This is a genomic window from Halalkalibaculum sp. DA384, from assembly GCF_043951955.1.
In the GTDB taxonomy this organism is placed as follows: domain Bacteria; phylum Bacteroidota; class Rhodothermia; order Balneolales; family Balneolaceae; genus JAMQKA01.
The window spans coordinates 1-57671 of record NZ_JBINJE010000008.1 but is presented as its reverse complement, the minus strand read 5'-3'; the positions used below and the strand labels follow the sequence as shown (position 1 = coordinate 57671).

51 protein-coding genes (1 of these 51 running past the window's edge) are annotated in these 57671 nt (G+C 49.3%); 27 read left to right on the top strand and 24 right to left on the bottom strand.

Going from position 1 to position 57671, the window contains the following annotated elements; all coding sequences use genetic code 11:
- Window positions 1-1853, bottom strand: partial view of a DNA polymerase III subunit gamma/tau gene (gene dnaX / locus ACG2E4_RS06760; RefSeq protein ID WP_395276079.1) — the 5' portion only. The gene continues 91 nt to the left of window position 1, outside the view; the window shows 1853 of its 1944 coding nt (coding positions 1-1853); it begins with the start codon at window positions 1851-1853; the stop codon falls past the left edge of the window.
- A gap of 331 nt (window positions 1854-2184) precedes the next feature.
- Here dnaX and ACG2E4_RS06755 point away from each other — a divergent pair, with 331 nt between their 5' ends.
- The 4 genes from ACG2E4_RS06755 (at window position 2185) to ACG2E4_RS06740 (ending at window position 7373) form a co-directional block, all read left to right on the top strand.
- Window positions 2185-2850: a hemolysin III family protein gene (locus tag ACG2E4_RS06755; RefSeq protein ID WP_395276078.1), complete on the top strand. Its 666-nt coding sequence runs from the start codon at window positions 2185-2187 to the stop codon at window positions 2848-2850.
- A 72-nt stretch (window positions 2851-2922) separates the two neighbouring features.
- Window positions 2923-5814, top strand: a complete 2892-nt coding sequence (locus tag ACG2E4_RS06750; RefSeq protein WP_395276077.1) for a TolB family protein — start codon at window positions 2923-2925, stop codon at window positions 5812-5814.
- 46 nt (window positions 5815-5860) lie between these two features.
- Window positions 5861-6439: a DUF2911 domain-containing protein gene (locus ACG2E4_RS06745; protein ID WP_395260158.1), complete on the top strand. Its 579-nt coding sequence runs from the start codon at window positions 5861-5863 to the stop codon at window positions 6437-6439.
- Window positions 6440-6683: 244 nt separating this feature from the next.
- The gene (locus tag ACG2E4_RS06740; RefSeq protein ID WP_395260160.1) at window positions 6684-7373 is read left to right on the top strand and encodes an OmpA family protein; all 690 of its coding nucleotides are present in this window, start codon (window positions 6684-6686) and stop codon (window positions 7371-7373) included.
- 31 nt (window positions 7374-7404) lie between these two features.
- Here the strand turns inward: ACG2E4_RS06740 and ACG2E4_RS06735 are convergent, their stop codons facing one another.
- The 4 genes from ACG2E4_RS06735 to ACG2E4_RS06720 form a co-directional block, all read right to left on the bottom strand.
- On the bottom strand, window positions 7405-8841 hold the full coding sequence (locus ACG2E4_RS06735) for an SDR family oxidoreductase (RefSeq protein WP_395276076.1): 1437 nt from the start codon (window positions 8839-8841) through the stop codon (window positions 7405-7407).
- A 233-nt stretch (window positions 8842-9074) separates the two neighbouring features.
- Entirely contained in the window at window positions 9075-9416 is a 342-nt protein-coding gene (locus tag ACG2E4_RS06730) for a hypothetical protein (RefSeq protein WP_395260163.1), read from the bottom strand.
- 15 nt (window positions 9417-9431) lie between these two features.
- Window positions 9432-10439, bottom strand: coding sequence for a phosphoribosylformylglycinamidine cyclo-ligase (gene purM, locus ACG2E4_RS06725; RefSeq protein ID WP_395276075.1), 1008 nt, complete (start codon window positions 10437-10439; stop codon window positions 9432-9434).
- Between the two features lie 7 nt (window positions 10440-10446).
- Window positions 10447-10974 (bottom strand): YfiT family bacillithiol transferase, encoded by a 528-nt coding sequence (locus ACG2E4_RS06720; RefSeq protein ID WP_395276074.1) that lies wholly within the window; start codon window positions 10972-10974, stop codon window positions 10447-10449.
- Window positions 10975-11436: 462 nt separating this feature from the next.
- On the opposite strand from ACG2E4_RS06720, the gene dtd reads away from it, so the two are divergent.
- Both dtd and ACG2E4_RS06710 read left to right on the top strand, forming a co-directional pair.
- Window positions 11437-11877, top strand: a complete 441-nt coding sequence (dtd, locus tag ACG2E4_RS06715; protein ID WP_395276073.1) for a D-aminoacyl-tRNA deacylase — start codon at window positions 11437-11439, stop codon at window positions 11875-11877.
- Window positions 11878-11888: 11 nt separating this feature from the next.
- Window positions 11889-12779: a hypothetical protein gene (locus tag ACG2E4_RS06710; RefSeq protein WP_395276072.1), complete on the top strand. Its 891-nt coding sequence runs from the start codon at window positions 11889-11891 to the stop codon at window positions 12777-12779.
- Between the two features lie 479 nt (window positions 12780-13258).
- On the opposite strand, the gene ACG2E4_RS06705 is transcribed toward ACG2E4_RS06710, so the two are convergent.
- Entirely contained in the window at window positions 13259-13816 is a 558-nt protein-coding gene (locus tag ACG2E4_RS06705) for an adenylate kinase (RefSeq protein WP_395260171.1), read from the bottom strand.
- A gap of 266 nt (window positions 13817-14082) precedes the next feature.
- Complete coding sequence (locus ACG2E4_RS06700) at window positions 14083-14442, bottom strand: helix-turn-helix transcriptional regulator (RefSeq protein WP_395276071.1); 360 nt, start codon at window positions 14440-14442, stop codon at window positions 14083-14085.
- 425 nt (window positions 14443-14867) lie between these two features.
- Here ACG2E4_RS06700 and ACG2E4_RS06695 point away from each other — a divergent pair, with 425 nt between their 5' ends.
- A complete protein-coding gene (locus ACG2E4_RS06695) occupies window positions 14868-16094 on the top strand; it encodes an FtsX-like permease family protein (RefSeq protein ID WP_395260175.1) in 1227 nt (408 codons plus the stop codon).
- A 344-nt stretch (window positions 16095-16438) separates the two neighbouring features.
- Here the strand turns inward: ACG2E4_RS06695 and ACG2E4_RS06690 are convergent, their stop codons facing one another.
- The 7 genes from ACG2E4_RS06690 to rpmB form a co-directional block, all read right to left on the bottom strand.
- Window positions 16439-16897, bottom strand: coding sequence for a MarR family winged helix-turn-helix transcriptional regulator (locus ACG2E4_RS06690; protein ID WP_395260178.1), 459 nt, complete (start codon window positions 16895-16897; stop codon window positions 16439-16441).
- 136 nt (window positions 16898-17033) lie between these two features.
- The gene (gene tyrS, locus ACG2E4_RS06685; RefSeq protein WP_395276070.1) at window positions 17034-18248 is read right to left on the bottom strand and encodes a tyrosine--tRNA ligase; all 1215 of its coding nucleotides are present in this window, start codon (window positions 18246-18248) and stop codon (window positions 17034-17036) included.
- A 161-nt stretch (window positions 18249-18409) separates the two neighbouring features.
- Complete coding sequence (locus ACG2E4_RS06680; protein WP_395260182.1) at window positions 18410-18967, bottom strand: CvpA family protein; 558 nt, start codon at window positions 18965-18967, stop codon at window positions 18410-18412.
- Between the two features lie 10 nt (window positions 18968-18977).
- Entirely contained in the window at window positions 18978-19433 is a 456-nt protein-coding gene (locus tag ACG2E4_RS06675) for a GatB/YqeY domain-containing protein (RefSeq protein ID WP_395260183.1), read from the bottom strand.
- A gap of 228 nt (window positions 19434-19661) precedes the next feature.
- Window positions 19662-19835: a DUF4295 family protein gene (locus ACG2E4_RS06670; RefSeq protein ID WP_395276069.1), complete on the bottom strand. Its 174-nt coding sequence runs from the start codon at window positions 19833-19835 to the stop codon at window positions 19662-19664.
- A gap of 10 nt (window positions 19836-19845) precedes the next feature.
- Window positions 19846-20010 carry a 50S ribosomal protein L33 gene (gene rpmG / locus ACG2E4_RS06665; protein ID WP_310684097.1) on the bottom strand — a complete coding sequence of 55 codons (165 nt, stop codon included), beginning with the start codon at window positions 20008-20010 and terminating at the stop codon, window positions 19846-19848.
- 81 nt (window positions 20011-20091) lie between these two features.
- Window positions 20092-20337 carry a 50S ribosomal protein L28 gene (gene rpmB / locus ACG2E4_RS06660; RefSeq protein ID WP_395260187.1) on the bottom strand — a complete coding sequence of 82 codons (246 nt, stop codon included), beginning with the start codon at window positions 20335-20337 and terminating at the stop codon, window positions 20092-20094.
- A 287-nt stretch (window positions 20338-20624) separates the two neighbouring features.
- On the opposite strand from rpmB, the gene gyrB reads away from it, so the two are divergent.
- Both gyrB and gyrA read left to right on the top strand, forming a co-directional pair.
- Complete coding sequence (gyrB, locus tag ACG2E4_RS06655) at window positions 20625-22556, top strand: DNA topoisomerase (ATP-hydrolyzing) subunit B (RefSeq protein WP_395260189.1); 1932 nt, start codon at window positions 20625-20627, stop codon at window positions 22554-22556.
- A 100-nt stretch (window positions 22557-22656) separates the two neighbouring features.
- Window positions 22657-25113 carry a DNA gyrase subunit A gene (gene gyrA / locus ACG2E4_RS06650; RefSeq protein ID WP_395276068.1) on the top strand — a complete coding sequence of 819 codons (2457 nt, stop codon included), beginning with the start codon at window positions 22657-22659 and terminating at the stop codon, window positions 25111-25113.
- A gap of 500 nt (window positions 25114-25613) precedes the next feature.
- Here the strand turns inward: gyrA and ACG2E4_RS06645 are convergent, their stop codons facing one another.
- Window positions 25614-26558, bottom strand: a complete 945-nt coding sequence (locus ACG2E4_RS06645) for an L-lactate dehydrogenase (protein WP_395276067.1) — start codon at window positions 26556-26558, stop codon at window positions 25614-25616.
- 214 nt (window positions 26559-26772) lie between these two features.
- Here ACG2E4_RS06645 and pckA point away from each other — a divergent pair, with 214 nt between their 5' ends.
- On the top strand, window positions 26773-28362 hold the full coding sequence (pckA, locus tag ACG2E4_RS06640) for a phosphoenolpyruvate carboxykinase (ATP) (protein WP_395276066.1): 1590 nt from the start codon (window positions 26773-26775) through the stop codon (window positions 28360-28362).
- A 260-nt stretch (window positions 28363-28622) separates the two neighbouring features.
- Here pckA and ACG2E4_RS06635 read toward each other — a convergent pair whose 3' ends face one another.
- From ACG2E4_RS06635 to mnmG, 6 genes are all read right to left on the bottom strand, one after another.
- Window positions 28623-29684 (bottom strand): sulfatase-like hydrolase/transferase, encoded by a 1062-nt coding sequence (locus tag ACG2E4_RS06635; protein WP_395276065.1) that lies wholly within the window; start codon window positions 29682-29684, stop codon window positions 28623-28625.
- An 84-nt stretch (window positions 29685-29768) separates the two neighbouring features.
- Window positions 29769-31238, bottom strand: a complete 1470-nt coding sequence (locus ACG2E4_RS06630) for a SusD/RagB family nutrient-binding outer membrane lipoprotein (protein ID WP_395276064.1) — start codon at window positions 31236-31238, stop codon at window positions 29769-29771.
- 185 nt (window positions 31239-31423) lie between these two features.
- On the bottom strand, window positions 31424-34588 hold the full coding sequence (locus ACG2E4_RS06625) for a SusC/RagA family TonB-linked outer membrane protein (protein WP_395276063.1): 3165 nt from the start codon (window positions 34586-34588) through the stop codon (window positions 31424-31426).
- Window positions 34589-34970: 382 nt separating this feature from the next.
- Window positions 34971-35918 (bottom strand): helix-turn-helix transcriptional regulator, encoded by a 948-nt coding sequence (locus ACG2E4_RS06620; RefSeq protein ID WP_395276062.1) that lies wholly within the window; start codon window positions 35916-35918, stop codon window positions 34971-34973.
- Between the two features lie 775 nt (window positions 35919-36693).
- A complete protein-coding gene (locus tag ACG2E4_RS06615; protein ID WP_395276061.1) occupies window positions 36694-37326 on the bottom strand; it encodes a 16S rRNA (guanine(527)-N(7))-methyltransferase RsmG in 633 nt (210 codons plus the stop codon).
- Window positions 37327-37390: 64 nt separating this feature from the next.
- Window positions 37391-39280 (bottom strand): tRNA uridine-5-carboxymethylaminomethyl(34) synthesis enzyme MnmG, encoded by a 1890-nt coding sequence (gene mnmG / locus ACG2E4_RS06610; protein ID WP_395276060.1) that lies wholly within the window; start codon window positions 39278-39280, stop codon window positions 37391-37393.
- Window positions 39281-39572: 292 nt separating this feature from the next.
- On the opposite strand from mnmG, the gene ACG2E4_RS06605 reads away from it, so the two are divergent.
- The 8 genes from ACG2E4_RS06605 to ACG2E4_RS06570 all read left to right on the top strand — a co-directional run bounded on the left by ACG2E4_RS06605 (window position 39573) and on the right by ACG2E4_RS06570 (window position 45593).
- Window positions 39573-40610 carry a methyltransferase gene (locus ACG2E4_RS06605; RefSeq protein ID WP_395276059.1) on the top strand — a complete coding sequence of 346 codons (1038 nt, stop codon included), beginning with the start codon at window positions 39573-39575 and terminating at the stop codon, window positions 40608-40610.
- A 6-nt stretch (window positions 40611-40616) separates the two neighbouring features.
- A complete protein-coding gene (locus ACG2E4_RS06600; protein ID WP_395276058.1) occupies window positions 40617-41654 on the top strand; it encodes a methyltransferase in 1038 nt (345 codons plus the stop codon).
- A gap of 108 nt (window positions 41655-41762) precedes the next feature.
- Window positions 41763-42215, top strand: a complete 453-nt coding sequence (locus ACG2E4_RS06595) for an SRPBCC family protein (RefSeq protein WP_395260212.1) — start codon at window positions 41763-41765, stop codon at window positions 42213-42215.
- A gap of 39 nt (window positions 42216-42254) precedes the next feature.
- A complete protein-coding gene (locus ACG2E4_RS06590) occupies window positions 42255-43253 on the top strand; it encodes an MBL fold metallo-hydrolase (protein ID WP_395260214.1) in 999 nt (332 codons plus the stop codon).
- A gap of 12 nt (window positions 43254-43265) precedes the next feature.
- The gene (locus tag ACG2E4_RS06585) at window positions 43266-44099 is read left to right on the top strand and encodes a helix-turn-helix domain-containing protein (RefSeq protein ID WP_395260215.1); all 834 of its coding nucleotides are present in this window, start codon (window positions 43266-43268) and stop codon (window positions 44097-44099) included.
- A gap of 63 nt (window positions 44100-44162) precedes the next feature.
- The gene (locus ACG2E4_RS06580; RefSeq protein ID WP_395260216.1) at window positions 44163-44813 is read left to right on the top strand and encodes a cupin domain-containing protein; all 651 of its coding nucleotides are present in this window, start codon (window positions 44163-44165) and stop codon (window positions 44811-44813) included.
- A 13-nt stretch (window positions 44814-44826) separates the two neighbouring features.
- The gene (locus tag ACG2E4_RS06575; protein ID WP_395260217.1) at window positions 44827-45462 is read left to right on the top strand and encodes a cupin domain-containing protein; all 636 of its coding nucleotides are present in this window, start codon (window positions 44827-44829) and stop codon (window positions 45460-45462) included.
- Window positions 45459-45593, top strand: coding sequence for a hypothetical protein (locus ACG2E4_RS06570; protein ID WP_395276057.1), 135 nt, complete (start codon window positions 45459-45461; stop codon window positions 45591-45593). The genes ACG2E4_RS06575 and ACG2E4_RS06570 overlap by 4 nt, the downstream gene beginning before the upstream one ends.
- Window positions 45594-45716: 123 nt before the next feature.
- Here ACG2E4_RS06570 and ACG2E4_RS06565 read toward each other — a convergent pair whose 3' ends face one another.
- Window positions 45717-45899, bottom strand: a complete 183-nt coding sequence (locus ACG2E4_RS06565) for an STAS domain-containing protein (protein WP_395260235.1) — start codon at window positions 45897-45899, stop codon at window positions 45717-45719.
- Between the two features lie 481 nt (window positions 45900-46380).
- Between ACG2E4_RS06565 and ACG2E4_RS06560 the strand changes: the two genes are divergently transcribed.
- The 3 genes from ACG2E4_RS06560 to ACG2E4_RS06550 all read left to right on the top strand — a co-directional run bounded on the left by ACG2E4_RS06560 (window position 46381) and on the right by ACG2E4_RS06550 (window position 49736).
- Window positions 46381-47295, top strand: coding sequence for a LysR family transcriptional regulator (locus tag ACG2E4_RS06560; protein ID WP_395260220.1), 915 nt, complete (start codon window positions 46381-46383; stop codon window positions 47293-47295).
- A 108-nt stretch (window positions 47296-47403) separates the two neighbouring features.
- On the top strand, window positions 47404-48780 hold the full coding sequence (locus ACG2E4_RS06555; protein ID WP_395276115.1) for an MmgE/PrpD family protein: 1377 nt from the start codon (window positions 47404-47406) through the stop codon (window positions 48778-48780).
- A 110-nt stretch (window positions 48781-48890) separates the two neighbouring features.
- Window positions 48891-49736 (top strand): phosphosulfolactate synthase, encoded by an 846-nt coding sequence (locus tag ACG2E4_RS06550; RefSeq protein WP_395260221.1) that lies wholly within the window; start codon window positions 48891-48893, stop codon window positions 49734-49736.
- A 327-nt stretch (window positions 49737-50063) separates the two neighbouring features.
- Here the strand turns inward: ACG2E4_RS06550 and ACG2E4_RS06545 are convergent, their stop codons facing one another.
- On the bottom strand, window positions 50064-50378 hold the full coding sequence (locus tag ACG2E4_RS06545; protein ID WP_395260223.1) for a hypothetical protein: 315 nt from the start codon (window positions 50376-50378) through the stop codon (window positions 50064-50066).
- 148 nt (window positions 50379-50526) lie between these two features.
- Window positions 50527-51063 (bottom strand): hypothetical protein, encoded by a 537-nt coding sequence (locus tag ACG2E4_RS06540; protein ID WP_395260225.1) that lies wholly within the window; start codon window positions 51061-51063, stop codon window positions 50527-50529.
- A 326-nt stretch (window positions 51064-51389) separates the two neighbouring features.
- Between ACG2E4_RS06540 and ACG2E4_RS06535 the strand changes: the two genes are divergently transcribed.
- From ACG2E4_RS06535 to ACG2E4_RS06510, 6 genes are all read left to right on the top strand, one after another.
- Complete coding sequence (locus ACG2E4_RS06535; protein ID WP_395276056.1) at window positions 51390-52550, top strand: Sb-PDE family phosphodiesterase; 1161 nt, start codon at window positions 51390-51392, stop codon at window positions 52548-52550.
- Between the two features lie 567 nt (window positions 52551-53117).
- Window positions 53118-54029 carry a fasciclin domain-containing protein gene (locus ACG2E4_RS06530; RefSeq protein WP_395276055.1) on the top strand — a complete coding sequence of 304 codons (912 nt, stop codon included), beginning with the start codon at window positions 53118-53120 and terminating at the stop codon, window positions 54027-54029.
- A 308-nt stretch (window positions 54030-54337) separates the two neighbouring features.
- Window positions 54338-54964, top strand: a complete 627-nt coding sequence (locus ACG2E4_RS06525) for a hypothetical protein (RefSeq protein WP_395276054.1) — start codon at window positions 54338-54340, stop codon at window positions 54962-54964.
- Window positions 54965-55124: 160 nt separating this feature from the next.
- Window positions 55125-55457 carry a hypothetical protein gene (locus tag ACG2E4_RS06520; protein ID WP_395276053.1) on the top strand — a complete coding sequence of 111 codons (333 nt, stop codon included), beginning with the start codon at window positions 55125-55127 and terminating at the stop codon, window positions 55455-55457.
- 422 nt (window positions 55458-55879) lie between these two features.
- Window positions 55880-56485, top strand: a complete 606-nt coding sequence (locus tag ACG2E4_RS06515; protein ID WP_395260233.1) for an RNA polymerase sigma-70 factor — start codon at window positions 55880-55882, stop codon at window positions 56483-56485.
- 660 nt (window positions 56486-57145) lie between these two features.
- Complete coding sequence (locus tag ACG2E4_RS06510; protein ID WP_395276052.1) at window positions 57146-57358, top strand: hypothetical protein; 213 nt, start codon at window positions 57146-57148, stop codon at window positions 57356-57358.
- Window positions 57359-57671 lie beyond the last annotated feature (313 nt).

Genomic DNA, 57671 nt, shown 5'->3' with positions numbered 1-57671 from the left:
TCATAGGGACTTTTGGCCTCTTCTTTGTCCTGCTGCTCATTCTTCTGGACGACACTTTCAAAACGCAGGAAGATGCCGGTTATCGATTCCAGTTTTTTGGCCAGGTCCCGCTTGTTTTCATCCAGAATACGCTTGGCAAAATCGTTTGAACAGCGCAGTGTCAGCTTCCGGTTTTTCAGGGCGATCGGCTCGACACGCTGCATCTGAAAATACAGGGTCTGCGGCACCTGCTCTTTAAGGAGCTTCAGGTACGGGTCCCACTCTTCCCTGACCTCCTCCAACGTAATGTGATCTTTCTTTGGTACCGATGAGCCTGCTGTCGTTTCTGGTTCTCGTTCCTGCTCCTCCGCAGCAACCCCATTTCCATTATTTGCAGTGGCCTTTCCAAACCCCCCCAGCGAGGGTCGCCCGAAAAAGTCGTCGTCCTCTTCAGCGACGGCTACCTCATTTTCCTGGTCGGGTTCCTCCACAGAAGCCTGGCTGCGGGGCCGCTGCCCGGAGCCGGAATCATCGGGAGGGGTTGAAGCCGCCGGCTCGAGTTCCTCTTCCCGGGTTTCCACAGAGTCGGCTACCGGGGATTCGGAATCGTCACCTGATCCGGGCTCGTTCTCTTTTCCCGGAGGATCCCCGACGCCGGTCTTCGTTGGACGGGCAGGCTCAGGGGAGTTCTTTTGGTCAACCGCTGCGGAGCTATCCCCGGGGAGTTCCTGCTGTTTACGCTCCCCTTCTACACGGCTACGCTTTTTTTTTAAGGCATCCAGCTCGTTCAATAGCTGGTTCAATTTTTTTGAGCGCTCCATGTGGACCAGTTTCAGCAGGGTGAGTTCAAACTGGATGTGCGGCTGGTTGGCCTCCTTAATCTTGTACTGGGCTTCACTGACCAGGTGCATCATGCGCAGGAGATCATCTTCGCTGAAGGGATCCGAGGCTTGCCGGTACCGCTTCTTTGTTTCAGCGGACGCCTCCACCAGGTGCATCTGGTCAGAATTTTTTGCCACATACAGGTTCCTGAGATGTTCCAGCAGCCCCACCAAAAATTCCTGGATATCGTGGCCTTCCTGCAGCAACTGGTTAACCAGCTCCAGACCCGCGCTCGCGTCGTGCCGCTCAACCGTTTCCATTAATTGAAACATGCGGTCTGTACTCACCACGTTGAGTGCCCGAAGCAGCTCTTCGTGGTCGATGTCGGTCCCGCAAAAGGCGATCGCCTGGTCCAGCAGCCCGAGCGCGTCGCGCAGGGCGCCGTCCGCCTTTTTGGCGATTACGTGCAACGATTCCAGATCGATTGTAATCCCTTCATCTTCTGCCACCTGCTGCAGCCGATCCACGATCTCGTCCACACTTATCCGCTTGAAGTCGAACCGCTGAACGCGGGAGAGGATGGTGGGCAGCACCTTGTGCGGCTCGGTAGTCGCAAAAATGAAAATGACGTGGTCGGGGGGTTCCTCCAGCGTCTTCAGCAGGGCGTTGAATGCTGACTTGCTGAGCATGTGCACCTCGTCGACGATATAGATCTTGTAGCGGCCGTTTTGCGGCGGAATACGCACACGCTCGCGGAGGTCCCGGATGTCGTCCACCTTGTTGTTGGAGGCCGCATCGATCTCAACAATGTTCAATGTCTGATTCAGGCCCTCCCCATCTACCGAGGCGTCAATTTCATTGACCGTACGCGCCAGCACCCGGGCCATGGTGGTTTTTCCGACCCCGCGCGGACCACAAAACATGTAGGCGTGCGCCAGCCGCTGCTGCTTGATCGCATTTTTAAGGGTATTGCTCACATGTTTTTGCGAGACAATATCATCGAATGTTGTGGGCCGGTACGTTCGGGTTAATGCGCGGTAATTGTCAGACATAACGGTCGTGATTTAAATAAACCTGAATTTTGTAATATAGGTTTCAGGCTCCTTTTTGTACAACTCCAAAAGTACAAAAAGTGAAGGCCAATTTCGCAGAGGCCTGTACAAAATCCACTTGTTGCACGCTCATTGAAAAATATGCCCGAAAATCCCGGACAGCCCCTGCTTTCCTCCCAACATCGTCACTGACTTTATAAGAGCTTTGATCTTGACCAAAAGCCCTGGTTTTTCACCCCCCCTTTATTTCTGATAAACGATTTTACGGCGGGTTGCGTTAACCAGGCGTATCATATTGTCAGTTGTTATCTAAAAACCTGTATATTGCGGCATGCACTTTCTAAAAAAACATATACGAGAACCCATCAACGGATTGACACACGGTGCCGGGGCGCTGCTTTCGGTCGTGGGGTTATTCCTTTTGCTTTATGATACCGCTTTTTTGGGCTCAGCAACCCACGTGGTTGCCTTCTCGATGTTTGGACTCAGCATGGTACTGCTTTATACATCGAGCGCGCTCTACCACAGCCTGCATGTGGGAGAGAGGGCGATCCGGTTCCTGAAAAAACTGGATCACAGTATGATATATGTGCTGATTGCCGGTTCCTACACCCCCATCTGCCTGATTGTGCTGGATGATAGCTGGAAATGGATTGTCTTTGCAGGGATCTGGACTTTTGCCCTGGGCGGAATTCTAAAAAAAATATTCTGGATTGACGCTCCGAAGTGGCTTTCCCTGCTTCTTTACCTGGCCATGGGCTGGCTGGGCGTACTGCTGTTTCCAACGCTGTTCGAGAAGCTTCCCCTGGCGTTCCTGCTCTGGCTGACCGCCGGGGGACTGGCCTACTCCGCGGGCGCCGTCATCTACGGCATTGAAAAACCGAATCCGCTGCCCGGGTGGTTCGGTCACCACGAAATATGGCACCTGTTTGTGATGGGCGGCACCTTTTCCCATTTTTGGGCCTTCTACCAGTATCTCCCGAATTTTACCGGATAAAACCATCGGTGTACAACCAGAGCTTGTTTCCACATTTGGCACCCTCCCCATATTGTTTGTAGTATTGCCTCTATGAAACGCATTGTATTCATTGCCATACTTGCCGGGTTCTGCGCTACTTCTGCTTCTGCCCAATGGTATCCCAACACGTATCGCCCCCCGGGTTTAAACTGGCAGGAACTGCAGACCTCGCATTTCAAGATTGTTTTTCCGGACGGAGAGGACTCGGTGGCTTACCGGACGGCGCGCATCCTGGAACATGAATACCCGGAGGTGCAGCAGCTTGTGGGCGGGCAGCTGTCCGATTTCCCGGTGGTTCTGAACAACTACAATGACCGTTCCAACGGGTTCGTCAGCTCCCTCCACTTCCGATCGGAGATTGAGATACCCCCGATCAAGGGTAAGACGATGAATCCGCGGTCGGGCAACTGGCTGGAGACCGTGGTCCCGCATGAGCTGGTCCACGCCCTTCACTACAATCACCTGGATGGGTTCTGGGCCCGCATCGTCAAGCTGTTTTCCCCGGACGCTGCCCGCTCGATCCAGGGATCCGTTCCCCAGGGAGTGCACGAAGGCATCGCCACCTATTACGAAACTGCCGGCGTTACACCCGGCGGCGGCCGTGGAAACTATCCCTATTTCAGGAACCAGTTCGATGCCGTTTTTTCCAGCTCCGAGCGCTGGTCCCTGGGAGAGATGCTCAGTATCTCCGCCTACAGCCGGCCCTTCGACCGCCATTACATCGGCGGATACCAGTTTACCAGCTGGCTGCAGCGAACCTACGGGGGGGATGCTACGCGCGATGCGATCGACTTTTTCATACGATGGCCATTCCTCGGATACGGCACTGCTCTTCGTCATTCAACCGGTCAGTGGCCCGGCACGCTCTATGATCAGTTTGTGGAGGATCAGGAGAGGGGGGACGAGGCGAACTTCGCCACTTATGATCCGCTGCCGATCCGTTTTGAGGGGGCGGAAATCCGTCGCCCGGCATGGCTCAACGACCACCAGCTGCTTGTCTACGGGAGCTTTTACAACGCCAGCCCGGGATTTTATACCTATTCCCTGGAGGAACGCAGGCTGAAAAACGTGATAAAAATCCGGTCCGTCGGTGATTACAACTACGACCTGTCGAGCGATAAAACACGACTTTTGTTTTCCAGCTACCGCTCAAGCCCGATATACCACAATACGTTTATAATGGATCTTTATGAGGCAGATATCCCCTCTGGTTCAGTGAAGCGGGTTTCTACAAATCTGCGGGCCTTCGCCCCGGTTTACCAGGAGGACGGACTCCTTGCCCTGCAGACCGACCAGGAATCAAATGCACTGGTTATGCTCGACCGCGCTCACTCTGCACTGCAGGTCAACGCTTCACTCCCCCTGCCCGATACAAAGTTTGTAAGTGTAAAGCCGAACCCGTCGGACGCCCGGCAACTGGCCGTTGTGGCCAACCGCCGCGGACTCCAGGGCCTATGGTTAGTGCATGAAGATTCAATCCGGCAGGTGGTAGGGCAGGTCCCGGAAATATCTTTTGAGAAGGGCTCGGTATTTGATCCCGCGTGGCACCCCTCCGGCAACCGCCTGATGTTCAGCAGCGACCATACCGGCACGCTGCAGCTGTATGAATACAATCTTGAAACCCGGACTCTCAGCCGGATCACCAGCGCCACCCACAATGCGATGGAAGGGAGCTACAGTCCCCACGGGGAGCGCATCGCTTTTGTGATTCAGCAGAAAAATGAGCGGCTGCCGGTGATCCTCGAGCGCAGCAATTTCGCTGGCCAACCTGTCCCTGCCAGCCGGTGGAGTCCCTCTGATAAAAAAGAACGTCTGATGGCCCGTAAAGAGCTTGGATCAGACCTGGAAGAAAAAACAGCGTCCTGGCAGGTGACTTCATACCAGCCGGGCGGGAAATGGATCCGGCCACGCACCATCATGCCAACGGTGAGCGAGATTTCAAATTCCGGCACCTACGAGGCGGGACTCAGTTTCCACAGCAACGATCTGCTCCAGCGCAATGCCTACCAGCTGGATCTGTCTCACGTCCAGCGGCGGTTATGGTACGATCTGACATACAGACATACCGGTTTTTTCCCGGGGATGGAGCTAAACGCGTTCAGCACTCCCTCATTCAATACCATTATGGTTGAAAATCAAACCGGTAACGAGGAACCCCTTCAATTTTTACGCCAGGATGTGGGTGCTTCAGCGGGCATTCCCACGCGGGTGATCCTGGAAAACAACGTCCGGTTCTCTTCAGTGGCCGTTACGCCTTCGGTAACAGTCAGGGGCACCCGGTTTTTTGAACTGGACCACAACGGGGAGCCCGCCTCAAATTACGCCCATTCTGCCGGTGTCAACCTGTCCAGCTCTCTTGCCTACCGGGTTCAGCAGAATATCCGTGACCTGCAGCCCAACAGTGGCCTGGTCTTCTATTCGGAGCTGGAGCATTTTTTTGGTGGTGGATCCGCCTCTCTCGAGACTGCAGACTACCAACAGCTTATCGATTTCTCTAACGCCACGGCCTGGCACTCCAGCCTTTTCTTTTATACCGCTCCGCTAAAACACCTGAACCAATCCCTTCGCGTCGGTATCGAGGCCATGACGCAGACCGCCCCGGTATTTGACAATCAGCGACTGGTCTCCAATGGATTTTCCGAACCTGTTTTTGCGGCTGCGAAACACCTGCTGAGTGTTAATACCCGGTACACGATCCCCTTATTCTATCCAGATGCGGGCGGATTTTTCTTTCCCGCCTACCTCAGCAACCTGTACCTGGTCGGGTTTTCTGATACCGTCGCAGATGTCGAGCATTACGGGCTGGGTAGTGCTTCCCGCACGGTGCTCGGCCTCGGGCTGCGCACCCGGTTTCGAATTTCCAACCTGACGTTTGACCTCGGGGTGGCGGTCGGTTACGAGCCCGCGCGAAATCACGTTACCCCGTTTGCGGGGAACTTTTAGCCCCCTTTTCCTGATTGTGGTAATTCATTTAACCTCCAAAGTTATTATGAAAAAATCATCTGTCGCTTTCGCTTTTACTTTCCTGTTTCTGATATCTGTTTCCTGCCAGGAGGAACCTGCGCAAACAGACACCGATCGGCGGAAAAGTCCCATTGCCATCGCCAAGGTAGATCACAACAATACCTACATCAAGATTGTCTACGGTCAGCCGTATAAGCGCGGCCGCACCATTTTTGGGGATCTCGTTCCCTACAACGAGGTTTGGCGTACCGGGGCCAATGAGGCAACCGAGCTGACAACCACCCGCGATATTGTGCTGGCGGATAAAAAAGTAGAAGCCGGTACCTATGCGCTTTTCACCATCCCTGGAAAAGAGCAATGGACCCTAATTCTCAATGGTGAGCTGGGGCAGTGGGGCGCATTCGACTATAATGCTGAATACGACATACTGCGGGTTGATGTAAATTCAGAACAGGTGGAAGATGCCGCCGAAGCGTTCTCCATCCAGTTTGGAGAGGTTCAAAATGATTCCACCTCCATCACCATCAGGTGGGACAGAACCCGGGTTAATATTCCGGTAGCGTTCCTGAACCAGGACCATTCTACTGGCAATGCTGCCAGTTAAATTTGTTGGCTATAGCTATATTTCTTTTCCATATTAGAAATACAGCTAAACCGTTTCCTTTTCGCATGGTTCTTTTCACTCATTCTAACCTCCTGAATGTCTTTCCGTCTCCTGATCTGAATTCCCCTTCCTGTCCGAAAATATTAAGGAGCCCGGTAACCGGGATTTCTTCAGAAGGGAACATTTTTCTGCAGGTCCCATCTAACACGTTTAACCACCAACAATCCAACAAATTATTTCATTTATGAAAAGGACTAAAAAGGCTACTGCTCTTTTTCTTTCTATTTCGATGTTGTGTATGGTCATCACCGGCTGTCAGAACTGGAGTAAAACCGCAAAAGGCGGTACAATCGGGGCCGGGGCCGGTGGACTGGCTGGCGCTATTATCGGGAAGGCGACTGGCAACACTGTCAAGGGAGCGATCATAGGAGCTGCCGTGGGCGGGGCAGCGGGGGCCGCTATAGGCAATTACATGGACCGGCAGGCCCGGGAAATGCGCGAGGATCTCAGCAATGCCACCATTGAACGGGTGGGAGAGGGCATTAAAATCACGTTCGATTCAGGCATTCTCTTTGATGTGGATTCACACGCCCTTCGTGATGAGTCGCGATCCAACCTGGAAGATCTTTCAGAGATCCTCCAAAAGTATGAGGACACCAATATTCTCTTTGCGGGCCATACCGACAATACCGGACCTGACGGGTATAACCAGCAGCTTTCTGAAGAACGGGCAAAGTCGGTCGCCAGCTACAGCTCGTTCCTGGGGGTGGAGAGCGATCGGATGACCATCATCGGGTATGGCGAGGAGCAACCGATCGCCGACAACAGCACAGCCACTGGCAGACAGCAAAATCGCCGGGTGGAAATAGCGATCTATGCCAATGATGAACTGAAAAGGGCAGCTCGAAGGGGAGATCTCGGCGAAGTTGAATAGTGGAATTTATTTATTTTAAAAAATATAGCATTTACGTTGTTGATTCGGGCTTTTCCGTTATTTTGTCAATCATTCCTTTGAAAATAAATGCGTGGAAAGGCAGCAGGGCATACCAGTATAGTCGGCCCCATACCCCCAATGGGCGAAATGTGGCCACTTGATACAGGGTATTGCCCGCTATTCTGAATTCGAGCCACGCTTCGCCGGGCAGCTTCATCTCGGCATAGAGCAAGAGCCGTTTTTCTTCTTTATCAGCGTACAGAACACGCCAGAAATCCAGCGAATCACCGGCCGTAATTTCTGTATTGCTTTTGCGACCGCGCCGCAATCCCACACCCCCAACCAGCTTGTCGAGAAAGCCCCTGACCTCCCACAGCCAGTTTCCGTAATACCAGCCGGTTTTTCCGCCAATGGACCAAACTCTATCAAGAATGTGTTGTTCATCCTCAACATGCCGGGATCGCTCATCTTTAAAACAGCCGTAAGTTGGAACTTCAATCAGGTTGGAAATCCCTTCGGCCAGCAGGTTACTGGACTGGGCATCGGTCCAGCTGGAGAGTACCTCCTGCTGCTCCACCTTGTCAAAGGCCATGCGAATTGCCTTTTCGTAGGGAATCAACGCTATCTCCAGGAGCTTGTCCAGATTATTTTCGTCACACACCACTTCCACCTTCATGCTATTTACCAGGTTTACCGCCAGCTGGTAGGAGGTGGAGGTTACAAAGTAGAGCCAGTAGGAGGAGAGCCGCGGCGTCATCACCGGAACCGTTATGATAGTTCGTTTAAGATTACGCACCTCTGCAAATTTCAGCAGCATTTCCCGGTAGGTAAGTACTTGCGGGCCGCCGATATCGTAGGTTTTATTATACGTTTCTTCCCGGCCCAGCACACCACTGAGGAATTCTATCACATTACGGATAGCGATCGGTTGCGTGCGGGTATTCAGCCATTTTGGGGCGATCATTACCGGCAGTTTTTCCACCAGGTCCCGGATAATTTCAAATGACGCACTTCCTGATCCCACAATGATTCCGGCCCGAAGCGTAGTCAAGGCATAAGAAGGTGAAGCCAGTATATCTTCCACCTGTTTGCGGGAGCGCAGGTGCTTGGAGAGCTCTTTACTGTTTACGATACCGCCCAGGTATATGACCTGTTGAACATCAGTCTGCCGAAGTCGATCTCTAAAATTTTGTGCGCTCTTCTTTTCGAGTTCCTCAAAATCGTCACCGGCCGCCGACATGGAATGGATCAGGTAGTAGGCAGCATCAATATCTTTTGGGATCGCATTCAGCGTATCAGGTTTCAGGAAGTCAAGCTCCACCACCTCCAGCTGATCCTGTGAATATTTTGAGGTATCGAACCGCTGTTTATCCCGAACGCAACATACCACCACATGTCCCTTATCCAGTAAAACCGGGAGTAGCCGCTTGCCGATGTAACCTGTGGCGCCGGTGAGTAGTATCTTCATCTGTCATGGGTAAAAGGTGAATACTGCCGCCGTTGAACCAGGGAGCAGGTAGATTTTTTTCAGTTATCATTCGGGTATTCCCCATTCTTTCACTCACAGGGGACTTTCGAACGTCCTCAATTCCTCGTTTGGAAGGAGTTGTACTCCCGTTAAAAGATCATCAAGATCGGTGATACAACCTCTCCCAACAAAATAGCAAATTATGGAAAGGGTCTTTACACAGAATCAAGGAATTACTCAACGTGCTTAAGCAACTTTTCGGGTACCTCCAGCTGCATTCGCAGCAGGGTAGAGGCGTGGGTTTTGCCCTGGGCGTCAAGTTTCAGCGATACCGTTCCCCCGCCTCCCAGGCTGTCGTGCAGAACAAAGTTCAGCGCCCCGATATTCGGCATCTCATACCGTTCAACCCTGCCTTTACAGATATGCTTCATATGCTCCTTCACAATATCCGCCGTGAGTTGCTCTTCAAGGAACGGATAGATCTCCGGGTGCCGTGCGATGATCCCCACATTGCTGGTATTTCCTTTATCGCCGCTGCGGCCGTGTGCTATCTTCAGAAGGTGCACTTTAGGCATGTCACATCTTGTTTTTTACTTGACGGATCCAAGTTCATGTATCGGCTCATCCTGTTTTTCTGCCCACGCCTTCACTTCCTGCACGGCATCCGGGCGTACAACTGCAATCAGACCTATCCCCAGGTTAAAGGTCGCCCGCATGTCCTCTTCCGGCACGTTGCCGAGCTCCTGTATCAGTTCGAAAATAGCAGGGCGATCCCAGGCCTCCCAGTCGATATCCAGCGAGCGGTCCGCCGGCAGAATCCGCCTGGTATTGCCCACAATTCCCCCGCCGGTGATGTGGGAGAACCCGTGTACGCCTTCAATGTTCTTTAATTTCGATATATGAGACAGGTAAGAACGGTGAACTGCGAGCATGGCGTCACCGACGGTGGTACCGAGCTGCTCAACCTTGTCACTCACATCATATTCTGAAAATAGCACCTTCCGGGCCAGCGAGTAGCCGTTGGTATGGAGTCCGCTGCTTTCAAAACCGAGCAACCGGTCGCCTTCGCGGATCTGTTCTCCATTAATAATTTTTTCACGATCTACTATACCAACGATGGTACCGGCCAGATCGAATTCGCCTTCACTGTAGATATCGGGCATCTCGGCTGTCTCACCGCCGATCAGGGCCACACCGTTTTCCTTGCAGGCTCTGGCAAATCCCTTGACTACCTCATATCCCACGGTCTGCTTCAGTTTCCCGGTTGAAAAATAATCCAAAAAGAAGAGTGGCTGGGCTCCACATACGGCAATGTCATTCACGCAGTGGTTCACCAGGTCCTGGCCCACCGTATCATACCGGCCGGTTTTGAACGCGACAATCAGCTTGGTTCCTACTCCATCTACACTGCTTACAAAGACGGGATCATTGAAATCACCCAAGTTGGGACGAAAGAATCCTCCGAAACCACCAATATCGGTCAGTACAGAGGCGTTGTGGGTCTCGCGGACTATGCCTTTGATGGAGTCGACCATCTGTTCTCCTGCTTCAATATCTACGCCAGAGTCTTTGTAGGTAATACTCTTTTTTTTACTCATAAAAATGTTAATGCCAGTTTTTTCTTTCAATTAGTTGGGTAATATGCGCCAGATGATGGCGACCGTGCCATGCGTAGTGGAAAATATGCTGCCAGAGCGATTGCTTCCCAGATTCCGGATGAATGTATTGAATAAACATCTGCTGTTTGGACAGGCGATGCAGTATAATTTCCCACCGACTGTGAAGGGAGGTAATGAGATCCAGCGAAGTGGAAACCGGGGCCTGGTAGTCTGAGAGGGCGGCCCATTTTTCCTGTTCATAAGGTTTAATCGTGGGAAGGTCTTCTGTCAGTGCCCATTTGGTTCTGATGAAACCGTTCATGTGACTGTCGGCGATGTGATGAATAACCTGACGGACGGTCCAGCCACCAGGTCGATATGGAGTTTCAAGCTGTGGCCGTGTCAATGGATGAAGCGTTCGTGTAAGTTGCTTTGGAAGATGTTCTATCTCATCTATCCGTTCAGGAATATTTGCTTCCCCATAAGATGCGGGGGACTGCTCGGGCCCGATCGGGTATCTGAGATTTTGTTCCATAAAAAATCTGGAGTGTGGTTAAACGCTTCGGTTCTATTGACTGAGAAAAATATAGAAAGAACGGAGAATCTTTTTAAAAGGTTTTATCCACGTTTTCCTCGCGTTTTATACAAGTATAGTAAAATTTAAATTCTTTGTAGTACATAGTAGAAACTGTGGATAAGTTGAAAAGAAAATCATTAACTACTCTTGACAAAATTGTGGGCCTGATGTGGATAGTAATTGTGGATAACATTTCCCTTTAAAAACAGTGTCTTACGGGTAAGTTCAATACTTATCCACAATTGCCGGTTGCACCTGGAAAGATAAAATTATTTTATTAACACCGGTATTAACGTTGATAACCTGTGGAAAACTTTGTTTAAATGTTGAATGTTGTTGAGAACTTGCACGGAATTTATGGAACTCGATCAAGTGAAAAGTTATCCACAGGGTAATCCACATTAATAAAAGAGGTTTATAATGCGTGTAGTTGTACAGCGCGTGCGTCATGCCAAAGTTGAAGTTGAGGGAAAGGTAACGGGAGCTATCAGTAATGGATTGCTTTTACTGGTGGGAATCCACCGGGATGATACGGTTGAGAAGCTGAAGTGGATCTGCGACAAAATTTTGAAACTCCGCATTTTTGATGACCGAAGTGGAAAAATGAATGATTCGGTGCAAGATATTTCAGGGGAGCTTCTGGTGGTCTCGCAGTTTACGTTGTATGGAGACCCTGAAAAGGGAAACAGGCCCAGTTATATGGAGGCGGCGGGCCCCGGGAAAGCAGAAGAACTCTATGAACAGATGATCCGTTATTTTAAAGAGCATTCTCAATTAAATGTGGAATCCGGAAAGTTTGGCGCTTATATGGATGTAGAGCTGCTGAATGATGGACCGGTGACCATCCTGTTGGACAGGTAAGACAGTATACCATGGCAGTACTTTTTTTATTTATTGACGGAGTTGGACTGGGAGAAACCGCCCCGAAAAATCCTTTTTCAAAAAATAGATATACCGGGTTTGAGGCGATGTCTGGTGGACAGCCGTTTACCAGGGATGCGCATTCTATTTTGTCTGACGGGCACCTTTTTAAAGGCATTGATGCTACGCTTGGGGTGGAGGGGCTCCCCCAAAGCGGAACTGGTCAGGCCACCCTGTTTACCGGCCGGAATGCAGCGCGGGTTGTCGGCCGTCACTTCGGACCATTCCCCCATTCCAAGACAAAGCCGTTGCTCAGGGACTACAGTATCTTTAAAAAGGCCACGGAGAGAGGGAAAAGTTGTGTCTTTATGAATGCGTATCCCGACATTTTTTTTCGACGTTCTGAGCAGAACAATCGATGGAGCTGTACTACCCTGATGACCAAAAGTGCGGGGATACCGCTGCATACCGTGGAGGACCTGAAAAAGGGCAAGGCAATTACAGCAGAAATAACACAACAGGCCTGGCGGGAACAGCTGGCGATAGAGATACCGGAAATAGATCCCGGGGAGGCGGCTGAACGGATGCTTAACCAGGCCCGCAGCCATGATATTGTACTTTACGAATATTACCTGACCGACAAGGCGGGACATACCCAGAGTGAAGCGGAGGCCGGCAAGGTGATTAGCCGGTTTAGTGCGTTCCTGGAATACCTGATTCGGAACAGGAACGATGAAGATACCCTGTTGCTAAGCAGTGATCATGGCAATATTGAGGACCTTTCAACCAAAACGCATACGTTTAACGAGGTGCCGCTGTTTGCAGAAGGGCCGGCCGCCGGAGCATTCAGGGATGTTGTCAGTATCCGGGATATTGCACCCGTTATTCTGCAGGTGGTTTAACAGTTGCTGCTGCCGGGATCTGGGTGGGGATATGGAAAATGGGCACCAAAACTTTTTTGAGGAGCCTTAAAAAGAATTGTGCTGTATTCCTTAAACCAGCCAATACACGGGGGGGTACTAGTGTTATGACCACTAAATTCGTTAAGTAGCCAAACAGTTATTTGGGCGTACTACATTCCCCAAACCTCCTTCAAAGGGGGAATTCTTGCCCATTTTATGCTACTTACTTTACTATACTTTTTAAGTGGTGAGTACGCTAGCCGGTATTTTTCGCGATAATGTATGCACAAATCAGGTACCCTGATGGCAGGCAGCATCTTACATCATATTGTGACGACCTTTTTATTTGACAGGTAATAAAAAGGAGATTTGTCTCAGCTGCGTTAAAAGGGAAATAACCGGTTCAACGTACAAAGCTACGTCTGCGCGGCCATTTTCCCTTTGCCTTGCTGAAGAACAAATTTCTTGAGAGATCCAGGCTAGCTTTCCAGCGTATCTCTGATTCTCCCGAAAATCTCTTCAATGGATCCAACCCCGTCGATTTTTTCTGCTTTGCCCTGCTTCTGGTAGTATTGCAGAACCGGTGCGGTTTCGTTGTGATAAACTTCAAGACGGTTTTTGACGCCTTCTTCAGTATCGTCAGAGCGACCCTCACCACGGCTTAAAATTCGTTTGATCAGCTCTTCCTCCGGCACTTCCAGCACTAAAAAAGCATCCAGCGACTGGTTATTCTTTTCCAATATTGCGTCAAAAGCCTCTGCCTGGGGAACAGTACGGGGAAACCCGTCCAGGATGTAACCGTCCCTGTAATCATCTTTTTTGAGCTCCTCTTCTACCAGGTCGACCACTGTGTCATCCGGGACCAGATCACCGGCATCAAGGATGGCTTTTACTTTTTTACCCAGTTCCGTCTCGTTTTTAATGGCAGTTCTAAATATTTCTCCGGTAGAAAGATGGGGAATATGGTACTCCTCGGCTATTTTGGCAGCTTGTGTTCCCTTGCCGGCGCCTGGAGGCCCGAAAATGATGACTCGCATTCTGTATTAGGTATGTTAAGGATTCAAATTGAAGTTGAGAAGATAGGGTAAAAGGCCTGTACATTCAATTTTAAACGAGTGAGTGACAGACGACACGAGATGAAAGGGGAGGCGGCAGCCAGTTGTAAATAAATTAGTTCAAAAATGTATTATTATGTTCATCTTAATTTATTCCTGGTATAATAATCCGGTGAAGTACTCGTGGGAGACCGGGTTCAATCGCCGGATAAACGCCGTGAGAATCTTTAAATCCATCGGCGGTAACTTCAGGATTTATTGCGCGTGTCCTTTATGAAGGAGAGGGTATTGTCGGAGTCTTTTTCAAGAACAATGGAAAGGGAATCAAACCAGATGCGGATCAGGTTGATAACGACGGCGTATTCTTCATAATCCTTTTTGGAGTCGATAGATAGTTTGGTCTCGATCTCTTGTTCAAGCGTTTCAACCTCTGCTGTGCTATAACCTAATTTTTGCGCTATTTCGTCGCTTTTGTACCCATTGGATACCAATATCAGCAGTTGAATTTCCTGATCAGTCAGGCTATCCAGTTTATCTCCATATTTTTCAATGAATCGATGAAGATTGGATACCTTGTTGGAGAGTTTATTTAAGTTGTTATTTACCATTGGTGCAATCGATTTTGATTGTGTGTGACCCACAGGCAAAGTATCCGAATTAATATGCAGTACCCTTGCGAGATGGCTGCCAAAGTTAAAAATTGTTCAATTTCAGCAGATCCCAGGCAGGAACCCGCTGAATAGAGTTGAAGAAGAACTATATAAGTAGTTTTTCTTCTTCCGGGACTACAGTAATCTTAGTTCTTGTGAATATTGTTCTCCCTGTATTGTAAAGAAAATCATTTATGTATCTATAAGATCTACTATCAGTTAAATTAGGACAATTATAAATTTAAAAAAGTTAAAATATTATAACTTGTTTATTTGAGATGTTTATTTATGAATAAACTGTTTAGTGAGAAGTAAAATATTCGTGCGGCAGGGCCTGCAAATCGTGAATGGAACCGTGCCGCATAATTCCTATCTTAGCTGTCATGGAAACCACCGGCTACATAGCGCGCAGATATCTTTTTTCAAAAAAACACATTTCGCTGATATCGACCCTTACGATGATCAGTATTACCGGCATCACCATAGGAACGGCCCTGCTGATTGTCGTGCTCTCGGTTTTCAACGGTTTTTTTGATGTGATAAAGGGACTGCTACTCTCCTATGATCCCGATATTCGTATTCAATCGGAGACATCGACGGAGCTGGTTCATGATCCGGAGCTGTTGCAGGAACTGGAATCGATACCCGAGGTTATGGCAGCGGCTCCCTATATATCAGATAAGGCGCTGCTGGCCCATGAAGGCAACCAGGACCAGGTCGTGGATATTCGGGGGATCCGCAAAGCGGACTTTTTCCGGCTCAACCAGGCAGACAGTATGATCACGAGCGGAACATTTGATTTTTCCGTACGCGATAAAAAGCCGGGAATGTTGATGAGCGAACAGCAGCTCAGTCAACTGGGACTGGATGTGGGAGATGAGGCGGCGCTGCTCAGTGCGGAGGGAATGCGGAAGTCGCTCACCCAGTTTTCATTTCCGCGAATCTACCGGTTTGAGATCAGGGGGGCATACTTTATGCAGCAGGTCGTAAGCCAGCCGGTTGTGTACATCGATCTTGAAGCGGCCCAGCGGCTGTTCGACTACCGTAGCAGGATTACAGGCATAGATCTGCGGCTGACCGACAGCGACCTTGCGAGCTCCGTCAAAGAGGAGATCGAATCCAGGCTGGGCCCCGGGTACCAGATATCGACCTGGTATGATCTTCAAAAACCGCTTTATGATGTGATGCTGTTGGAAAAATGGGGTTCCTACCTGATTTTGATGATTATCGTATTGGTGGCCGTGTTGAATATCGTGGGATCACTGACGATGATTGTAATTCAGAAAAACCGGGATATCGGAATTCTGTCAACCATGGGACTCTCACCCGACAGGATTAAGAGCATTTTTATAAAACAGGGGATCTATATCGGCCTTATTGGTTGCGGCATTGGGGGATCACTCGGGTTGCTTCTGAGCTGGCTGCAGAAAGAATATGGACTGATCAAGCTATCCTCAGCCTTTATCATTGATGCCTATCCCGCAAGTATCGACATGGTTGATGTGGGGATCATACTGTCAGGTACGCTGCTGCTGTGCCTGGCGGCCAGCTGGTATCCGGCCCGGCGCGCCTCCCGGGTAGAACCGGCTGATGCCATACGGTACGAGTAGCACCCCATTTTAAAATCCGCATTCCAGGCATGAAGGAGTATGAATAGTGGGCTGCACCCCGGTCGAACCGTTTCTCTCTACCGGGATAACGGGTCTCATAGGACAGGGAATATGGGGAGGCGTTCAGCGGCAGATTGTGTATTTGAACTGGAATGCTTCCTTTATCCTGTAAAACAGGAATAAATCATAGCTCCGCACCCAAATCTTCTGGGCAGGTCGAGCGTGAAAAGAAAAAGGGAGCGAGGAATCAGCTCGCCCCCTTTTAGGGATTAATGGAAATGTTTACTAGGGAAATAAACACAAATATCCATCATATAGGATACATTAACTACACGGGCCATAGATTATTGTGTGTTTTTTTCCTGGAGGCCCAATTTTTTACAAATATCCGCCAGTTGCTTTTTTTCCCGCCTTGAAAGCACAGAAAATTCATTTTTGATCACCTCCAGGTGCTTTGGAAAAAAAGACTGGATAAACTGTTCTCCTTCGTCGGTAAGGTGAATTAATACCGAGCGGCGATCTTCGGGATCGCGATGTCGTTCCACATAACCGCACCGCTCCAGGTTGTCAATGACCATGGTGATATTTCCGCCGCTTTTGAGGAGTTTTTCCCCCAGTGATTTTTGATTCAGTGGACCCAGGTGGAGAAGGGCCTCCAGCACCCCAAACTGGCTTACCGTAATATCGGCATCCGCCAGGTGGCGATTGAGGCGCGAGTTGATCGACTCGGTGGCACGCATCAGCTTGATAAATGCATTTAACGTTTCTTTTTCTTCTTCGGTCCCTTTATAGTGCGTACCCATTCTGTTGCGGTCTTACTGGCGATTTAGTGTAAATCAATATATCAGAATCTGATAGGAATGCAATCGCCCGACCGGGAAAGAAAAAATAAACTGGTAATCAGGAATTGAGATGTCGTTTAATAGTACCCGTGATTTCTTACTTGCTTTTCAGGTAACAAAAATTGCGCTTTCCGACCTTTAGAACCAGTTCGGTGTTTTCTTCAAAGCTGACACGATAGCCTTTGTCGGTGATCTTTTCATCATCGATCGATACTCCCCCCTGCTTAATCAGCCGTTTGGTTTGACCGTTACTTTCGGTGAATCCCGTGTCGGCAATGATATCGAGCAGCCGCACCTCTGATCCCGCCTCATACTCATATGTGGGCGCTTCGTCGGAGATCTCCTTGTTGATCACCGTTTGCTCAAAATAGTTGCGCGCCTCTTTTGCCGCGGAGCCCCCGTGGTACATCGCGGTGAGGGTGAAAGCCAGATCGTGTTTGGCATTGCGGGGATCCTCCTCGGCTTTCTTTTTGTATTTCGGCAGGTCATCGACCGGAATGTCGGTAATCAGTTCAAACCACGGGTAGATCAGGTCATCGGGAATGGAAAGCACCTTGCCGTACATGTCGTTGGCCTCTTCGGTGATGCCGATGTAGTTGTCATAGGATTTCGACATCTTTTTGGTCCCGTCTGTTCCCACCAGCAGGGGCATCATCAGGCAGATTTGCGGCTCCTGCCCGTCATCTTTCTGGAGCTCGCGACCCACCAGCAAGTTAAACTTCTGATCGGTCCCGCCCAGCTCCACATCGGAGCGCAGGTGCACGGAGTCCTGTCCCTGGGCCAGCGGGTAGAGGAATTCGTGCAGCGAAATCGGTTCATTGGCTTCAAAACGCCTGGAAAAGTCATCCCGCTCAATCATTCGGGCCACCGTCAGCTTGGACGCCAGCTTTATGACATCCTGAAAATGCATGGTTCCGAGCCAGTCAGAATTGTAAACGATGGTGGTTTTGTCCTCGTCCAGGATCTGTGTAGCCTGCTCGAGATAGGTTTCGGCATTTTCTTTGATCTCCTCTTCGGAGAGGGCCGGCCGGGTCTCGTTTTGACCGGTGGGGTCGCCAATCATGGCCGTAAAGTCGCCGATAATAAGGATTGCCTCGTGCCCCAGGTCCTGGAACTGGCGCAGCTTCCGCAGGATCACCGAATGACCCAGGTGCAGGTCGGGCCGTGTGGGGTCGCAGCCCAGCTTGATTTTCAGGGGCTGATTGTTCTTTTTGGATTTTTCCAGTTTTTCCACCAGTTCTTCCTCGGGAACGATCTCAACCGTTCCGCGCCGTATCACTTCCAGTTGCTCATCTACAGGTAAAAAAGGCATCTAAATAACTATTTTCTTAAACTTGAACGTGTTGTGTTTATTGAAATCCTGAGAACCGCTTGCTTGCCAGCACCATTAAAACGGGACAAAGCCGGGATCTCAGGGGCTGAACCAGTAGTTTGGGTGTTGGTATTTGTACCTGAAATTGCTCATTGCGTTAGTTACTGATCCAGTGTAGGGAAATTTTGTATCGGATTGTACTCATCCAGGGTTTTGTGGATGGTGTCGGAAAAATTTTCCGCCCCGGGCCACGCCGAGGCCACCAGGTCATAGGCCAGCGGTGCCAGGTATACGATATTTGAGTAGGTTACAGACTCGTTCCGGACCTCTTCTGAAGGCTGGTTAAAGCCCGCCAGTATTAAAAGGATGGCGCTAATGACAATTCCGCTTTTCAGCACACCGAACGCCATGCCCGATATGCGGTTTATGAAATTTAGATTCACTGCCTCCAGCATCTTCCTGGAGAGGTGGGCGATCACCTGTACCACTACGATGGTCCCGATAAACAGGATGGCACCGGAGATAAAGGGAATATAAGATTCATCACCGCCAAAAAACGGGCCGATCAGCTTGTTTAGCGTATCCATGTATTCAAAGGTAAGGAACACGGCCAGCACAATGCCCGCGATGCTGAGCACTTCTTTTATAAGGCCGTTGACAAATCCGCGGTAGGCAAAATAGAGGAGAGGAAGCAGTATAATCAGATCTAGCAGATTCATGCCTGGCGGGTTAAGAGAGCTCTTCTTTCACCACCTTGCTGACAAGGCTGCCCTCGGCTTGCCCTTTCAGTTCGCTCATCATCACGCCCATTACCTTGCCCATGTCCGCCATATTTTCGGCTCCGAGCTCTTCAATTTTTTGACGGGCGATATCGCGGATTTCCTCTTCAGAAAGCATCTCCGGCAGGTACGATTCTATAATATCCAGCTCCTTTTGCTCGCTGGCCACCAGGTCATCGCGGCCGCCCTCCCTGAACTGCTCGATCGATTCCTTGCGCTGTTTGGCGGCTTTCATAAGCACTTCGGTCACCTGCTCGTCGGAGAGGGAGGCTTCGCCCCCTTTGCGCTCACTGATTTCCCGCTCCAGCAGCTTGGATTTGATGGATCGCAGTACCTTCAGGCGATCTTTTTCCTTGTTTTTCATCGCCTCTTTTAGGTCTGACAAAATCTGATCCTGGATAGACATGGTACTGAATTGTTAGTTACAGGTTATAAAGTTGAAGGTTTAAGGCTGTAAATGTACACTAAGTTGTAACATTCAACCTGAAACCCAAACAGCAGTAAGAAACTTGATCCCTAAAGAGGCTCTTTTTCCTCAGGGATGCGTAACTGCAACAAGGGCAAATATGGAAGCAAAAAAAAGGTTGCATCATCAAAACAGATGCAACCCCGGAAAACGCTGCTGAATTAAAACTTACTGCTCTTTATTCTGGCTGATGAAATTGCGCACCTCATCTTCATCCACCATCGCCTCTTTGAAAGCGTACTTACCGCGGGTCGACTTGGTAGAGATAATGACTTTCGCCATTTTGCGATGAGCGCCTTTCAGCTTCTGTGCTTCTTCACCAAAAACTTGCTTTTTAGCCATGACTCAATCTCTATTTAATTTCTTTATGGATAGTGTGTTTGCGTAGTACCGGGTTGTATTTGCGCAGCTCCAGCCGGTCCGGATTGTTGCGCTTGTTTTTCGTGGTTACATACCGCGAAGAACCCGGCTTTTCGGTGCATTCCAAAATAACCTGGACTCTATTTCCTTTAGCCATAGTGTTGATTGGTTATTGGTTGTCAGTTAATCGTTATTCGGGCCTGCAGTTGCTCGGAATACGAATTAACCAAAAACAAAATTAGATATCTTTGATAAGGGTACCTTTTTTTCGTGCTTCCTTCAGTACCGCACTAATTCCCTTTTTGTTGATCGTCCGGAGTGTTTTTGCAGAAACTTTCAACGTCACCCACTTGTCTTCCTCGGGTACATAAAACTTCTTTTTCTGCAAGTTCTGATGGAACCGGTGCTTGGTCTTGTTGTTGGATTTAGAGGACCGGTATCCGTTCTGCGGCCCTTTACCCGTAATGTCATCTTTACGTGCCATAATACTTCAAAAACGTGGTTTATATCTGTTTTGAAAGAGACCGGTAAAATATGCGTATTGGATAAAAAGATCAACGTTTCTTTTGAAGGAATAATTTTTTGATATTTGGCTCTTCAAAACGGCGCCAGACCGTTCAAAACCTGTCATGCGGACGGTCTTTAAAACGGATTAGAGCGCACATCTTTATGTGCGGCGGTAGCGACTGTCGCTTACTTTGAATTGGCCTTTATAAACACTATTTTCAGGCGTCAAAACGATTATTTTAACCACTATTCAACCCCTTATATATGGCTGAAAAACAAGTATCGGATTACAAGGCGGAAAATATTACGGTTTTAGAGGGTCTTGAGGCTGTTCGGAAGCGACCTGCAATGTATATAGGAGATGTTGGTCAGCGCGGGCTTCACCACCTTATCAATGAGGTGGTTGACAACTCTATTGACGAGGCACTGGCCGGCTACTGCGATGAAATTAGTGTTATTATCAATGAGGATGGATCGATCACCATTTCGGATAATGGCCGCGGCATCCCGGTGGATGAGCATCCCAAGCTGGGCATACCTGCCGTTGAGGTGGTACTGACCAAGCTGCACGCCGGCGGTAAATTTGACAAGAATGTATACAAGGTTTCCGGTGGACTTCACGGGGTGGGGGTCAGCTGCGTGAATGCCCTTTCTTCCGGTTTTCACGCCGAGGTGCACCGCGATGGAAAAGTCTATGAAATGAAGTTTGCCAAAGGGGGCGTACTTGAACCGCTGAAGGAGACGGGAAAAACAGATAAAACCGGTACCATCATTACCTTTATGCCGGATCCCGAAATTTTCACCCAGAGCCTGGAATTCAAGTACGATATTATTGCGGACCGGATGCGGGAGTTGGCGTTCCTGAACCCGGAGATTACCGTATATCTGCGCGATGATCGCGACCCTGAAGATATTATCGAGGATACGTTCCACTACGAAGGCGGGGTAAAGGATTTTGTCAGCTACCTCGATGAAGAGCGGGAGTCATTAATGGCAGAACCGATCTACATCCAGGGCGAGGTTGATATGGTCCCGGTGGAGCTGGCGATCCATTACAACGATTCATATGCCGAGAATGTCCACTCCTACGTTAATAATATTAACACGCGCGAGGGCGGTACGCATATTTCCGGCTTTCGTCGTGCGCTTACCCGTTCGTTAAAGCGTTATGCCGAGGATAACAACCTGCTGAAAGGGAAATTCAGTGTTTCCGGCGAAGATTTCCGCGAAGGAATGACGGCGGTACTGAGTGTGAAGGTGCCTGAACCGCAATTTGAAGGCCAGACAAAAACAAAGCTCGGCAACTCGGAGGTACAGAGCGCCGTTGAAATTGTGGTGTACGATCAGCTGAATGAGTATTTGGAGCGAAATCCAAAGACCGCCAAAAAGATTTTGGAGAAGGTGATCCTGGCGGCCGAAGCCCGTGAAGCAGCACGGAAAGCCCGGCAGCTTATCCAGCGCAAAAGCGCCATGAGCGGTGGTGGACTGCCCGGCAAGCTGGCCGACTGTTCCATCAACGACCCGGAGCACTGCGAAATTTACCTGGTGGAGGGCGACTCGGCCGGCGGGTCCGCCAAGATGGGGCGCAACCGGAGTTTCCAGGCGATACTGCCGTTGCGCGGTAAAATTCTGAATGTGGAAAAAGCGAAGATCAACCGTATCCTGGAGAACAACGAAATCCAGGCGATGATTACGGCACTGGGCGCCGGCGTGGGACACTCGGAAGAGGATTTTGAGCTAGAAAATCTGCGCTATCATAAAATTATTGTCATGACCGATGCCGATGTGGATGGATCTCACATTCGCACGCTGTTGCTTACCTTCTTTTATCGTTATATGAAACCGCTTATCGAGGGTGGTCACGTCTATATCGCCACGCCTCCACTGTACCGCATTACCGACAGTCGCGGGAATATTGAATATGCATGGGATGAAGAAACACGCACCAGACTGGTCAAAGAGCATAAAAAGTCGCGTTATAAATTCGACGTTTCTCGCTACAAGGGACTTGGGGAGATGAATCCCGAGCAGCTCTGGGAAACAACAATGGACCCCGAAACCCGAACGCTGCAGCAGGTGACGGTCGAAAACGCTGCGGCTGCCGACAAGCTGTTCTCCCGCTTGATGGGGGATGATGTGCAACCCCGGCGCGAATTTATTGAAAGCCACGCCAAGTACGCCACGCTTGATGTGTAGAGTATGAATTTTGAAACCTCCAAGGTTTCTGAATCCTTGGAGGTTTTTGCTGTATTTAAGGAAATAATTTTCAAACCAGAAACTGAAAAACATCTACTAAATGGCCCGAGAGAAGATTGTACCTATTTCAATTGAAGAAGAGATGAGGTCATCGTACATCGATTACTCGATGTCCGTAATTGTATCGCGTGCGCTTCCAGATGCACGGGATGGCCTAAAACCGGTTCACCGCCGCGTATTGTACGGCATGAGTGAGCTGGGCATGCTTCATAACCGAAATTATAAGAAAAGTGCTCGTATTGTCGGTGAGGTGCTCGGTAAATACCACCCGCACGGCGATTCGGCGGTGTATGATACCATTGTACGAATGGTGCAGGATTTCTCCCTGCGCTACCCGCTTGTTGACGGGCAGGGAAACTTTGGCTCGATTGACGGTGACAGCGCTGCGGCCATGCGGTATACCGAGGTGCGCATGCAGCGCATTGCCGAAGAGATGCTCACTGACCTCAACAAAGATACGGTAGACACCCAGCCGAACTTTGATGACACACTCCAGGAGCCGACGGTCCTGCCGAGCATGCTGCCGAACCTGTTGATCAATGGCGCGTCCGGTATTGCGGTGGGGATGTCAACCAATATGGCGCCCCATAATATTGAAGAAGTGATCGATGGGATACTGGCCTACCTCGATGACCCGGATATTGAGATCAGCGAACTGATGGAGCACATAAAGGCGCCTGATTTCCCGACCGGCGGAATAATCTACGGGTATGACGGGGTGAAAGAGGCCTACGAGACAGGAAGAGGGAAAATCACCATGCGGGCCCGGGCCAGTACCGAGGAGCTAAGGGGCAACCGCGAGCAGATTGTGGTGACCGAAATTCCATATCAGGTTAATAAAACCACGCTGATCCAGAAAATTGCCAAACTGGTTCAGAACGACAAGATCGAGGAGATCTCCGAGGTTCGTGATGAATCGGATCGCGAGGGAATGCGAATTGTTATTGTGCTGAAGCGCAATTCCAACGCGGGCATTGTCCTGAATCAGCTGTATAAGTATACCCAGATGCAGCAGACGTTTGGCGTCATTAATATTGCACTGGTGAAAGGGCGCCCGGAGCTGCTGAACCTGAAGGATCTGATACATCATTATGTAGAGCACCGCATCGATGTTATTATTCGGCGCACGATCTATGATCTGGATCAGGCGGAGGCCCGTGCTCATATTCTTGAAGGACTCAAAATTGCGCTCGACAACCTCGATGAGGTTATTAAAACGATCCGTGGCTCAAACAGTCCTGATGAGGCGAACCGCGAGTTGCGCCGCAAGTTTGCCCTGACCGACATCCAGGCAAAGGCAATTCTGGATATGAGGCTGCAGAAACTGACGGGACTTGAGCGGGATAAAATCGATCTTGAATACGGCGAAATTACCGAAAAAATTGCCGATTACCGTAATATACTGTCTAATCGGGATCGCCAGAAAGCGATTATCCGGGAAGAAATCACGGAACTCAGAGATCGGTATGGCGATCCGCGTCGCACACAGATCATTCACTCGGCGGATGACTTCAGCGTGGAGGATATGATCGCCGATGAGGATGTAGTGGTTACGATCTCCAACAAAGGATTTATCAAGCGCATGCCCGTAAGCGGGTATCGGCGCCAGAAACGGGGCGGCAAGGGAATGAAAGGCACTTCTACCCGCGATGATGAATATGTGGAGCACCTGTTCGTGGCAACCAACCACAACTACATCCTGTTCTTTACCGAAAAAGGACAGTGCTACTGGCTAAAGGTGTACGAGATACCGGAGGGATCGCGCCTGTCGCGCGGTCGCGCAATTGTTAACCTGATCGATATTGACAAGGATGACTCCATCAAGACGTTTGTCCCGGTCAAAACGCTGGAGGATGAGGAATATATTAACAACAACTATATCATCATGGCCACCAAGCAGGGTAAAGTTAAGAAAACAAGGCTTGAAGCCTATAGTCGGCCGCGCCGCGATGGTATCATTGGAATTAATATACAAGAGGGGGATGGACTTCTCGAAGCTGCGCTTACCGACGGGCAGAGCAATATTATTCTTGCCAGCAAAAAGGGAAGAGCGATCCGCTTCCACGAAGAAGAGGTCCGAGATATGGGCCGAAACACCACCGGCGTTAAAGGGATGGATCTCGGCAAAAACAATGAAGTGGTCGATATGGTCGTCGTTAAGAATACGCATGAAGCGACCGTACTGGCAATCTCTGAAAACGGATACGGCAAACGTTCGCTGGTAGAAGATTACCGCGAGCAGAGCCGGGGTGGAAAAGGCGTTATTACGTTGAAAGTAACCAAGAAAACCGGCAACCTGATCTCTCTGAAAGAGGTATCAGACAAAGATGATCTGATGATTATCACTGAACAGGGTAAAGTAATCCGCATGAACTGCGGCGGTATCCGTACAATGGGCCGCAATACTCAGGGCGTCCGGATTATGCGCCTCGATGAAGAGGGGCAGATTGCTGCTGTCACGCGCGTGGTGAATGAAGAGGAGGATGAGACGGTATAATCAAGCCGATCTCGGGTTCTGATGCAGGGCCTCAATCACCAGTTGAGGGCTTTGTACCTCCTCAATTCTTCGTTTGAAGGGCGTTGTACTCCCGTTTAAAGATCAATAAGGTCGGTGGTACAACCACCTCCCAACAACATAGCAGGTTCTGCAAAGGTCCCCAATAACTATTGGAAAAGGCCCTCTTAATTGGGGGCCTTTTCTGTTTTTACTCAGCAAGCTTTGCGGCTTTAAACCTGCATTTCTCACGAGAAAAATTTTATAATTTTTAAAAGCTCTGATATGTAGTGAGTTACATTTATTTCAAAACCAAAAATACTATTACAGTGTGTAGCCAGCTGCGAAATTGTCTCGTATGCTGCGTTGATGGTGAAAATCGCTCACCAATGTATAACGATATGTTCGGTCCCGATTTCCACCATCGCCTTGCATTCAAACCAATTTCTTGGTGAGAAATGCAGGCTAATCACTTTTGCAGTAATCAAGTTAGCCATGTCAAGTCAAATATCAATGCTCTGGAGGTTTTCCTTTAAAACACGGCCCGAGTTGCGAAGTCCTTCGATCTCTTTCTTGTCCAGTTCGGGGAGGATACGGTTGACCACTCCTTCATTACCCACTACACACTGCAGGCTCATGCACACATCCTCGATACCGTATTCTCCATCCCAGTACACACTGATCGGAATAACGCTTTTCTCATCTTCCAGAATCGCCTTTACGATACGTGCAATCACCACACCGATGGCGGAGTTGGTGTAGCCTTTCTTTTCGATAATGTTGTAGGCCGCATTTTTTGCGTCGTCAAAGATCGATTCCATCACCTCCCGTTTAAAATGCCTGTTCATCACCACGGAGTTGCGGATCGGTTTGCCTCCGATGTTGGCCTGGCTCCAGATCGGGACTTCTGAATCGCCGTGTTCGCCCAGGATGTAGGCGTGCACAGATTGGGGATCCACATCGTAATAGTCGCCAATGAGTGCACGAAAACGGGCGGTATCCAGCAGGGTTCCGGTCCCGAAAATACGCTGCGAAGGTCGGCTGCTAAGTTTCTGGGAGACGTAGGTTAGGATATCCACGGGATTGGTGGCAATAATCAGGATGGCGTCCGGGGCGTATTGGTCCAGCTTCCCGATAATATCGCGGAATACCTCAGTATTCCTGTTGAGCAGCTCAAGCCGCGACTCCGAGGCCGACGACTGGCCTACTCCCGCCGTTACAACCACGACCTGGGTTTCGGCCAGATCTTCATAACTGCCTGCCCGGACCGTTACATTTCCGACCAACAGCTGACCGTGCATCAGATCCATCGCTTCACCCTGCGCCCGTTCTCGGTCCAGGTCCACCAGTATAATTTCACTGACGGTCCGCTGGTTAAACATGGCATAGGCCGCCGCGGTGCCAACATTTCCGGTCCCGATTATGGCAACTGATCTTCGCTGTATCATAGATAAAAAGTATTTAGTTCGTGTGTTATCTTTCCTTTATACTAATTCAACACTTCACCGTCAACAGCGTTATCGGAGAATAGTGGATAATGGATATCTCAAACGATGCCCGGTGGAGGTGTTAACATGATATTCATGATTAATTCCTATATACCAAATATGATACCGTGTGGTCATCATAATGAATTCACGACTAAAATCAATACAGGGTATTATGACCAAACAGCACCTGGATTTATCAAAGCACGATATTTCCGTACCAAATATAATCAGGAATGCAGTACCGGCCCGGTTTTACGAGGAGGCGATTCGGCACGACAGGGGATCGGCTATCACCGACGAAGGGGCGCTGGTGGTCCGTTCGGGAAAGCGCACGGGGCGGAGCCCGGCCGACAAGCGGGTGGTGGCCGTAGATGAGTTTGAAGACGAGATTTGGTGGGGAGATGTAAATATTCCTCTTGACGAGCATACGTTTAATATTAACCGCCAGCGGGCGACCGACTACCTTAATACCCGGGAACGGCTCTATGTGGTGGACGGGTTCGCGGGGTGGGCTCCCGACTACCGGCTCAAAGTCCGGATTATTGCCGAGCGCGCCTATCACGGGTTGTTTATGAACAATATGCTTATTCGTCCCACTGAAAAAGAACTTGCCCATTTCGGGGAGCCCGATTTTGTGGTGTATAACGCCGGTAAATTTCCCGCCAACCGGTTCACCGAGGGGATGACCTCGGATGCCAGCGTGGACGTCAACTTCAAAACAGGGGAGATGATAATCCTGGGCACCGAGTATGCCGGGGAAATGAAGAAGGGAATTTTTACGGTTATGCACTACCTGATGCCCAGGAAAAACGTGCTCTCCATGCACTGTTCCGCCAATGAAGGGGCCTCCGGGGACGTGGCGCTCTTTTTTGGTCTTTCCGGAACCGGTAAAACCACGCTTTCAGCTGACAGCATCCGCAGGCTCATTGGTGATGATGAGCACTGCTGGAGCGAGGAGGGAGTGTTCAACATAGAGGGGGGATGCTACGCCAAGACGGTCAACCTCTCGAAGGAGAAGGAGCCGGAGATATACGATGCCATCAGATTTGGGACCGTGCTTGAGAACGTGGGATATGACCCTGAAACGCGCGAGGTGGATTTTGACGACACCAGCATCACGCAAAACACGCGGGCCTCGTATCCGATCGAATATATACAAAATGCCAAAATCCCCTGCACCGGTGGTCACCCCGAGAATATTATATTCCTGGCCTATGATGCGTTCGGCGTGCTTCCTCCCGTAAGCAAGCTGACCGCAGAACAGGCGATGTATCACTTCATCAGCGGGTATACTGCAAAGGTCGCCGGCACGGAAATGGGCGTAACCGAGCCGGAAGCTACCTTCTCTGCCTGTTTTGGAGCAGCCTTCCTGGCGTGGCCACCGAGCAAGTATGCAGAAATGCTGGCAGATAAGATGCGAACCCACAACTCAAGCGCCTGGCTGGTCAATACCGGGCTGACCGGCGGACCGCATGGAGAGGGCCACCGCATTGACCTTAAACATACACGTGCTATTGTTGATGCTATCCATGGGGGCGAGCTGGAACGGGTTCCGACTACCAGTGACGAGGTGTTTGGTTTTGAGATTCCCACCCAGTGCCCAAATGTGCCCGCAGCAATTCTTCAGCCGCGAGACACCTGGGATGATCCGGCTGCATATGATAAACAGGCTCGAAAACTGGGCCAACTGTTCAAGAATAATTTTGGGCAATACCGGGACTCGGCCAGCAGGGAGCTCATGGAAGCGGGCCCGGTAATATAGAATGACCGGTCTCTGGCTTTAAATCCTGGCTAGCCTTGATCTCACCAAGAATTTATTCTTCAGCAAGGCAAAGGGAAAATGGCCGCGCAGACGTACCGTCGTCGTACGTTGAGCCGGTGATGTTCCCATTACGCAGCTGGAAGGGCAAATCTCGCAGCGCTTTACACCCTGTCAACCCAAAAGGCGGTAATATATGATGTAAGATACTGCCTGCCATCAGGTTGCATTATTTTTTCATACATTATCGTGAGCATTAGGAGCTATTCCAGGATCGACCGGATCTTATCCACGACAACCGGGGTGTAGAGCTGCTCCTCTGTTTTCATTTCACCCGTCGGCTCTATTCCGGCACCGTACAGCATCAGCCATACCTGGTCGGCTCCTTCAATGTCAGAACCGTGACTTCGCCAGGTATCGACCGGGGTGGTGCCGCGCCCGTGGTCAGTGGTCAGTATGAACGTGGTCCTGTTTTTGTAATAGGGATTCGACTGGGTATACTCCCACAGCTCCCGAAGAAATGCATCCGTGCTGTGAGCCGAATTAAGATAGGCATCGTAGTCACCGTCGTGGGCAAAGTCATCGGTTTCTCCATAAGCGATATACACAATATCGGGCTGATTCCGCTTGATATATTCAAGCGCGTAGTTATGGGTAAACATGTCGAGCCGCACCGATCCCCACGGGCTGGGCGTGTGGGGCTGCATGCGGTTTAAAAACCGCTCGATCTCGGTAAGGTTTTCGTCTGCGGCTTTCTCAAAACCGGCATTGACCGGCACCCCGCTTCGCTGTTCATTGATAATATAGGGGAATACGTCCCAGCTACCGAATGCGGCTACACTGCCGCGGTATTCAGCCGACTGGTTCAGCTCCTCCAAAATGGTCACATTCGGGTTGGGAATTTTATCATTGCTGTTAATCCGCTGGTCGTCAGCCTGCCCTGTCAAGATTTCGTTGTAGCCGGGATAGGAGAACAGCATGGAGTTGGTCAGGTTAACCTTGCTGCCGTACCGACGATTGCCGTGAATCTGACCCATTTCCACCACGTTGTTCCATACAAAAGGCATTAGTACACGGCGCCGCGCTTCCGGCGTGGCCCGCCAGTATTTCTTTTTCAGTGACGTGGTGTCTGAAACGTATTGCGGATGAGTTATCAATTTGGGGTCGGCCCCGGTAAACAGCTCCTGCCAGCGAAGTCCATCTAACGTTATCAGGAAAATCTTCTCCTGCCCGGAATCCTGTGCATGGACAGGTTGTACCAGTCCTGCGAGTAGTACGATAAGAACTAAAGCCGGGACAGGGGGAAGTGAATTAATATATTTCATTATCAGATCTCTTTTATGATATATGATTTAAGTGAGGAATCTTTCACGTTATGGAAATTAGCTTAACGCTCCTAAAATAGCAGCTTATTTCAGCCACCACGGGACAGCCCGAATGTTGTCGCTGCTGAATTGCCGTTCAATGGCAGCCGATACGTTGGCATTATTATTTTGATATTCGCTTTGCGGGTAGATCCAGCGGGTGGGCGGGGCGCCGCCGGAGGGCTCCATAAAATAGGGATACCCGGTGCGCAGGTGCTCAAAATACGGGGTCCATCCACCCTGCAGAAAAGATTGCAGGTATTTTTGCGTGACAATCCGCTCTATTTTCTGTTCGCTGGTTGCGGCATTGTCCAGGGATACCAGGCCGTTTTGCAAGTAAGTGTCTGCCGCCTGGCTTGTCAGAAATGAGGCATAATTCTCGGCATACGTGTTGTAAAATTCGAAGCTTGCCCGGATGCCGTTTTCGTAATGCGCCTTTGCACTGGTGCCGATCCAGCTCCGTACGCTTGCCTCGGCCAGGATAAACTGAAGTTCGGGGTACCCGAGCAATACGTGGGGCTCGTTGGTTGGATTGGAATAGTACCGGGGATCCACCTTTGAAATATTTCCAGCCGCTGCCTTGTCATCATTATAGCTGTACTGCCCCGTCGGTCTCCCACCCTCATAGGCTGAGAAGTCATCGATTGCGAGTCCCTGTTCCCTGGCATTTTTAGTTTGGGCGGCATAAATAAAAAGACGGGGATCTTCCCGGTCCTGCAGCCGTTTGATAAAGGTGGAATCCATGTACATGCTGGAACCGTAATCGCTGTCGTTAAACTCTCCGTACCGGCTGCCGATCTGGTCGAAAAATTCCAGTTGCCCGTTATCCCCGATCGATTCCATAAGGGGACGGTTTGCATAGATATCGGCAAACCGGCTCACGATGTCGATGGTGCTGCCATCAGTTTTGTTAGAGAGCGTGATCAGCACCTTCAGCCGAAAGGAGTTAATCAGCTTTTTCCATTTTGAGGCGTCTCCCCCATAAATGATATCTCCTTCGATGATATCATCGGCATTAAGCAGCTGATCGGCTGTTTGAAGCTCATCCAGGATACCGCTGAAGACCTGCTCCTGGGGATCATATTCCGGTGCGTAGACAGCTTCTGATTCCGCTTTGAGTGCGTCGGAATAGGGGATATCTCCAAACCGGAGGGTTAAATTGTAGAAGTAATAGGCGCGAAAAAATCTTCCCAGGGCTTCATAGGCCGGCTTTTGCGTCCGGTTGGCCTCTTCTATCATCTTGGTGATATTTCGCAGCCGGTCATAATCATCAAAGTTACCCCGCCCCCACTTGTAATACTGGATCTCATTTTCCACTGCTGTACTTACAATCATGCGGCTGGCATACTGCGGGTTTTTGCCGGCGACCTGAAATGCATCGGAGGCTATCTGGGTGAGCAGCAATTGAGGCGGAGCCTGGGATACGTTGTTGGGATTTTCCCCTACCACGCTTAAGTCGGTGCAGGCGGTGAGCAGCAGGTTCAGTGATAAAACGATTAACAGAATATGTTTCATTGTCTTGCAAGGTTTAACTGTTGTGATATACGATATTATTATTGGAGGTTTTTTGTAAAACCGTTGTGTTGCCCAATTCCTGCATTTTTGCACATTCGAAATTCTCACTTTTGTAGTATACGCTGCGGCTTCGAATTCAATCAGGGATTGAGCTTGGAGAAAACTCCTGGTTTTGAAGACCTCTGTTATATGGAGAGATCAACTTTCAGTCCGATATAGCGGGTGGAGGGATCCTGCAGGTCGTTATCATTTCCAAAATCGGGATCTATAATTTTGGCTGACTTCAGGATCGCCAAGTTGTAGCCGAATGCGGTAACGCTGGCATTTTCGATACCGGTGTTTGCAAACAGTCCGCTGATGTTGTATGAAAGAGAAAGACTGCGCAGCTTGATAAAACTGCGGTCAAAAATATTGGCAAATTTTTCACTTTCATCCTGGGTCACCCCGGCCCGGTATGGATAGTTTTGGGCCCATTGCTGCCAGCCTACCGCAGTGGTGTTTTCTTTATATTCCCGTGTATCGTTGATTACATTCCCGTTGGCATCGCGGATCAGCTCGCCGTTTGTTACATTCACCCCTTCCGGAACGTACACCGGGTGACCCGCCGCATATTCTTCATCTCTCCAGGTTACCGATTCCGGATGTTTGCCGCCCCACCACATCTTTTCTACGGTAAGCGAGCGCATGAGTCCGCCAACGGCACCATCTACGCCGAGGCTCAGCGACCATTTATTGTGACGGAAGGAGTTCTGCAGGCCAAATCGCCAGTCGGGATTTCGGTGCCCTTTCAACTGGGGATAGGGATCCTGCGTGGGCAGTCCGGTCTCTTCATCCAGTACAAGCCGTCCGTCGGCCGACTTGAGCCAGCCGGTGGTGTAGTAGTTGTCGGCCCGTTCACCGACTGAAAGGTTGTTAAAACGCTGCTGCCCATCGTAGATGCTGGTCAGCCGCCGAACTTGTGTGTACCAGTTTGCCGTAATATCCCAGCCAAATTGCGGGCTGCGAAAAGGAGCGGCATTGACCACAACCTCCCACCCGTTGGTGGTGTATTCGTTACCGTTCACCTTGCGGCTGTTAAATCCGGAGGCATTCGAAACCGGCAGGTTAATGATCTGGTTTTTATCCAAAATATTGTAGTAGGTCACCTCAAAATTGAGACGGTGATCCAAAAGTCCGGCAGAAATACCCAGTTCCGTGGAGATCGACTGCTGGGGTTCTATGTTGGGATTGGCCAGGTTGGAGGGATAGGCCAGCTGTGGATTTCCGTTAAAATCACCCACTTTTTGATAGTAGGTCTCAATTTGATAAGGATTGGTAAAATCGGGATCCAGGTCGCTTGATACCTTCGCCCACGAGGAATAGAATTTCAAAAAATCGATCTCGTCAGGTAGTGTCACAAGGTTTGACGCCATTACGCTCAGTGATGCTGAAGGGTAGAAGTAGGAGTTGTTGGACTCCGGGAGGGTAGATGACCAATCGTTGCGACCTGACACGTTCAGGTAGAATGCGTCAAAAAGATCAAAATTAGCAGTGGCATACAGGCTGTGGATCGACTTTTTGCGGACCAGCGTGGAGGCCAGCACATTTCGCTTGGTGTTGTTCAGGCTGTATACGCCGGGCACAATCAGGCCGTCGGTAGAATTATAGTATTCCTCAAACTCCTGGTACACCACGTTTCCCCCGCCGGTTATGTCGATATCCAAAAATGGGGTCACGGTCTGTTGGTAACTGGCGCGAAGGTCGTTGTCAGCCAGGAGCTCTGCCGTATTCCACGTTTTGTAAAAGCCATCGCGCGGATCGCCGTACCGCAGGTATGATTTGGGGCGTTCCTGGTCTTCAAACCGGTCTTTTTGGTTCACAGCGGATCTTCCCTGGATGCTCAGATTTTCGGTAATGTCCCATTCGAGGCGAAGCTGGCCGCGATACACGTTTGAATCATACTCCTGGTTGCGATTGTACGCCCCGAAATAGGGATTATTGTACCAGGCGTAGTTCCAGTTGGCCTGGGTATAACCCTCTTGACCCGGCACCCACAGATGGTTCTCCAGATCCTGCGGGTTTACATCGGTACCCTGCCAGATCAGGAGGGTGTAGATATGGTTGTTCGGACCGTATCCATACGCCGGGTAGTTTTGGGAATAGACCTTGTTATAAGAAAGTTTGCTCTCGAGGGTAATATTTTGACTCAGTTCAAAAGTGGAGGCAAAGCTAAGACCGCCCCTGTTCAGCCCGGTATTGGGGACTTGTCCCTGCTGGTAGGTATAATTTCCGGAAAACCGGTATTGACTTTTATCACCTCCAAAAGCGATGGAAAAATCGGTACTGGGAATGATCCCCGGGCGCATAAATGACTTGAGATTGTCGTGAGACTCCCATGCGATGGGAACCCGCTCATATCGCGACTTGTCATCATACTTCGTACCCTCTACCGTTCCCCACCAGGGAATCGTCTCACCGGTCTGGGTGTCGAGAATCGGGCTGTTCCACTGTGGTATTTTAACTCCCTCCTCAAATTTTGGTCCCCATATCATATCGCCGTCAGCAACTCCGCCGCCATTTCCGTCCCAGAATTCGTAATTGCCATTGGAACCGTTGCCGTACTGGTCCTGGTATTCCGGAAATACGGTATAGCCCGCTGATACCATGGCGCTGGTTGTGAGGTCGATTTTCAAACCCTGTGTACTGGCATCTTTTGTGGTAATAAGGATAGCTCCATCTTTGCCCCGGGCCCCGTAGAGGGCAGAGGCGGCTGTACCCTTCAATACGTTGATCTCCTTAATGTCACTTTTGGAGATATCAAACAGGTCCGATTTTATCGGAACGCCATCCAGTACGATAAGGGGCTCTTTGCCACGCAGGCTAAATTGTGCCTCCTGGAACATGCCGGTTGGGTTGGCTACCGATAGCCCCGCCACCTTGCCCGTGAATAAGTTTCCCAGGTTTTGGGCGCTCGTGTTGGTGATCGATTCAGTGTTAATTTGTTGGGTAGAGTAGCCAATTTTTTCTTTCACCTGGGATAGTCCAAGAGCCGTTACCACAACCTGTCCTATTTCGGTACTGGACTCATGGAGGGTAACGTCCAGCACCGCCGTTTGTTCAAGAACCGGGATCATCCTGGTTTCATACCCGATAAATGAAAATACCAGCGTATCACCCGGTTGAACCGTCAGGCTGTAGTTGCCATCGGCATCAGTAGACGTGCCGTTGGCAGTTCCCTTTTCGATGATGTTCACCCCCGGCAGGGAGCGAGCAGTTGCATCAGTTACCGTACCGGATAACTGAAACTCTTGAGCGTGAGCTCCCGCTGTAAAGGAGAGAAAGAGTAAGCATGAAAGCAGATATTTTTTCATAACACAATGTCCTGTATCGTTAACTATTTAAAAGAATGATGTTTGAATGTTGGAAATGATTTAATGGGAACAGCTAATGCTGCAAGCTTCACGGGAGAAGGTAGGAGAGCGGATTTAAAAAACTATTGTTGCAGGATTATGCTTCTATAAAGAGATTTATGTACTGACAGGAAAAAAATTAGCAATTTGTTAATAATGGAAGGGCGGGAATAGTTAACCTGTATTCTTCACGAGAATTAAGCTGCATGCCTTGTAGTATTCTGATGCAACGTAAGTTACCTGGATTTTAATACCCAGCATGCTGTCACAGGGCAGCAAACTTCGAAATGGTATCGTCTTCTGCGTTGTGGATGAAAATCAGGAACAAAAGATACGATGCTATTTACCTGGTACTGTCAATCATATTATTTAGTAAATCTATTCTTTTTTCTATGAGATTTTCAGGATACACCACTTTTATATTGTTTCCAAATTGCAACAACCAGCTATTTATAAATTCTAGGTTATCGAAATTAAATTCTAACCTAAATAAATCAGGTTTTATTTCTTTTTGCCTAATAATCTTTGTCGGTAAATTGCTTTTAAAGCGGCGTAAAACCGGTTCGGATACATCTACCTTGATTAAATGAGATTTGCCGTCAAATCGAAAAATTAGGGCCTCTACGTCAATATCGGGTTTTGGAGTAAATGTTTCGTCCAATATTTTGACCTGCGACATGCGATCGAGCACAAAATTTCGGAAATCATCTCTTTTGTGGGACCAGCCGATCACATTCCAGTGGTCTCGATAGAAAACCAGCAGGTAGGGGTCGATTTTCCGCTCAGTTACTTCGCCCGTTGATTTGCTTAAGTACGAAAATTGAAGCTGCTTATTTTCAGAGGTCGCCGTACTTACCAGGTACCAGTTACCCCCTTCTTTTTTTTCGGGTCCGTAGTTAAGAAATGGATCTACAACCGTGCGTTCTTCCAGCGTCTCCATAAGCGATTTCAGTTCCCCGGGGAGCACCTCTTTTATTTTAAGCTCAACGCCCCTGGCATCCTCCACCATCGTTTTGTCGACTTGCGACTTCACAAAATTGAGTCCCACCAATATAGTAGCCAGCTCCCTCGAGGTAAACATCAGCGGGGGAACTTTGTAACCCCGCATTATGCCGTAGCCCTTGTGTTTATCCCAAGTGACCGGCACGTTCATCTCTGACAGGCTGTTAAAATCCCGAAAAACCGTGCGCCTGCTGACATTAAATTTTTCGGCTATATCATTGACGGTCAGTCGCTTGGTGGATTGCTGAAGCATTAATATCAGCTTCATGCGGCGTTCATTGCTATTCATGCTGTGGATTTAAAATGTTTATTAATTAGATATAAAAAACGGTTTTCTCAGGATCCCTGCAAAGAAGGTACTGCTGGTGAATTGTCTGGCTGAAGCGTGATAGGAGACAAGTAGAGGGCTTTGCAAAACCGTTGTTTTGCTCAATTCCGGCATTTTGGGGGGGGGCTAAATCCTCATTTATAATGATATAAACTGCGGTTTCAAATCCGCTCAGGCTTTAGCCTTGAACAAAACTCCTGGTTTTTCAAAGCCTCAAGTAAACAATGCATTTTGCCAGGTATGCCATGGTAGCATTAATAAATTAATTGGAGATCATGTTACTGTTGAATAAGCCTCGTTAACGTATCCTGCATGTTTTCCAGTTGCAATGTTAAGTTGACCTTGAACGGTAAAGCTATTCGATGAAGATTGTAACTTTTGAGTTAAAGGTAACAGGTTTTATCAATCTCTCTAAGAGCGCGACATATTGGTTTCCGGTGGTTATAACAGGATTGAAAGTGTTAAAATAAACTAAATAGGGCCTTCCCCAGGCAGATGCTAACTCATGACCTGCCAGCAACTTGCAAGTCTAAATGGGTTATTAAATACAAGGTTTTTCCGCTAATTCCTCCAATTCATTGCATTTAATATGGTGAACACTCCCTGGACCGTGAACAAAACTACCATATATAACCAATGAAACTGGAGTACGACTCCCTCGGAATAAGGAATTCAGGATTTTGCAACAGCCCTATTAGTGTACAAGCAAAGGGTCTTGTAGCCAAAGCAAACATGATTATCGCTTAATGATGACAAGACCTTTCCCATCATAAAAATCAGGTCCCCGGGAAAGGCTAAAGCAGTCAACCTCCAGCGGTGTATCAATACTTTTTAATTCCTGCTGGAAGTCAATTCCTTTATAAAAAACTGCTGTATTCCACGGTTTGTCATGCGTCATATTCCAGAGCTCGTCAATTTTGAATGCGTGCTTGGAGATTAAAAGGGAAGAGGAGGGGAAGGGAATCTCTTGCACAGATCCTGTCTTGGAGAGGGCATTTTCAAGTTCTAAATTGATGAGGATTTGGCGAATGGCCATCACTTTTTTGGAAACGATATCATTCAGAATAAAAGATTTTTCGGGGGACACGATCGCCAGCGGAATTCCCGGGAGTCCGCCGCCGGTCCCGGCATCGACGACATGGTCGGCCTTCCGGTACACTGGAAACTGCGTTAAAATAAGCGAGTGACGGATATGCTCCCAGACCGTTCCACGTGAAACGTCGCGGCTGACCAGGTTCACCCGCTCATTCCACCAGAAAAGCCGGTCGAGGTAGGACTCCAAAGGGGAGCGGTACTTCTCAATCAGTTGGTCAACAGCTGTAAAGGTTTCACGTGAAACCTTTTGGTAATTGATGTGGTGATGTTCCACGTGAAACTATTTGAATTTGGGGTTATTGAAGGATGTGTTTGTTGGCATGCAAACAGGCAGGTGGCTAGTTTTTCAAGTATACCATGAGTACCGCCACGTCGCTGGCAGAAACCCCGCTAATACGGCTCGCTTGCCCGAGGGTTTCGGGGCGGATGCGGTCGAGCTTGTTGCGGCCTTCGGTTGAAAGGGAGTTGATCTTGTCATACTTCAGGGATTCCGGTATCTCCATATCCTCTTTTTCTTTCATCTCCTCTACCATTTCAAACTCTTTTTCGATGTATCCGGCGTATTTGATCTGGATTTCAACCTGTTCAAATACGAGTTCATCAGTGCTTATTTTTTCTGCTTTATCCCTGAGCTGGGGGTCGGCCTCGAGCAGGTTAAAGATAGACAGTTCGGGCCGGGGAATCAGTGTTTTCGCCTTGACTGGCTGGGAGAGCTCGGAGGTACCCTGCTGCCGAAGCATCGGGTCCATCTTTTCGGGGTAGACGGTATACTCCGCAAAAAGGTCATGTATCTGGTCGATCGCTTGTTTCTTGGTTTGGTACTGTTCAAATCGTTTGTCTGAGGCCAGCCCGATCTTGTGGCCGAGTTCTGTGAGGCGAAGGTCGGCATTGTCCTGGCGCAGCAAGATGCGATGCTCCGCCCGTGAAGTAAACATGCGGTACGGCTCCTCGGTGCCCTTGGTGATAAGGTCGTCGATCAGTACGCCGATGTAAGCTTCGGATCGTTTAAGGACAAGCGGCTCCTTTTCTTTTGATCTGAGGGCGGCGTTAATGCCGGCCATGAGTCCCTGGCAGGCGGCCTCTTCATAGCCGGTGGTGCCGTTGATCTGTCCGGCAAAAAAGAGTCCGTCTACTATTTTAGTCTCCATGCTGCGTTTAATCTGGTAGGGCGGGAAATAATCATATTCGATGGCGTAACCGGGGCGCAGCATCACGGCGTTTTCAAAGCCGGGAATCGTCTGCAGGGCCTTGTACTGTACATCCTCGGGGAGGGAGGTGGAAAACCCGTTCAGGTACATTTCGTAGGTGTCCCACCCTTCAGGTTCCAGGAATAGTTGATGGCTGTCTTTGTCCGAAAAACGATCGATTTTGTCTTCTATGCTCGGGCAGTAACGCGGACCTATAGACTCAATTCTGCCGGTAAACATGGGACTCCGGTCAAACCCGGAGCGTAGCACATCGTGAACTTTTTGGTCGGTATACCCGATCCAGCAGGTAAGCTGTTCATCCCGGGAGGGCAGTTGTTTTGTCATAAACGAAAAGGGTGAGGGATCTTCATCGCCATACTGGATCTCCAGTTTGTCATAGTTGATGGAGCGGCCGTCAAGGCGGGGCGGGGTACCGGTCTTGAGCCGTCCCACCTCAAAACCCAGCTTTTCGAGTGCAGCTGAAATACCGATTGAGGCTCGTTCGCCGGATCTTCCCCCGCCGAAATTTTTCAGTCCGATGTGCATCAGCCCGTTTCCAAAGGTACCGGTGGTCAGCACTACATTGTCGGCCAGGAAGACCTGCCCGGTCTGTGTTTTTACCCCTACGGCGTGTTTGCCCGCGTCATCGGTAAGTACGTCAATGACGTTGTCCTGCCTGAAATGAAGATTCTCCTTTTTCTCAAGCTCCATACGCATCGTTTTGCTGTAAAGCGCGCGGTCACTTTGGCAACGGGGACTCCACATGGCTGGACCCTTGCTCAGGTTTAGCATCCGGAACTGTACCCCGGTTTGATCTGCAACAGTGCCGGTGAGTCCACCCAGGGCATCGATCTCGCGGACCAGCTGCCCCTTGGCAACTCCGCCAATTGCGGGATTGCAGGACATTTTGGCGATGGCATCCAGGTTCATGGTAATGAGCAACGTTTTGGCTCCCATCTCGGAAGCGGCCCCGGCAGCTTCGCTGCCCGCGTGACCAGCTCCTACCACAATGACATCATATTTTGGATAAAGAGAATCCATAAACCTAATTAAGTAATTGTTTTTATTGGACTTATGTTTTTTCTAGGAAACGGGCGACCTGAAAATACCAACGGTTTTAAAGCTCAGGTATTTCAAATCGTCGCACGACGTTTGTACGCATATCATTATAAAATAAGATTTTTATGAGAGAAAGCGTAGCTGGAGGAAGCATGGATTAATCCAGATGAGAAACTTGGCAAGGATAAAGGTAAAATGTAGAAATAAAGGTAAAATTTTAATATTTATATAGTTAGGGATAATTATATGTTTTAGGGATAGTTGGGAGGGGGTCATGCCACTACGTCCAAACGTTATCGAACGTCAGCTGATTAAATGGGGATTGATACCGGGATTACTCCTGGATGGGGCTATTCCCACGTTTTTAGTCAGCGCCATACTGGGAGCCGGGGAGATTCAGCTTTTCAAAACTCTGCGGCAGGAGCCGGCTGCACTCGAACAGCTTGCCCGCAAAACCGGGTGCAATGAACGGGCCCTGGAAAACCTGCTGAATGTGCTCGAACCACTGGGATATGTCAGCAAGAAGAATGACACCTACTCGCTTACAAAGTATGCCAAAAAATCTATCCCGATCGATCTGTTCAGTGGCATGGTACCCTTTATCAAAGAACAGAACCTGTTAAACCTGCAGCATGTCAACCGGGCGTTAAAAGAAGCTCCCGAAGAAGGGGTAATCGGGTGGGATTCGGTAAAAGACGGTGAAATAGGGCGCAGCTACCAGGTGACTATGCGCTGGCTGGCACGCTCCACGGTGGAAGAGGTGACCAAAAAGATAAAGTTGCCAAAAGGATCTCAAAAGATGCTGGATATTGGCGGAAGCCACGGGTTGTACTGCGTGGAGATGTGCCGGAAATATCCCGAACTGAAAGCCACGGTACTGGACTGGCCGATCGGCATCGAAAATGCGAAGGAAACCCTGCAGCAGGAAACCGACGTGGCCGATCAGATCGATACGCTGGAAGCCGATTTTTTTGAGGATGAATTTCCAGAGGGTTACGATTATGCCTTTTTAGGGAATATCATTCACGGAAACAGGCCGGAGCAAAATCAGGCGCTGTTCAACAGGCTGGGAGAAAAGTTAACCGACAAGGGTACCATCGGCATCCTCGATCAATTCGATAATGTATCGGGATCTCAATTTACCCGTGCCACCGCTTCGTTAATCGGCTGGAACCTATTTCTCTTTTCCAATGGCCGGGCGTATGAAGTGAATGAGGTAAAAGGCTGGTTGAAAAGGGCTGGATTCCCAAACTCAATGGTGAAGCCATTGAGGAAGAGCCCGGGGTTCACGCTTCTAGTCGCAACTAAATAGCATGTTATGCCTTTAAAACCGAACTTTATAGAACGCTTTTTGATCAACAGGGGAACTATTCCCGGCATTCTTACAGATATGGGCCTTCCCATGTTTCAATTCTTTGCCATGATCGGAGCGATGGAAACCGGTTTTTTTAGATATTTATATGAAGAGCCGGCCAACCTGGAAACTTTAGCCGAAAAAATGAACGCCTCCGAGCGGGGACTTGAAAACTTGGTGAAGGCTCTGGAACCGATGGGATATGTGACCCGGAAAGATGGCAAGCTCGCATTGACCAAAATGGCCAAAGATATGCCAATAGATCTGCTGGAGACGATGGCTCCCTATTTTCGACACCAGGCTGCCCACACTCTGCCTTATGTAGCGCGCGGAATCAAGGAAGCCCCGGAAAGCGGAGTATATGGCTGGGAGCACGTCAAAGGCGGAGAAGTGGGACGCGGGTACCAGGCCTCCATGCGCTGGCTGGCCTCCGGCACGGTGGATGAAGTGGTTGGCAAAATTGACCTGCCCGAGGGAGCCGCATCCATGTTGGATGTGGGAGGAAGTCACGGATTATATACGGTTGCTTTTTGTGAAAAATATGACGGGTTGAAAGGCACGGTTCTGGATTGGGAAATTGGTCTGAAAGAGGCTCAAAAAACACTGGAAGAGCATCCCGAAATGGCGGACCGCATTGATCTCGTGGAACGGGATTTTGAAAAGGACGAACTTCCGGGAGGATACGACTTTGCTTTTTTGGGAAACATTATTCACGGAGTGAGTCCAGAGGGAAACCAGGAACTGTTTCAAAAATTATCGAAAGCTACCACCAACCGGGGGATGGTGGCCATCGTGGATCAATTTGCGGGAATCAAGGGATCAAAATTTGCCAGGGCGGTAGCCGGTCTGGCCGGACTGAACCTGTTTCTTTTTTCGGGTGGCCGTTCCTACCCCTTCGATACGGTTCAGGAGTGGCTTGCGGATGCGGGTTTTACCAAAACAAAGCTTAAAAAGCTGAAGCAGCCCGGGTTTTCACTTGTCGTATCTCAAAAAGATGGGTGATGTAAGCAGTCATAGATCCGTTAGGTTTTGATGCTTCCAGTTTCAATTTTGAGCGTCAAAGAAAAAAACTGACAGGATTAAAAAATCGTCACACAAAACCAGAATCTCATGCCTAGAGTAGAAATCAAAAAGCATATTCAGGCATCTCAAGAACAGGTGTGGGAATGTATCAGTGACATTGAAAAAGCGCCGGAGTGGGTGGTAGTAATGAAATCACTGGTTGAAACAACGGAAAACCCGGTTCGGGAGGGAACGGTGTACCGGGAATCTTCAAAAATCGGCCCGAAAGAGTCCGAAACTGAATGGAGGGTCACCCGGTTTGATGCCCCACACGTGCAGGTCCATGAGTGCAGCGAATCCGACTTCAAGGCCACGTTGACGATGCGGGTTGAAGACAACGGAGACGGCAGCAGCACGCTGTTCCACACCACCGAGTATCAGCTAATGCCTAATTTCCGTCCACTGGGCTGGCTGGTGGAAACGTTGGTAATCAAAAAACGGATGCACAAAAATCTTCGTCAGTCGGTTGACAACTGCAAGCAGTTGATTGAAACCGGTTAGCGAACCCGAACTTAGTGTTAAAATTCGGGGAGATTCCCAATGGTAAAAATATTTAAGATACTGGCGGCAGCACTTCTGGCATTTTTCCTGTTGGCTACCGGGGGTATATCCGTGTCATTCTATTTTCATAATAAAGGGGTTGCCCAGGCTAATGAAGAATACCGGGAATACCAGCCTCCCCAAATCCGGAATTTCGGCAGCACCAACAGGTTATCCATTCTTCCACTGGTAAACTGGCATACGTCAAACCCCGATTTAAAAACCGAGATGGGGGTCTCCTACCTGGTAAAAACAGACTCCGCTACCATATTATTTGATTTGGGCCAGAATGCAGATGGAGAAAGCCCTTCACCCCTGGAATATAATATGGGCCGACTGGAAATCTCTCTGGATGAAATTGATATAATTTTTATTTCACATAACCACTTCGACCATGTGGGCGGCCAGAAATGGGTGGATGAAGGAAGCTTTTCATTGGGTAACGAACAAAAAGATCTGAGTGGGAAAAATGTATTTACCCCGGTCCCTATGACCTACCCTGCTATTTCACCCACTCATACGCCTGATCCCACCGTCATTACTGAAGGAGTGGCAAGCATCGGCACCATTCCCCGCAAACTGTATTTTGGACGGATTGACGAACAGGCACTGGCCGTCAACCTTGAAGGAAAGGGATTGGTGGTAATTGTGGGTTGTGGACACCAGAAGCTATCCCGGATTCTTGAGAGAACAGAAGCTGTATTTGAGGAACCCATTTATGGAATTATCGGAGATTTACATTATCCCGTACCGGAGGGGCGGATCAACGTGCTTGGCCTGAACATGCAGCGTTTGGTGGCTTCGGGCGAAGGTCCGCTAAATCCGATTGAATACGAGGACGTTTTGAATAATATTGAACGTTTACAATCCCGGGACATCGGTATTACAGGTGTGGGTGGACACGACAGCAGCGATGAAGTGATTGAAGAATTCAAAGATGCATTTGGCCCGAAATACAGGTACGTAGAAGTGGGAAAATGGATTAAAGCAGGAAACTAATGATTGAGGGTAATGTTCAAGCAGAAAACCATTCATAACCTGGCGTTTACTAAATTCCGCAGCCCGACTCTTCTGGGTTTTATTAAGGATATCGTTGAAGTTCGGGGCCATGCCGTGGAAACCACCAAGCGGCTCTACCCGCGAAATACCCCGGAAATTCTTATTAATCTTGCACAGCCGATTCGGGGAAATGTAAGGGGCAAAACAGCCGTTATCGAGCAGTGCACCATTCAGGGCAGCAAAACGGAATTTGTGAATGCCTGGCATCCCCGGAACTGTCATTTCATAAGTATACGGTTCACCCCAAACGGGTATTACAAATTGCTGGGAGTTCCTCAAAAATCGTTTACCGATCATGTACTGCAACTTGAAGATATTATGGACAGGGAGTTGGAAGCCCTCATTTCAACTCTTCAAGAAGCGCCAACAACGATTAAACGTTTTCAAATCTTAAAAAAATGGCTCCAGAGTATAGAGCCCAAAACCAATCATAATTCGCAACTAATCTCCGATTTTATCCTCAATCAATTCAACCGGAAGCCAGGGCTCACGGTCAAACAGCTTACCGACAAAACGGGTTTCACCCGTAAGCACCTGGTTCAGCGTTTCAAGGAAGAAGCGGGACTTACCATCAAGCAATACCAGAAAATCCACCGCATCTACCGGGTATTAAAGGAAATCGACAACACAGACCAGATTTCATGGGCCCGCATAGCCTGTCAATATGGTTTTTACGACCAGAGTCATTTCATCAGGGATTTTAAACGATACACCGGTTTCACCCCGTCTGATTATCTGAAATCAAGAAATATCCCCGAAAAGCATCGTAAGCTAAGCTGCAGGTAACATTTTTACAATACTTTATTCCAGCCGGGAGCTATGTTCAATAAAAAAGAGGAAATCCCGGTTATGGATAGTCTTAAAAGAGTATTACTCGGAATTTTGCTGGTTCTTGCCAGCTATCTTTCGGTGGGATATTTCCTGCACCTCATCGTCTTTCCCGAAGCCAGGCCCGATATTGAAACCTACTTTGAACCCGGAGATGTGATCGACTCTGAGGCAGGCGGAACCACCTTAACCGTTGAAAGACAGGAAGGAGACCATCTGATTCTCACGCTGGAAGTCGCTCCCCATTCGGAGGGGCCTCCCCTTCACATCCATACCGGCTGGGAAGAGACCTTTATCATTGAATCTGGGAAGATAAATCTGCACGTGAATGGAGAAGAAAAAGTGCTCGAAGCCGGAGAGCGGTTTACGGTTCTGCCGGGGACTCCCCACAGACCCTATAACTCCTTTGATGAACCTGCGGTAATCAGCGGGGTGGCCATGCCGGCTCAATTTGTGGTGTATCTGAATCAGGCCTACGGATTTCTGGAGGAAGACCCGGATAATGCCACGCCGCCAGAGATCATATTCCAGATGGCCATGTTCAACCCGTATTTCGACTCGTATTTGGGTGAGGGTCCCCCGGTAATGGTCCAGAAAGTGCAAAATTTTCTGCTTGTGCCTCTGGCAAGGCTGATGGGATACAAATCTTATTACGAAAAATACAAGCTCTAATAAACCAGGATCAATGATGATACTTCTCGGAATTGGATTATTCATCGCGAGTTACTTGTCTGTAGGCTACCTCTTTCACCTGATTATTTTCCCGGAAACCCGACCCGACCCAGAGCGATATTTTGAGCCGGGTGATGTCTTTGAGACCAGGAGAGGAGGAAACAAGCTAGAGGTGTTGAGCCGGGAAGGTGATAACCTGCAGCTTAAGTTGACATTCAATCCTAATGCCAATGGGCCTCCGGTGCATATTCAAACCAAGTGGGATGAATACTACAAAATCCGGTCGGGTGAACTGACACTTACCATGGACGGGGAGGAGCAGAAGCTCGGTCCCGGAGAAGAGATTACCATTCCGCGGGGAGTTCCCCACAAACCCTCGAACCCGGCGGATGAGCCCGTGGTGTGTGAAGTGATTATGCCGGCCCAATTTGTTGTGTACCTCAGCCAGATTTACGGGTTTATGGACGAAGACGAAAAAAACGCCGAACCTCCCCGGATGATTTTCCAGATGGCCCTGTCTAACCAGTATTTTGACTCCTACCTCGGGGAAGGGCCTCCGGTTTGGCTTCAAAAAATCCTCAATTTTCTGTTACTACCGGCCGCCCGGCTGATGGGATATAAATCGTTTTATGAGAAGTATCGCATATGAAAATATATTTTGATATAGGTAAAAATGAAGTTTTACGGGTCGTTTTATATAAATCAGCTATCGAGCTAGCGGAAAAAAGTCGAAAGGAAGAAGCTGCATCCGTTGATACCGAAAAACCTGGCATAGCTTAAAATGGCAGTGATGCGTTGAATACTGTGGTTATCCAGGCGTGAGACGAAGCATTCAGCCACATACTCGTTGGACATTGTACGGGAATGAGAATTTCTCCTCGTTACTCTTATTCAGAGCGATATTCAGGCCAGGTGTGATTTTTCTTCGCTTTCTTCCTCAAGGTTTTCCACAGCGTGACTGATATCCAGGTAGAACTGGTCGGGTCCTATGACGTCGTCAAGGCCGGAACGTCTGAAGATATCCCGCACCGGCCCCTTGACGCCGGTAAACATAACATCGACGCCGCGTTTTTTATATTCATTCAGCCTCGGGTGTTATTCTAGGATATACCTGCACCTCCGACCCAATCGCCAGACCCATGCGATTGGCCCATCCTCCTCAAGGAGGGACTGTTTCCTTGCCATTTCAAGGCAAACAGGCATCCGGTTGAGACAATTATGCCGAACTCAGGTTAATTTATAAGCGGTGAAACAGGGTGTTCATTTTTTGAATGATCAAAAAACGGACCTTTAGATTCTCGTTAGTAAAAAGTTCCATCTTGTCATAAGATATATTGTAACCTTTTGCCTGCCATTAGGTTAAATTTATCCCAAGCTATATCGTGATAAATACGGGCTGAAGAGAGCGGAGTTATTTTTTAACCGATAAACGCGTTATTATTACCGGGAGGAAAGAAATCAGTATTGGACAACAGTGAACCTCCGATGGCGGATGCCATCTAAGTTATAGAACGCACGTCCTTCAACTCTGAAGAAAACATCCCAAACACCAGGTAAACCAAGGGTGATGAATTTTAATCAGCTGAACTATATTATTGCGGTCGATACCTATCGAAATTTTACCAAGGCTGCTGAACATTGCGACATCGCCCAGTCTACGCTGAGCAAGGAAATTCAGCGGCTGGAGCAGGAATTTGATATCGTCATTTTTGACCGCTCCCGCCATCCCGTCGTTCCCACCATGAAAGGAGAGGACCTGTTGCAGCAGGCGCGGGAGATACTGGAAGCAAAGGAAAAGTTCATTTCAATTGCCCGGAAAAAAGACAACGAGCCGGTCGGCTCACTGACGTTGGCGGTGCAGCAGAGCCTGGCTCCCTACCTGGTACCATTGTTTATTCAGTCGCTGTCAAAAAAGTATCCCGGGCTGGAACTCTTCATCTCGGAAGTGGGCCTGCAGGAGATGGAAGAGCAGTTCGAAGAAGGGCGCCTGGATATGGGTATCATCATATCACCCTACCGCAGGGAAAATGCCTACGAAACGCCCCTCTTCAAAGAGCCATTCGTGGTTTATCTGGATCGGAATCACCCGTTGACAGCTCACGAAAAAATCAAGGTCTCGGATATTCCCCTCGAGGAGACGATCCTGCACGAAGAGATCCGTAACCTTTTTGTGGACAGTGGAGAAACGGGAGCGGAGATCTCCCTGGTCAAAAAATTAAAAAATATCACCTACACCAGCGGCTCCCTGGAAACCATTCGCAAAATTATTGATTTGAACGGGGGACTCACGCTACTGCCGGAGCTGGCCTGCATGTACATGGGCAACCGCCGAAAAGAGATGGTTCGCCGCTTTGAGCCCCCGGTTCCCTCCCGCACCATAAGCATGGTCACGCCGCGCGGTTTCCAGAAAAAGCGCCTGACCAAGGTCGTACGCCGCGAAATCCTGAACAACCTTCCCTCCCAGCTCGAGGTTTTCGGCTGACCCTCATCGATTCAGGCGATGGCAGTAATCGCCTCTCCCTTATTGAGAATCGTTCTAAATAAGGCTTCCTTGGCTAGTGAACGATGAACAATAAACGGAGGATCAATGATGACCCGAATTGAAGAGTTGGCAACATTCGTTACCGGAAAAAAATTTGAAGACCTGTCGGGAGAGGCAGTACGGGAGCTTAAAATAAGGCTCCTTGATTCACTTGCCTGTGCCATCGGCGCGCAGGAGGGAGCCCCGCCCCGGCGAATCAAGGCGCAGCTTGATGATTTCGGGGGCAACCCGCTGGCCACCCTCATCGGCGGGGGCAAGACCGCTCCCGACCGGGCGGCATTCTACAATTCGGCCCTGGTGCGCTACCTGGATTATAACGACAGCTACCTGGCCAAAAATGAAACAGGTCACCCCTCAGACAATATCGGCAGCGTGCTGGCCGCCGCAGAATATGCCGATCGCTCCGGGAAAGATTTTTTGACGGCCCTGGGCGTCGCCTACCAGGTGCAGTGCCGGCTGAGCGATGAAGCCCCGGTCCGCGATAAAGGATTTGATCACACCGTGCAGGGGTCGTACAGCGCGGCGGCGGGCGCTTCTGCGGCACTGGGACTCAATGCCGCGCAGGCCGCCAACGCGCTGGCGATTGCCGGAACCGCCTACAATGCGCTACGCGTGAGCCGCACGGGAACCCTCTCGAACTGGAAAGGGCTGGCCTTCCCATCTGCCGGGTGGACGTCAACCCATGCCGCTTTCCTGGCGATGCGGGGAATCACCGGGCCAGAAGAAGTTTTTGAAGGCAACAAGGGGTTTGAGGAGTCGATCGCCGGCCCGTTTTATATCGACTGGAGAAATGAGGACCTGGAGCGGGTGAATTCCACCATCATCAAAAAATACAATGCGGAGATCCATTCACAGTCGACCCTGGAGGGGGTAATCGAGCTTCGGGAGCGTCACGATATCGATCCCGATACGATTGAGAAGATCGAGCTCAATACCTTTGATGTGGCATACCATATCATCGGCGGCGGAGAAGAGGGAGACAAGAAAAATATCCGGACCAAGGAGGAGGCCGACCACAGCCTGCCATATATGATTTCGGCGGCGCTGCTTGACGGCAATGTCCTGCCCGCCCAGTACAAGCCTGAGCGGATCCGGCGCGGGGATATCCAGTCGCTGCTGCAAAAAGTGGAAGTCCGCGAGAAACAGGAATACTCCGACCGCTTCCCCGGCGAAGAAGCCTGCGATATCACCATCCACTTTAAAAACGGGGAAGCGGTGAGTATCGAAAAGCATGACTACGAGGGGTTTCACACGCGACCCGCCTCCTGGGATTTCATCAGCGAAAAATTTCACCACCTGGCCGGCCCTTTTGTGGAGCCGGAGCTGGAGGAGCAGGTTGTCGATCTCGTCAGGAATTTTGAGCAGTACCAGGTTACTGATTTAACCGCACTGCTTGCCCGCGTCCACCCCGTGGCAGCTTCGTGACGGGCCGGCCACAGTTCACCGGAGAGATCCGAGTATTCAATGAAGGAACAGAAATTGTTGAACAGAATTTTTTGGAACAACTCACCAAACAGCAAAAAAGGAGAAAGACCATGGAAACAGAAACCAAAGACTTCAAGGTAAATCCAATCGCATTTGACTGGCTCAAGCGCAACGATCGTGAAACAAAGCCGCGAACCAGCGGTCTCACAGAAATCCGTGCGGCCTACTATTCCAACTTTGGTCCCCGGTACTTTCGTGACATCCTGGAGACCAGCGGCAACTATGTAGACAGCATCAAGTTTGCCGGAGGCTCCTTCACCTTTATGAATCCAGAGAAGATCCGGGAGATCAACGACCTGGCACACGAATATGGCACGCTGGTTTCCACCGGCGGGTTCATGGAGTATGTAGTGACGCAGGGCAGAGACGCAGTCAAAAAGTACATCGGGGAGTGCAGGGAGCTCGGTTTTGATATCATCGAAATTTCTACCGGCTTTATCTCCATTCCCTCCGACGACTGGCTGCGGCTGATCGAGGATGTGCAGTCCGCCGGACTTAAAGCCAAGCCGGAAATCGGTATCCAGTTTGGTGCCGGCGGCGACACCGCGCAGGAGGCGCTCGAAAACCAGGGAGTGCAGGATGTGGATTATGCCGTAAAACAGGCCAAACGTTTCCTTGATGCGGGTGCCTACCTTGTGATGATTGAATCCGAGGGAATCACAGAAAATGCCGATCCCTGGAGAGTGGAAGTGCCTGCCCGGTTTATCAACGGGCTGGGGCTCGAAAAGCTGATGTTTGAAGCGGCCGACCCCAGGGTATTCAAGTGGTATATCAAAAACTACGGTCCCGAAGTGAACCTTTTCGTGGATCACAGCCAGATTGTACAGCTTGAGACCACCCGCCAGGGCATATGGGGCACCAACGACATCTGGGGAAGAGTTGTCACCTACAAGTAGGGCAGGCAACACCAGGTCTGGCAACAAATACGGTAATCGGATAAACAGAGGAGGGGCCGGAAACCGAAACGGCTCCTCCTTATAATAATTGAACTTAGATCCAGGGTATTTGGTAAACCCGTTATACCTAATGAGCTAACCCGGATTATTTACGAAACAGAATTTATTACAGCTTGAGACATTGATATTATTGTATATAGCGAGAATAACCGGCAGCTCAATTTTGCGCGGTCATTTCCCCTTCGCCTCGTGCACAACTAAATTTCTTGGTGAATAATCCGGGCTAACAAAGAAATTCAAAGCACTACGGTTTTGCCCTTCAATGCGTTATTGCGCATCGAGGAAGTCGACGATCGCTTTCCAGACGGCTTCCAGCTTTTTGTCCGCTTCCGCCTCAAAAATAGTGTCGTCATCGACCACCACCTGGCAGCGATTGCCAGCGATATGGACGGTATGTCCCAGGTCCTCCTCAATCTTGATGACGACCGGCATCAGCCATTTCCAGGAGATGTGAAATTTCAGATCTTCCGTCGCGAGAAAGGCCAGCGGTATATCCTTGACATCTTCCTGTTCAATCTTAATGGTGCTGTCCATGAAGTTTTCTATTAGGCTGTTGCCGTCTGTAATTTCCTGGTAAGTCATGATGTAATAATGCGATTAGGTTTTTGATCACGATCGAAGCGTGCGGCACTCCGAAAACGAAGCTGTAATATATTATAAAATAGTACAACCCTGAAAAAGGACCGGGGACCGGTCAGGAACGGATTTCTGGTCAAAATCCGTCGAGATACTACAGCTTCCTTTCGTAATGGATACGCCAGGCCAGGTTCCATGTCTGACCGCTGTCAGGAGAGGTTTTCCAATCCCATGTAAAGGAGCTGTCCGTAATATTGTAAAAAACCATCCTTTTCAGCAGGCGGTTTCCATCTGTGCCCGGACCTTCCGTGGTGAATATTCGTTTATTTCCTTCAAACACCCCTTCAAAGTCGATGTACTCGCTGCTGTCATCCACCCATGTTTGTCGCCATTTGCCCGTTGTTTTCTGGTAGACCGAAAAGCTCTTTCCCTCGTAACCGGCAAAACGTCCTGATTTTGCCTCAAAGTTTTCCAGCAGCACATTGCCATCCAGGATCTTCTCAACCGTGCTGGTTCCCGTTTCTATCACCCCGTTGGGAGCTTCCCAGGTAAGATCCCAGGTGCCTACCCAGAAATCGAAGTACTCCTCCGGTTCCAGCTGGTTGAGATCAACCTGTCCGCTGGCGGCAGCGGGAACCAGTACAACCGGCAGGGCGATTGCCAGGACAAGAATTTTTTTGATCGAGTTCATATTGCTGTCAATAGAGAATTGGAAGAACGGGGGGATACATACGGACGCCCCTGTTGCATATCTGAAATTAAGAAGCATGATCCGGCAATAGGGCTGTTATCTTTCACGCGTTATGTTATTTTATTTAAATCGTACTTGTTAAAGAGGACTTTGCGAAACCCTCAATTCCTCGTTCTGAGGGAGTTGTACTCCCGTTTTAACGGTCACCAGGGTCGGTAGTACAACTACCTCCCAACAAAATGGAAGGTTCTGCTCTACCCGGTAATAAAACAGTGTTAACAAACTGTTTATAGTTAATTAACCTCCTAACGTTACCTTTTATTCTTATGGATAAAGTTATAAAAGTTTTCTCTATTCTTATTCTTTCCGCGCTCTTTGCCCTGCCCGTCTTTGGCCAGACAGATGGGCACAGCCATACCCACGGCCATGATCACGAGCATGACCAAAAAATCACCTTCCCCGACATCCCGGGATATCACACGTTGAAAACAGATTTTCACATGCACACCGTATTTTCGGACGGCAGCGTGTGGCCCGATATCCGGGTGAAGGAGGCGCTGCGCGAGGGGCTCGATGTAGTCGCATTTACAGAGCACCTGGAGTATCAGCCCCATGAAGAGGATATTCCGCATCCCGACAGAAACCGGTCGTACGAAGTGGCAATGAATTCCGCGGAAAATACCGGATTGACAGTGGTGAACGGGTCGGAGATTACGCGGGATATGCCGCCCGGTCACTCGAACGCGGTATTTGTAAAAGATGCCAACAAGCTGCTGGTGGATGATGCGATGGAGTCGTTTGAGGAGGCCAACCGGCAGGGCGCGTTTGTATTCTGGAATCACCCGCACTGGACCGCCCAGCGTAAAGACGGAATTGCCCGGCTCAGCGATATGCACCGGCAGCTGATCAGCAAGGGGCTCCTCCACGGTATTGAGGTGGTCAACGTGCAGACCTATTCGGAGGAAGCACTGCAGATCGCACTCGACCATGACCTGACGATTATGGGCACTTCGGATATTCATGGTCTTACGGACTGGGAGTATGATATCCCGCACGGCGGTCACCGCTCCATTACGCTTGTTTTTGCCGAGAGTGAAACCAAGCAGAGCATTAAGGAGGCACTGGTGGAGGGACGCACGGTAGTCTGGTTTAAAGATACCTTTATCGGCCACTCCGAGTATCTTGTTCCCTTGTTGGAAGAGTCGATCCGGTTTCAGTCGGCGGGGTACCGGGGCGACACCTCGGTGCTGGAAGTGGTAATTAAAAACCCCACCCACTCGGAATTTATACTCAAAAACGAAAGTCCCTACAGTTTTCACGAAGATGCGAACCTGTTCACCCTTGAACCCAACAGCACCAAAACCCTGCTGGTCAAAACAGAAGAAAAACGGAACAACGTAACGTTGCCGTTTACAGTGATGAATGCGATCTACGCCCCGGAGGCCCATCCCACCATTGAAGTGAATTTGAAACCGGGAGTAAACTAACAGGGACAGCTGGTCAGGAAGTCTCCAATAAAAAAGCTGTTTTCCCAAGCGAGGTGTCCCTTTCGTCTTGATCCAAAAGGAACTCAACAATCAAGGCGGTGAATGGGGCACACGCTGCAGCCTGTGCAGGCGCGGATGTTGATGGCCCGTCACGCCGGCTGCCCGCTATCAAAGTCCTCACCGGCAGGACATCCACAATACGCCTGCGTCGGCCTCCGCACCCCATTCAAGGGCGGAAGGCCAATCTATATTTTTGCTCCATCTCCTCGTCAGACAGAAATTCTTCCGGTTTCGGAATGATTGCTATACCTCGTTCATACGACCTCCCCTTCGAAATTCATCATTTCTAATTCTTCATTTTTAATTCTTAATCCCCCGGAAAAGGACAGCCTCATTAAAGACCTGCCCCAGGAAATTAAGAAACAATGTTAAGGCTGGAAGCCAATAGAACTCACGTTAGTTACACCCTTTACCGAGTGTGTATTATTTAGTGAAAATAGCCTGAAAAGGAATATAACTGAACGGTTATTTAACGAGTAAAATCTTAATCAACTCAAAAGGGAACCTATGACTACCGTTACAAGCATAAAACAATATATTTATTCAGCCACCTGTATACTGGGGATACTAACCTTTGCTGCCTGTGATCTTAACAGTGGGTCCGGTTCGGAGCCGCAGCTCAATATTATGGAAACCGCGCAGAGCTATTCCGAACTGGAGCGTTTTGTAGAGGCGGTTGAGGATGCGGAGCTGGAATCGGTGTTGACCGGTACCGGGCCTTACACCGTATTTCCGCCGACCAACGAGGCATTTGACAATTTGCCCGATGAAATGCGGGATACCCTTTCCAACGATCAGATGGCCGGGATTCTTGAGTATCACATCATTGAAGATGAGTTCTATGGCAGCGATTTTGAAGAGCGCCAGGCGCTGGAGACCCGGGAGGGAGGCGATCTCTATTTTGTACTTGACGACAGTATCTACGTTAACGATACGACCGCCGTCATTGCAGGTAATATACAGGCTACCAATGGACTCGTACACGCCGTGGATCAGGTGTTACTGCCGGACCGGTTTCTTCCCGTATTCGATATTATTGGCAAGCGGTACGCGCTCCAGACTTTTGAGGAGGGCATCCGGGAGGCAGAAATGGCGTCGATGCTGCAGGAGGATCATGAAGAGGGCTATACAGTTTTTGTGGCCCCGGAGTCCGTATTTGAAGAGCAGTCGCTGCCCGACGACCCGCAGGAGCTGGAAAGCCAGTTAAGCTATCACATCGCTCCCGGTAAAATAGCAGCGGATGACCTCGTCGACGGTCAAACGATTGAGACGGTTCACGGCAAAGAGATCAGCATTGGACGAGAAGGGGATACCATAACCATCAACGGGAATGCAGTCGTCACCGAACCCGACCTGGCCGGCACCAACGGGATTGTTCACATCATTGATGCGCTTCTTGATCCCTCTGCTGAGCAGTAACAGGTTTCTGCGAAAGAAAATGAGCCTGCCACACATCGATTTGTGTCATTTAACGGCAGGCTCAACGTTCAACGCAGCTGAAAGACTCATTTCGCAGCCTATTACATACTGTAATGATAATTTGGCAGTAGAAAATGGTATAAGTTATGGTCATTCATAAAGTTACATGATTTTATCCAAAATACTCGTGAGAAATCCGGGGTACAACTCCCTCAGAACGAATAAGTGAGGGTTTTGTTAAGCCCTCTTAAAAGTAATTGCGATATACGGATCGAATAAAAAAGCTAATAGAAAAACTGAACACACGTATGAAAAAACAGGTTGTTCTATTGATCGCACTTCTGTTGAGTCTATCGGCAATTCAGCAAATCCACGGCCAGGAGACTGAAACGCTGTTTGACGGGGTTGCATCTCACGGCGGATTCGGAGGTCCCGTGATCAAGATAAGCGATGTGGCGGGCACCCCGGGCGTATGGGTCGGAGGCCGGGGTGCCTGGCTTATCAACCTGAAACAGGGCGGGCGTGCCATTTCGCTGGGTGGCGGGGGATTCGGTCTTGCCACCGATCACAAAGTGCCCGATCCCAATTATGGCGAGCCCGGGACCGATTATTACACGGATATCGGTTACGGAGGAGTAGAAGTGGAGTTCTACGACCGATCGCACCGGCTCATTCACTATACCATGTCGGCCATGGTTGGCGGTGGCAGTTTGAGTACGAGAATGGACAACGACATGGAATATGAAGGCGAAGATTCCTTCTTCCTGTTTGAACCGGGCGCCAATATCGAGGTTAATATCACCGGCTTTTTCCGCATTGCAGCGGGACTCAGCTATCGATTTACCAATGGCATTAGCAGGGCGGGCTTTAGTGACGGTGATTTTTCCGGAATCTCCGCAACCATGACCTTCAAATTTGGACAGCTGAGACGGTGAGATCATGACAGGGAAGTTCATTTTTTCATCGATGAAAAAACGAACCATATGAAATCGCCGGCGGGGGATGGGAATTATGAATGAAGAATTAGAAATGATGAATTTCGAAGGGGTGATCGTATGAACGTATTAAGCAATTATTCCGAAACCGGAAGAACTTTTGTCTGACGAGGAGATGGAGCAAAAATATAGATTGGCCTTTCCGGCCTTGAATGGGGCGCGGAAGCCGAAGCAGGCGGGGGTGGATGTTGCACCGGTGATGGCTTTGATAGCGGGCAACCAGTGTGACGGACCATCAACATCCACGCCTGCACAGGCTGCAGCGTTTGCCCCATTCGCTGCCTTGATTTTTTACGTTCCTTTTGGATCAAGCCAAAAGGGACACCTCTTCTTTAAAAAAACTGCTACTATTTTCTTGTTGGGGCTTTCTAACCATCCTTCCCTGTTCATTTTTATACGGCCCAAAAACGAACATTCATTCAGGGGAATGTAGCTAATAACCGTAAGTTTGCATCTTGCCTCCTGCTGAAAACTTAAAATTCTGTTTATTGGATAAAAATGTAAGGGTAGCCGGCTTTTCAATCGTAACCCTTTCCGAATAGTCAGAGAATAATTTGAAGCAGGATTATTTCTGGAGACATGATGATTCACAATCTACGTAGCTGGAAGGGAACGTTTTTCCCTAAACCCTAAGTATCCACCCAGCTCGTGGTTGAGCTGGAGTGGATCTCCTTAAGAGGGGGGGATTACTGAGAAACCGGGAGCTATTGCTCCGTTAAAAGTTGGAAAACTGCCGGAACATAAAAACGGGATCATTAGAGTAGCACTTTGGTTGCAGCAGCCGTAGGTTTAAAAAAGGGATTAATTTTGGGATAGCAGTGCAAACACAACAGCCGTCATAGTATGGGATAAAGGATGAGCAGGAAGAAGCCTGGTAAAAACGGGGAAAAATTACTTATCCAGCGCATACGCGAGGGAGAGGAGTATGCCTTCGAGATCGCCTTCCTGAAGTATCACACGCCCCTGTGCCGGTATATATGGAAGTATGTTCGTTCGGAGGAGCTGTCCAAAGAGATCGTACAAGAGGTCTTTACCGATGTGTGGGACGATCGCAAAAACTTGAGTCCCTCCGGGCACCTGCGAGGATTTTTATTCGAGATCGCCCGAAACAAGGCACTGGATTATATTAAACACCAAAAAATTGTAGACCGGTATATATCGGAGGCCAAAAAGAAAAAGCGGGAAGATTTTTTTCAGCGAATTCATCACAGGGAGTCAGACGACCGGGAGTTTATTGAGGCGGTTAAAGCGGAGATTGCCAACCTGCCGCCCCGGGGACGTGAAATATTCGAGCTAAACAGAAAAGAGGGGCTCACCTACCGGGAGATATCGGACTATCTCGACATATCGATAAAAACGGTGGAAACGCATATGAGGAGAACGCTGCAAAAACTGAGAGACCGCCTGTCGGCCTATATTCCCACCCTGCTGATATATGGGATGGTACAATTTCTTTTTTAACGAATTGGAAATACTCTTCTGTTTTATTAAGCCACCCTATCACTTTTCTTTGTTCCTTTTCCATCGATGAAAAAAGGAACCAAAAAAATCGCCGCCGGGGGATGGGAATGATGAATGTAGAATTAAGAAAGATGAATTTCGAAGGAGGAGGTCGTATGAACGAGTTATAGCACCATTCTCCTACCGGAAGAATTTCTGTCTGATGAGGAAGAGGCCATAAATGCCAACCGGCCTTGAATGGGGCGCGGAGGCCGACGCAGGGGGTTGTGGATGTTGCACCGGTGAGAACCTTGATAGCAGGCAGCCAGCGGGACGGACCATCAACATCCACGCCTGTACAGGCCGGAGCGGGTGCCCCATTCCCAGCCTTGATTGTTGAGTTCCTTTTGGGTCAAGCCAAAAGGAACACCTGTATTATAGGAATAGGTCTCTCTTTCTTTTGGAGTTTTATTCGCTTCTTTTCTTGTTCATTTTTTCGACGAGGAAAAAACGAACCCAAAAAACTCGCCGCCTGAGAATTTTTTGTGGCGTTTCCTGCGCCGCCGCTATAACCATTGAACTCGATCCGCTTAAAAACGCGGATCTCAGACAACAATGGTTTCTTTACGCTCTGGCTCCGGGCACTTTACTCCACAAAAATTTCTATAGGGCGGAAGGGAAATGATGAATTTAAAATTTAGAATGAAGAATGGGTCTTGGTGGGCAGCGGAAAATGGCAGCCTGGCTTTCCCGGCCTTGGTAAAGTTGACCGCCCGGAAGGGTGCGGAGGGGAGCGTGAAGAAAAAATCTGTGATTTTTTTAGCGGAGCGACGCCCCCTTCAGGTCAAGTTTACCTCCGCCGGCGATTTTTTTCGTTTATTTTTTCATCGGTGAAAAAATGAACACCCCCGGATTAGTAGTAGAGGGCTTTTAAAAACCTTCAACCCCTCGTTCTGAGGGAGTTGTACTCCCGTTTAAAAGGGAAATAAGGTCAGTCCCACCTTCCAACACAATAGCAGGTGCTGCAAAGGCCCCTAGCAGGCAGCTCCAACGGTTTTTACCGGGCAATAGTAATTAAAAATCAGGAATGAAAAATTGAGAATTGGTTTTGATGGGCAGTGAATAATTGTAGATCTGCCTTCCCAGCCTTGAATGGGGCGCGAAAGCCAAAGAAAAATCCAGTACAGACGCGACATGTCGCGTCTCA

What these genes read in the sequence shown, in the direction of transcription:
- ACG2E4_RS06755 (WP_395276078.1), top strand. Translation starts at nt 2,185, where the DNA reads ATGCACTTTCTAAAAAAACATATACGAGAACCCATCAACGGATTGACA.
- ACG2E4_RS06750 (WP_395276077.1), top strand. Translation starts at nt 2,923, where the DNA reads ATGAAACGCATTGTATTCATTGCCATACTTGCCGGGTTCTGCGCTACT.
- ACG2E4_RS06745 (WP_395260158.1), top strand. Translation starts at nt 5,861, where the DNA reads ATGAAAAAATCATCTGTCGCTTTCGCTTTTACTTTCCTGTTTCTGATA.
- ACG2E4_RS06740 (WP_395260160.1), top strand. Translation starts at nt 6,684, where the DNA reads ATGAAAAGGACTAAAAAGGCTACTGCTCTTTTTCTTTCTATTTCGATG.
- ACG2E4_RS06735 (WP_395276076.1), bottom strand. Translation starts at nt 8,841, where the DNA reads ATGAAGATACTACTCACCGGCGCCACAGGTTACATCGGCAAGCGGCTA.
- ACG2E4_RS06730 (WP_395260163.1), bottom strand. Translation starts at nt 9,416, where the DNA reads ATGCCTAAAGTGCACCTTCTGAAGATAGCACACGGCCGCAGCGGCGAT.
- purM (WP_395276075.1), bottom strand. Translation starts at nt 10,439, where the DNA reads ATGAGTAAAAAAAAGAGTATTACCTACAAAGACTCTGGCGTAGATATT.
- ACG2E4_RS06720 (WP_395276074.1), bottom strand. Translation starts at nt 10,974, where the DNA reads ATGGAACAAAATCTCAGATACCCGATCGGGCCCGAGCAGTCCCCCGCA.
- dtd (WP_395276073.1), top strand. Translation starts at nt 11,437, where the DNA reads ATGCGTGTAGTTGTACAGCGCGTGCGTCATGCCAAAGTTGAAGTTGAG.
- ACG2E4_RS06710 (WP_395276072.1), top strand. Translation starts at nt 11,889, where the DNA reads ATGGCAGTACTTTTTTTATTTATTGACGGAGTTGGACTGGGAGAAACC.
- ACG2E4_RS06705 (WP_395260171.1), bottom strand. Translation starts at nt 13,816, where the DNA reads ATGCGAGTCATCATTTTCGGGCCTCCAGGCGCCGGCAAGGGAACACAA.
- ACG2E4_RS06700 (WP_395276071.1), bottom strand. Translation starts at nt 14,442, where the DNA reads ATGGTAAATAACAACTTAAATAAACTCTCCAACAAGGTATCCAATCTT.
- ACG2E4_RS06695 (WP_395260175.1), top strand. Translation starts at nt 14,868, where the DNA reads ATGGAAACCACCGGCTACATAGCGCGCAGATATCTTTTTTCAAAAAAA.
- ACG2E4_RS06690 (WP_395260178.1), bottom strand. Translation starts at nt 16,897, where the DNA reads ATGGGTACGCACTATAAAGGGACCGAAGAAGAAAAAGAAACGTTAAAT.
- tyrS (WP_395276070.1), bottom strand. Translation starts at nt 18,248, where the DNA reads ATGCCTTTTTTACCTGTAGATGAGCAACTGGAAGTGATACGGCGCGGA.
- ACG2E4_RS06680 (WP_395260182.1), bottom strand. Translation starts at nt 18,967, where the DNA reads ATGAATCTGCTAGATCTGATTATACTGCTTCCTCTCCTCTATTTTGCC.
- ACG2E4_RS06675 (WP_395260183.1), bottom strand. Translation starts at nt 19,433, where the DNA reads ATGTCTATCCAGGATCAGATTTTGTCAGACCTAAAAGAGGCGATGAAA.
- ACG2E4_RS06670 (WP_395276069.1), bottom strand. Translation starts at nt 19,835, where the DNA reads ATGGCTAAAAAGCAAGTTTTTGGTGAAGAAGCACAGAAGCTGAAAGGC.
- rpmG (WP_310684097.1), bottom strand. Translation starts at nt 20,010, where the DNA reads ATGGCTAAAGGAAATAGAGTCCAGGTTATTTTGGAATGCACCGAAAAG.
- rpmB (WP_395260187.1), bottom strand. Translation starts at nt 20,337, where the DNA reads ATGGCACGTAAAGATGACATTACGGGTAAAGGGCCGCAGAACGGATAC.
- gyrB (WP_395260189.1), top strand. Translation starts at nt 20,625, where the DNA reads ATGGCTGAAAAACAAGTATCGGATTACAAGGCGGAAAATATTACGGTT.
- gyrA (WP_395276068.1), top strand. Translation starts at nt 22,657, where the DNA reads ATGGCCCGAGAGAAGATTGTACCTATTTCAATTGAAGAAGAGATGAGG.
- ACG2E4_RS06645 (WP_395276067.1), bottom strand. Translation starts at nt 26,558, where the DNA reads ATGATACAGCGAAGATCAGTTGCCATAATCGGGACCGGAAATGTTGGC.
- pckA (WP_395276066.1), top strand. Translation starts at nt 26,773, where the DNA reads ATGACCAAACAGCACCTGGATTTATCAAAGCACGATATTTCCGTACCA.
- ACG2E4_RS06635 (WP_395276065.1), bottom strand. Translation starts at nt 29,684, where the DNA reads ATGAAATATATTAATTCACTTCCCCCTGTCCCGGCTTTAGTTCTTATC.
- ACG2E4_RS06630 (WP_395276064.1), bottom strand. Translation starts at nt 31,238, where the DNA reads ATGAAACATATTCTGTTAATCGTTTTATCACTGAACCTGCTGCTCACC.
- ACG2E4_RS06625 (WP_395276063.1), bottom strand. Translation starts at nt 34,588, where the DNA reads ATGAAAAAATATCTGCTTTCATGCTTACTCTTTCTCTCCTTTACAGCG.
- ACG2E4_RS06620 (WP_395276062.1), bottom strand. Translation starts at nt 35,918, where the DNA reads ATGAATAGCAATGAACGCCGCATGAAGCTGATATTAATGCTTCAGCAA.
- mnmG (WP_395276060.1), bottom strand. Translation starts at nt 39,280, where the DNA reads ATGGATTCTCTTTATCCAAAATATGATGTCATTGTGGTAGGAGCTGGT.
- ACG2E4_RS06605 (WP_395276059.1), top strand. Translation starts at nt 39,573, where the DNA reads ATGCCACTACGTCCAAACGTTATCGAACGTCAGCTGATTAAATGGGGA.
- ACG2E4_RS06600 (WP_395276058.1), top strand. Translation starts at nt 40,617, where the DNA reads ATGCCTTTAAAACCGAACTTTATAGAACGCTTTTTGATCAACAGGGGA.
- ACG2E4_RS06595 (WP_395260212.1), top strand. Translation starts at nt 41,763, where the DNA reads ATGCCTAGAGTAGAAATCAAAAAGCATATTCAGGCATCTCAAGAACAG.
- ACG2E4_RS06590 (WP_395260214.1), top strand. Translation starts at nt 42,255, where the DNA reads ATGGTAAAAATATTTAAGATACTGGCGGCAGCACTTCTGGCATTTTTC.
- ACG2E4_RS06585 (WP_395260215.1), top strand. Translation starts at nt 43,266, where the DNA reads ATGTTCAAGCAGAAAACCATTCATAACCTGGCGTTTACTAAATTCCGC.
- ACG2E4_RS06580 (WP_395260216.1), top strand. Translation starts at nt 44,163, where the DNA reads ATGGATAGTCTTAAAAGAGTATTACTCGGAATTTTGCTGGTTCTTGCC.
- ACG2E4_RS06575 (WP_395260217.1), top strand. Translation starts at nt 44,827, where the DNA reads ATGATGATACTTCTCGGAATTGGATTATTCATCGCGAGTTACTTGTCT.
- ACG2E4_RS06570 (WP_395276057.1), top strand. Translation starts at nt 45,459, where the DNA reads ATGAAAATATATTTTGATATAGGTAAAAATGAAGTTTTACGGGTCGTT.
- ACG2E4_RS06560 (WP_395260220.1), top strand. Translation starts at nt 46,381, where the DNA reads ATGAATTTTAATCAGCTGAACTATATTATTGCGGTCGATACCTATCGA.
- ACG2E4_RS06555 (WP_395276115.1), top strand. Translation starts at nt 47,404, where the DNA reads ATGACCCGAATTGAAGAGTTGGCAACATTCGTTACCGGAAAAAAATTT.
- ACG2E4_RS06550 (WP_395260221.1), top strand. Translation starts at nt 48,891, where the DNA reads ATGGAAACAGAAACCAAAGACTTCAAGGTAAATCCAATCGCATTTGAC.
- ACG2E4_RS06545 (WP_395260223.1), bottom strand. Translation starts at nt 50,378, where the DNA reads ATGACTTACCAGGAAATTACAGACGGCAACAGCCTAATAGAAAACTTC.
- ACG2E4_RS06540 (WP_395260225.1), bottom strand. Translation starts at nt 51,063, where the DNA reads ATGAACTCGATCAAAAAAATTCTTGTCCTGGCAATCGCCCTGCCGGTT.
- ACG2E4_RS06535 (WP_395276056.1), top strand. Translation starts at nt 51,390, where the DNA reads ATGGATAAAGTTATAAAAGTTTTCTCTATTCTTATTCTTTCCGCGCTC.
- ACG2E4_RS06530 (WP_395276055.1), top strand. Translation starts at nt 53,118, where the DNA reads ATGACTACCGTTACAAGCATAAAACAATATATTTATTCAGCCACCTGT.
- ACG2E4_RS06525 (WP_395276054.1), top strand. Translation starts at nt 54,338, where the DNA reads ATGAAAAAACAGGTTGTTCTATTGATCGCACTTCTGTTGAGTCTATCG.
- ACG2E4_RS06515 (WP_395260233.1), top strand. Translation starts at nt 55,880, where the DNA reads ATGAGCAGGAAGAAGCCTGGTAAAAACGGGGAAAAATTACTTATCCAG.
- ACG2E4_RS06510 (WP_395276052.1), top strand. Translation starts at nt 57,146, where the DNA reads ATGATGAATTTAAAATTTAGAATGAAGAATGGGTCTTGGTGGGCAGCG.